At 64.2% G+C, this 56018-nt stretch carries 56 protein-coding genes (1 of these 56 running past the window's edge); 40 read left to right on the top strand and 16 right to left on the bottom strand.

The features are described 5' to 3' along the window. The 5 genes in view from AQ12_RS00945 to AQ12_RS00925 are tightly spaced (at most 23 nt apart) and all read left to right on the top strand, a layout consistent with a single transcriptional unit that may run on beyond the window. Positions 1-582: the 3' portion of a glycosyltransferase family 4 protein gene (locus AQ12_RS00945; RefSeq protein ID WP_048437968.1), read on the top strand. The gene continues 753 nt to the left of window position 1, outside the view; 582 of the gene's 1335 nt are visible here — the last part of the coding sequence; the start codon falls outside the window, past its left edge; it ends in the stop codon at positions 580-582. Further along, complete coding sequence (locus tag AQ12_RS21855; protein WP_053076491.1) at positions 575-1360, top strand: FkbM family methyltransferase; 786 nt, start codon at positions 575-577, stop codon at positions 1358-1360. The genes AQ12_RS00945 and AQ12_RS21855 overlap by 8 nt, the downstream gene beginning before the upstream one ends. Then, the gene (locus tag AQ12_RS00935) at positions 1357-2709 is read left to right on the top strand and encodes a glycosyltransferase family 4 protein (protein WP_048437967.1); all 1353 of its coding nucleotides are present in this window, start codon (positions 1357-1359) and stop codon (positions 2707-2709) included. Before AQ12_RS21855 ends, AQ12_RS00935 begins: the two co-directional genes overlap by 4 nt. Positions 2710-2732: 23 nt before the next feature. Continuing rightward, complete coding sequence (locus AQ12_RS00930; RefSeq protein WP_048437966.1) at positions 2733-3632, top strand: glycosyltransferase; 900 nt, start codon at positions 2733-2735, stop codon at positions 3630-3632. After that, a complete protein-coding gene (locus tag AQ12_RS00925) occupies positions 3629-4654 on the top strand; it encodes a glycosyltransferase family 2 protein (RefSeq protein ID WP_082151339.1) in 1026 nt (341 codons plus the stop codon). Before AQ12_RS00930 ends, AQ12_RS00925 begins: the two co-directional genes overlap by 4 nt. On the opposite strand, the gene AQ12_RS22905 is transcribed toward AQ12_RS00925, so the two are convergent. Beyond that, the gene (locus AQ12_RS22905) at positions 4593-5960 is read right to left on the bottom strand and encodes an acyltransferase (protein WP_048437964.1); all 1368 of its coding nucleotides are present in this window, start codon (positions 5958-5960) and stop codon (positions 4593-4595) included. The two genes, AQ12_RS00925 and AQ12_RS22905, sit on opposite strands and share 62 nt — an antisense overlap. Positions 5961-5969: 9 nt before the next feature. Here AQ12_RS22905 and AQ12_RS22900 point away from each other — a divergent pair, with 9 nt between their 5' ends. The 21 genes from AQ12_RS22900 (at position 5970) to AQ12_RS00815 (ending at position 29611) form a co-directional block, all read left to right on the top strand. Beyond that, complete coding sequence (locus AQ12_RS22900) at positions 5970-6956, top strand: hypothetical protein (RefSeq protein WP_161798964.1); 987 nt, start codon at positions 5970-5972, stop codon at positions 6954-6956. Beyond that, positions 6949-8142 (top strand): glycosyltransferase family 4 protein, encoded by a 1194-nt coding sequence (locus tag AQ12_RS21850; RefSeq protein ID WP_053076490.1) that lies wholly within the window; start codon positions 6949-6951, stop codon positions 8140-8142. Before AQ12_RS22900 ends, AQ12_RS21850 begins: the two co-directional genes overlap by 8 nt. Beyond that, entirely contained in the window at positions 8139-9104 is a 966-nt protein-coding gene (locus tag AQ12_RS00905; RefSeq protein ID WP_048437962.1) for a hypothetical protein, read from the top strand. The genes AQ12_RS21850 and AQ12_RS00905 overlap by 4 nt, the downstream gene beginning before the upstream one ends. Further along, positions 9101-10072 (top strand): glycosyltransferase family A protein, encoded by a 972-nt coding sequence (locus tag AQ12_RS21845; RefSeq protein ID WP_053076489.1) that lies wholly within the window; start codon positions 9101-9103, stop codon positions 10070-10072. The genes AQ12_RS00905 and AQ12_RS21845 overlap by 4 nt, the downstream gene beginning before the upstream one ends. A 43-nt stretch (positions 10073-10115) precedes the next feature. Further along, positions 10116-11060, top strand: coding sequence for a glycosyltransferase (locus AQ12_RS21840; protein ID WP_082151335.1), 945 nt, complete (start codon positions 10116-10118; stop codon positions 11058-11060). Continuing rightward, on the top strand, positions 11057-11953 hold the full coding sequence (locus tag AQ12_RS21835; protein ID WP_053076487.1) for a glycosyltransferase family 2 protein: 897 nt from the start codon (positions 11057-11059) through the stop codon (positions 11951-11953). The genes AQ12_RS21840 and AQ12_RS21835 overlap by 4 nt, the downstream gene beginning before the upstream one ends. Beyond that, on the top strand, positions 11950-13455 hold the full coding sequence (locus tag AQ12_RS00885) for a hypothetical protein (RefSeq protein ID WP_048437961.1): 1506 nt from the start codon (positions 11950-11952) through the stop codon (positions 13453-13455). Before AQ12_RS21835 ends, AQ12_RS00885 begins: the two co-directional genes overlap by 4 nt. Then, complete coding sequence (locus AQ12_RS00880) at positions 13452-14654, top strand: glycosyltransferase family 4 protein (RefSeq protein WP_048437960.1); 1203 nt, start codon at positions 13452-13454, stop codon at positions 14652-14654. Before AQ12_RS00885 ends, AQ12_RS00880 begins: the two co-directional genes overlap by 4 nt. Next, positions 14651-15817, top strand: a complete 1167-nt coding sequence (locus AQ12_RS00875) for a glycosyltransferase (RefSeq protein ID WP_048437959.1) — start codon at positions 14651-14653, stop codon at positions 15815-15817. The genes AQ12_RS00880 and AQ12_RS00875 overlap by 4 nt, the downstream gene beginning before the upstream one ends. Further along, entirely contained in the window at positions 15814-16785 is a 972-nt protein-coding gene (gene galE, locus AQ12_RS00870; RefSeq protein WP_048437958.1) for a UDP-glucose 4-epimerase GalE, read from the top strand. Before AQ12_RS00875 ends, galE begins: the two co-directional genes overlap by 4 nt. Next, positions 16782-17645, top strand: a complete 864-nt coding sequence (locus tag AQ12_RS00865) for a glycosyltransferase family 2 protein (protein ID WP_048438113.1) — start codon at positions 16782-16784, stop codon at positions 17643-17645. Before galE ends, AQ12_RS00865 begins: the two co-directional genes overlap by 4 nt. Then, positions 17642-19399 (top strand): carbamoyltransferase C-terminal domain-containing protein, encoded by a 1758-nt coding sequence (locus AQ12_RS00860; RefSeq protein ID WP_048437957.1) that lies wholly within the window; start codon positions 17642-17644, stop codon positions 19397-19399. The genes AQ12_RS00865 and AQ12_RS00860 overlap by 4 nt, the downstream gene beginning before the upstream one ends. A 12-nt stretch (positions 19400-19411) precedes the next feature. Then, complete coding sequence (locus AQ12_RS00855) at positions 19412-20188, top strand: YdcF family protein (protein WP_048437956.1); 777 nt, start codon at positions 19412-19414, stop codon at positions 20186-20188. A 26-nt stretch (positions 20189-20214) separates the two neighbouring features. Then, positions 20215-20982: a glycosyltransferase family 2 protein gene (locus AQ12_RS00850; protein ID WP_048437955.1), complete on the top strand. Its 768-nt coding sequence runs from the start codon at positions 20215-20217 to the stop codon at positions 20980-20982. Between the two features lie 73 nt (positions 20983-21055). Further along, positions 21056-21769 carry a polysaccharide biosynthesis/export family protein gene (locus AQ12_RS00845; protein WP_193387941.1) on the top strand — a complete coding sequence of 238 codons (714 nt, stop codon included), beginning with the start codon at positions 21056-21058 and terminating at the stop codon, positions 21767-21769. A gap of 90 nt (positions 21770-21859) precedes the next feature. Then, entirely contained in the window at positions 21860-24130 is a 2271-nt protein-coding gene (locus AQ12_RS00840) for a polysaccharide biosynthesis tyrosine autokinase (RefSeq protein WP_053076484.1), read from the top strand. Further along, positions 24127-25662 (top strand): J domain-containing protein, encoded by a 1536-nt coding sequence (locus tag AQ12_RS21830; RefSeq protein ID WP_053076483.1) that lies wholly within the window; start codon positions 24127-24129, stop codon positions 25660-25662. Before AQ12_RS00840 ends, AQ12_RS21830 begins: the two co-directional genes overlap by 4 nt. 1 nt (position 25663) lies before the next feature. Then, positions 25664-26848 carry a hypothetical protein gene (locus AQ12_RS00830; RefSeq protein ID WP_152682618.1) on the top strand — a complete coding sequence of 395 codons (1185 nt, stop codon included), beginning with the start codon at positions 25664-25666 and terminating at the stop codon, positions 26846-26848. Between the two features lie 62 nt (positions 26849-26910). Next, positions 26911-27414 (top strand): hypothetical protein, encoded by a 504-nt coding sequence (locus tag AQ12_RS00825; RefSeq protein ID WP_048437952.1) that lies wholly within the window; start codon positions 26911-26913, stop codon positions 27412-27414. Next, positions 27411-28823, top strand: a complete 1413-nt coding sequence (locus tag AQ12_RS00820; RefSeq protein WP_082151332.1) for an O-antigen ligase — start codon at positions 27411-27413, stop codon at positions 28821-28823. The genes AQ12_RS00825 and AQ12_RS00820 overlap by 4 nt, the downstream gene beginning before the upstream one ends. Beyond that, complete coding sequence (locus AQ12_RS00815) at positions 28820-29611, top strand: tyrosine-protein phosphatase (RefSeq protein ID WP_048437950.1); 792 nt, start codon at positions 28820-28822, stop codon at positions 29609-29611. Before AQ12_RS00820 ends, AQ12_RS00815 begins: the two co-directional genes overlap by 4 nt. Before the next feature lie 168 nt (positions 29612-29779). Here AQ12_RS00815 and AQ12_RS21825 read toward each other — a convergent pair whose 3' ends face one another. Then, positions 29780-30643 (bottom strand): FkbM family methyltransferase, encoded by an 864-nt coding sequence (locus AQ12_RS21825; protein ID WP_053076482.1) that lies wholly within the window; start codon positions 30641-30643, stop codon positions 29780-29782. Positions 30644-30659: 16 nt separating this feature from the next. Here AQ12_RS21825 and AQ12_RS22600 point away from each other — a divergent pair, with 16 nt between their 5' ends. The 3 genes from AQ12_RS22600 to AQ12_RS00800 all read left to right on the top strand — a co-directional run bounded on the left by AQ12_RS22600 (position 30660) and on the right by AQ12_RS00800 (position 32972). After that, complete coding sequence (locus AQ12_RS22600) at positions 30660-31556, top strand: hypothetical protein (protein ID WP_152682617.1); 897 nt, start codon at positions 30660-30662, stop codon at positions 31554-31556. Positions 31557-31629: 73 nt separating this feature from the next. Then, complete coding sequence (locus tag AQ12_RS00805; RefSeq protein ID WP_048437949.1) at positions 31630-32220, top strand: NADPH-dependent FMN reductase; 591 nt, start codon at positions 31630-31632, stop codon at positions 32218-32220. Continuing rightward, positions 32217-32972 carry a class II aldolase/adducin family protein gene (locus AQ12_RS00800; RefSeq protein ID WP_048437948.1) on the top strand — a complete coding sequence of 252 codons (756 nt, stop codon included), beginning with the start codon at positions 32217-32219 and terminating at the stop codon, positions 32970-32972. Before AQ12_RS00805 ends, AQ12_RS00800 begins: the two co-directional genes overlap by 4 nt. Before the next feature lie 6 nt (positions 32973-32978). Here AQ12_RS00800 and AQ12_RS00795 read toward each other — a convergent pair whose 3' ends face one another. The 4 genes from AQ12_RS00795 to AQ12_RS00780 form a co-directional block, all read right to left on the bottom strand. Next, positions 32979-33830: a transglutaminase family protein gene (locus AQ12_RS00795; RefSeq protein ID WP_048437947.1), complete on the bottom strand. Its 852-nt coding sequence runs from the start codon at positions 33828-33830 to the stop codon at positions 32979-32981. Positions 33831-33948: 118 nt separating this feature from the next. Beyond that, positions 33949-35220, bottom strand: coding sequence for an AsmA family protein (locus AQ12_RS00790; RefSeq protein WP_238587614.1), 1272 nt, complete (start codon positions 35218-35220; stop codon positions 33949-33951). Positions 35221-35253: 33 nt separating this feature from the next. Further along, positions 35254-36474, bottom strand: a complete 1221-nt coding sequence (locus AQ12_RS00785; RefSeq protein ID WP_048437945.1) for a YbfB/YjiJ family MFS transporter — start codon at positions 36472-36474, stop codon at positions 35254-35256. A gap of 96 nt (positions 36475-36570) precedes the next feature. After that, the gene (locus AQ12_RS00780; RefSeq protein WP_152682616.1) at positions 36571-36939 is read right to left on the bottom strand and encodes a hypothetical protein; all 369 of its coding nucleotides are present in this window, start codon (positions 36937-36939) and stop codon (positions 36571-36573) included. 241 nt (positions 36940-37180) lie between these two features. Here AQ12_RS00780 and AQ12_RS00770 point away from each other — a divergent pair, with 241 nt between their 5' ends. Both AQ12_RS00770 and AQ12_RS00765 read left to right on the top strand, forming a co-directional pair. Beyond that, positions 37181-37705 carry a Spy/CpxP family protein refolding chaperone gene (locus AQ12_RS00770; RefSeq protein ID WP_048437942.1) on the top strand — a complete coding sequence of 175 codons (525 nt, stop codon included), beginning with the start codon at positions 37181-37183 and terminating at the stop codon, positions 37703-37705. A gap of 138 nt (positions 37706-37843) precedes the next feature. Further along, positions 37844-38914, top strand: coding sequence for a flavodoxin family protein (locus AQ12_RS00765; RefSeq protein WP_048437941.1), 1071 nt, complete (start codon positions 37844-37846; stop codon positions 38912-38914). An 8-nt stretch (positions 38915-38922) separates the two neighbouring features. Here AQ12_RS00765 and AQ12_RS00760 read toward each other — a convergent pair whose 3' ends face one another. Beyond that, positions 38923-39477: an acyloxyacyl hydrolase gene (locus AQ12_RS00760; RefSeq protein ID WP_048437940.1), complete on the bottom strand. Its 555-nt coding sequence runs from the start codon at positions 39475-39477 to the stop codon at positions 38923-38925. Between the two features lie 186 nt (positions 39478-39663). On the opposite strand from AQ12_RS00760, the gene AQ12_RS00755 reads away from it, so the two are divergent. From AQ12_RS00755 to AQ12_RS00730, 6 genes are read left to right on the top strand one after another with little or no spacing between them, the layout of a single operon-like run. Next, positions 39664-40422 carry an endonuclease/exonuclease/phosphatase family protein gene (locus AQ12_RS00755; RefSeq protein WP_048437939.1) on the top strand — a complete coding sequence of 253 codons (759 nt, stop codon included), beginning with the start codon at positions 39664-39666 and terminating at the stop codon, positions 40420-40422. 10 nt (positions 40423-40432) lie between these two features. Continuing rightward, positions 40433-41698: a cardiolipin synthase ClsB gene (clsB, locus tag AQ12_RS00750; RefSeq protein ID WP_048437938.1), complete on the top strand. Its 1266-nt coding sequence runs from the start codon at positions 40433-40435 to the stop codon at positions 41696-41698. A gap of 6 nt (positions 41699-41704) precedes the next feature. Further along, on the top strand, positions 41705-42724 hold the full coding sequence (locus tag AQ12_RS00745; protein ID WP_082151331.1) for a lysylphosphatidylglycerol synthase domain-containing protein: 1020 nt from the start codon (positions 41705-41707) through the stop codon (positions 42722-42724). Beyond that, a complete protein-coding gene (locus AQ12_RS00740; RefSeq protein WP_053076479.1) occupies positions 42721-43092 on the top strand; it encodes a hypothetical protein in 372 nt (123 codons plus the stop codon). Before AQ12_RS00745 ends, AQ12_RS00740 begins: the two co-directional genes overlap by 4 nt. Next, positions 43092-43748: a TIGR03915 family putative DNA repair protein gene (locus tag AQ12_RS00735; protein ID WP_053076478.1), complete on the top strand. Its 657-nt coding sequence runs from the start codon at positions 43092-43094 to the stop codon at positions 43746-43748. Before AQ12_RS00740 ends, AQ12_RS00735 begins: the two co-directional genes overlap by 1 nt. A 36-nt stretch (positions 43749-43784) precedes the next feature. Continuing rightward, entirely contained in the window at positions 43785-44276 is a 492-nt protein-coding gene (locus tag AQ12_RS00730) for an SRPBCC domain-containing protein (protein WP_048438106.1), read from the top strand. 6 nt (positions 44277-44282) lie between these two features. On the opposite strand, the gene AQ12_RS00725 is transcribed toward AQ12_RS00730, so the two are convergent. The 5 genes from AQ12_RS00725 to AQ12_RS00705 all read right to left on the bottom strand — a co-directional run bounded on the left by AQ12_RS00725 (position 44283) and on the right by AQ12_RS00705 (position 47365). Continuing rightward, positions 44283-45455 (bottom strand): Fic family protein, encoded by a 1173-nt coding sequence (locus AQ12_RS00725; RefSeq protein ID WP_048438105.1) that lies wholly within the window; start codon positions 45453-45455, stop codon positions 44283-44285. A 127-nt stretch (positions 45456-45582) separates the two neighbouring features. Beyond that, positions 45583-45822 (bottom strand): hypothetical protein, encoded by a 240-nt coding sequence (locus AQ12_RS00720; RefSeq protein WP_048437937.1) that lies wholly within the window; start codon positions 45820-45822, stop codon positions 45583-45585. A 72-nt stretch (positions 45823-45894) separates the two neighbouring features. Continuing rightward, positions 45895-46299, bottom strand: coding sequence for a VOC family protein (locus AQ12_RS00715; RefSeq protein WP_048437936.1), 405 nt, complete (start codon positions 46297-46299; stop codon positions 45895-45897). A gap of 72 nt (positions 46300-46371) precedes the next feature. After that, entirely contained in the window at positions 46372-46779 is a 408-nt protein-coding gene (locus AQ12_RS00710) for a PPC domain-containing DNA-binding protein (protein WP_048437935.1), read from the bottom strand. A gap of 4 nt (positions 46780-46783) precedes the next feature. Then, positions 46784-47365 carry an NnrU family protein gene (locus tag AQ12_RS00705; RefSeq protein WP_048438104.1) on the bottom strand — a complete coding sequence of 194 codons (582 nt, stop codon included), beginning with the start codon at positions 47363-47365 and terminating at the stop codon, positions 46784-46786. Between the two features lie 149 nt (positions 47366-47514). Here AQ12_RS00705 and AQ12_RS00700 point away from each other — a divergent pair, with 149 nt between their 5' ends. Together AQ12_RS00700 and queC are read left to right on the top strand one after the other, a co-directional pair. Next, positions 47515-47775, top strand: a complete 261-nt coding sequence (locus tag AQ12_RS00700; RefSeq protein WP_048437934.1) for a hypothetical protein — start codon at positions 47515-47517, stop codon at positions 47773-47775. A 23-nt stretch (positions 47776-47798) separates the two neighbouring features. Next, on the top strand, positions 47799-48509 hold the full coding sequence (gene queC, locus AQ12_RS00695; RefSeq protein ID WP_048437933.1) for a 7-cyano-7-deazaguanine synthase QueC: 711 nt from the start codon (positions 47799-47801) through the stop codon (positions 48507-48509). A 7-nt stretch (positions 48510-48516) separates the two neighbouring features. On the opposite strand, the gene AQ12_RS00690 is transcribed toward queC, so the two are convergent. Both AQ12_RS00690 and AQ12_RS00685 read right to left on the bottom strand, forming a co-directional pair. Next, positions 48517-49668 carry an ATP-binding protein gene (locus AQ12_RS00690; protein ID WP_048437932.1) on the bottom strand — a complete coding sequence of 384 codons (1152 nt, stop codon included), beginning with the start codon at positions 49666-49668 and terminating at the stop codon, positions 48517-48519. Between the two features lie 76 nt (positions 49669-49744). Further along, on the bottom strand, positions 49745-50419 hold the full coding sequence (locus AQ12_RS00685) for a PolC-type DNA polymerase III (protein ID WP_048437931.1): 675 nt from the start codon (positions 50417-50419) through the stop codon (positions 49745-49747). Positions 50420-50713: 294 nt separating this feature from the next. Between AQ12_RS00685 and AQ12_RS00680 the strand changes: the two genes are divergently transcribed. Then, the gene (locus AQ12_RS00680; protein WP_048437930.1) at positions 50714-51691 is read left to right on the top strand and encodes a tripartite tricarboxylate transporter substrate binding protein; all 978 of its coding nucleotides are present in this window, start codon (positions 50714-50716) and stop codon (positions 51689-51691) included. Between the two features lie 13 nt (positions 51692-51704). Here AQ12_RS00680 and AQ12_RS00675 read toward each other — a convergent pair whose 3' ends face one another. Both AQ12_RS00675 and gyrB read right to left on the bottom strand, forming a co-directional pair. Further along, positions 51705-53297, bottom strand: coding sequence for a gamma-glutamyltransferase family protein (locus tag AQ12_RS00675; RefSeq protein ID WP_048437929.1), 1593 nt, complete (start codon positions 53295-53297; stop codon positions 51705-51707). A gap of 15 nt (positions 53298-53312) precedes the next feature. Next, positions 53313-55937 (bottom strand): DNA topoisomerase (ATP-hydrolyzing) subunit B, encoded by a 2625-nt coding sequence (gene gyrB, locus AQ12_RS00670; RefSeq protein WP_048437928.1) that lies wholly within the window; start codon positions 55935-55937, stop codon positions 53313-53315. Positions 55938-56018 lie beyond the last annotated feature (81 nt).

Raw genomic sequence — 56018 nt, 5'->3', positions numbered from 1 at the left:
ACGCTGGACCCGGCGCAGCTGCACAACGATTTCTATCCGTCGCTCGATGCGTTGCTCATCACATCGGACTGGGAGACCGGGCCGCTGGTCGCCTGGGAAGCCATGATGCACGGCGCCGCCGTTCTCACCACGGCTTACCGCGGACTGCGCAGCGAAGGCCTGCTGCGGCACGGCGACAACGCGCTGGTGTTTCCGATCGGCCAGCCCGAGACGGCAGCGACCTTGCTCGCCCACGCGCACGGCCAGGGCCTGCTCACAAACATCGGCCGGCAGGGCCGCATCACGGCTCATGCAGAACTCACGCTGGAGCTCATGACCACCCGATGGATCGCTGCGTTGCAGGCGATCCATTCCCAGCCCGCCAAGCCTGCGCCTGCCGGTTTCGAAAGCCACGACATCTCGATCGCGCAGTGGCTGCACGACCTGCTGCGCGGTGCGCTGAACCGGCCGCTGGCTGGCGCCGACGCTCACGAGGAGTGGCCGCGCTACAGCCCCGGCCGCACCGACCCCCACGACCGCGCCGCCTTCTCGGCGCGTCTCGACCTGCTTGAAGCTGATCCCGAAATGGCCCCCCATGCTTGACACCCTTCGCGCACTCGTTCCACCTGCCGCCAAAAAGCAGATCAAGCGTGTACTCGGGCGGCCCGAGACGCAGCTCCACGCCGACTGGGATGTGCTGTCCATGATCGGCCCGGTGACCACGCCGCATGTGGTGCTCGATGCGGGCGCGCACCACGGCTGGTTCTTTCACTGCTGGCTCGACTGGTGTCCGCAGGGCGTGGTGCATGCCTTCGAACCCACGAAGGAATCGTTCGATGCGGCCATGGCCTCGTATGGCAACGACCCCCGCGTGCACCTGGTGCCGCGCGGGCTGGGCGTGAGCGACACCGAACTCACATTCAATGTGCTGGAAGGTTCGACGATTTCCAATTCGTTCCTGCAGCCGCAGCAGTCCGCCTGGGATGCCATCCACTACGGCACGGGCGAAGTTTCGACGCGCCGCGTGCAGGTCACCTCCATCGACAACTACTGCGCCGCGCACAACATCGATCGCGTCCACCTGCTCAAGATAGACGTGCAGGGTTTCGAGCTCGAAGTGCTCAAGGGTGCGCGGTCCACGCTGGCCCGCATCGATCACGTGCTGGTGGAGGTGGGCATACAGCGCCTGTACATCGGCGCGCCATCGTTTGCCGAGGTCTGCGTCTTCATGGAAGAACAGGGCTTTCACCTGATGCACATGAGGGCCTGGCATCAGGGCAACCGGGTGCTGGTCGAAACCGACCTGCTGTTCAGGCGCAATGAGCTCGCACCGCCCACAGATCCGACGGGCGCGCGGCACTACGTCAGCCTGCAGGAATGAAGCCCGGCGGCGTGCTGTTCATCGCGCCGTCCGCCTATCCGCTGGGCGGCGTGGCCGTGTGGCTGGACTACCTCGTTCCCGGCCTGAAGTCGCTGGGCATCCCTGCGAAGCTGGCGTTGACCGCCGGCCCGAGGCACGACGCCGCTGCCTATCTCTCTGGCCATCCGGGTCTCAGCGCACGACAGATTTCAAACCCGACCGGAAGCGCGCAAGGTCGCGTGCGAGCCATCGCGAAGGTGCTGGCCGAACAGAAGCCAGAGATCGTCGTTGCCGTGAACATCGTCGACGTATACGCCGCCGTGCGCGAAGTGCGCGCCAAACGCCAGCAGATCAAGGCGGTGATGGCGCTGCATGCGATTGCCGCCGACCTGCTGGCTGACCTGGCGCGCGAAGCCGATGTGATCGATGCGGTGATCTCAACGAACATGCTCGCGACTCGCCTGTGCATTGAGGTCGCGCACATCCCTGCCGAACGCGCCTTCTACGCCCCCTGCGGCGTCGATACAAACACCCTCGCCTCGCTGAACCGCACACCACGCGAAGGCCCATTGCGCATCGCATGGATCGGCCGCCTGGAGAACACGCAAAAGCGCACCGCCGACCTGCCAGCGATTGCGGCGCGGCTCGATGCGCGGGGTGTCGACTGGCAGTTGACCCTGGCAGGCGACGGTCCTGATAGAGACGCGCTGCTTGCGCAACTCGCGCCGTGGATACAGTCGGGCCGCGTCCAGCACATCGGCGCCCTGCCCGCAGACCAGATCGCCCGCGTCTATGCGGCGAGCGACGTGTTGCTCGTCACCTCCGAATGGGAGACCGGCCCGCTGGTGGCATGGGAGGCGATGGCCGCGCGGGTTGCTCTTGTCACGAGCCGCTATGTGGGCTCTGGCCTCGAAGGCGCATTGCAAAACGGCATCAACTGCCTCCATTTCGAGACCGGTTCTGCAGATGATGCCGCCGCATGCCTCGCAACACTGGCTCGCGAGCCGCAAACTTTGGCGGCCATCGCACTTGCAGGCCAGCAACTCGTGCAGCACAGATACACCGTTGCAGCATCGATACGCAGCTGGGCCGAAGCTCTGCAACGGGCGCGCGATCTGCCGCCGCTTCCATCAGCTGCATCGCGCCCCCCATCGCAACCGCGCGCCGCGCCGCAAGGCCGACTGGACCGCCTGCTCGGTGCGCAAGCAGGCGAGACCCTGCGCGCCGCGATGGGCATCCGGTACGAACACGCCGATGCGGGCGATGAATGGCCGCACACCGGCAGCGCCATGCCCGAGGGCGACTTGATGCAGCGTGCGGCCCGCATCGACAGGCCCGAGCGCCATCCGCCCGAGAACGCCCGACAATGAAGCAGCACCCTGAACCTCGCCCCATGCGCTCCAAACCCGAACTCTTCATCGCCATTCCGACCTGGAACAGTGCCCTCTTTCTCGAACCCTGCCTGCGGCAGATCGAAGCGACCTGCGCCGGCATCGACTACCAGGTCGGCGTGCTTGACAACGCATCCACCGATGCCACGGCGGCCATTGCCAAAGCGCACGGCTGCCGCGTCGAGGTACGCGCCTACAGCCTGCCCGACGCACTGAACAAGATGCTGCACTGGTCGAATGCGCCGTACACCCTGTTCATCCACGCGGACACCTTGCTGCTGAACCCGAAGTGGTTTGAGCTGTGCAGGGCAAGGATGACGCCATCGACGGCGCTGGTGTCACCGCAAGACATCGGCTGCGGCCCCTACACGCGCCCCTGGGGCAAGGACAAGCCCGAAAGCTCGTTCATGCTCTTTCGCACCGAGGCGCTGCGCCGCATCCGCAAGGTGCGGTGGGTGCAGCGGTTCAAGATGAAGATGCCGCAGCGCATCGTCAACTTCTACTCGGCCAATGTGACGCACTACCTGCCCGAAGAACTGGCGCAGCATGGCTTTGGCTGGCAGCCGATGAAGGTGCACACCTCGCGCCACATCGAACAGGCGCTGTATGTGCCGCGACCCGATGTGCGCTGCTGGGACGACGAGCTGGCGCACCTCGAATACGGGCTGGGCAACTTCTACAGCATCGATGGCGAAGTGACGCACTATCACAACTGGTATGAGCGGCAACTGGACAACGAGCACTCCGCGCAGCAGCCGGACAAGTCGCTGATCCCGCTGGATTACATCGGCCAGCGTTCGCGCCAGTTCCTGGCGGACCTCAAGGCCGGCCAGGTCGGCCTGCCCGACACCGCGATCCCCGAGCGTGAACCGCGCGGCCTGCCGGTGCGCGAGATCGCATGACAGCCCTGCGGCGAGCACGGACGTTGATGGGCGTGCTGGTCAAGGACCTGCCTGTCTATCTTCCTGCGCTCGCAGGCGGCGCGGGTGCCTGGCTCACCGCACGCAACCGCGATGAGCGGCTGGACCCCGGCCCGGACGGAATCGGCTATCGCTGCGACTGGGAATGGACCCGCGAACTGCATGCACCGCAACACGTTCCCGCCCTCGGTCGTGCGCTGATGCGCCGGGCGCTCCACGCGCATCCGGTGCGCCGCGCGAAGACCTTCACGCCAGACACATCGCAACAGCCGCAGGTCTGCTTCGTCATCGGACATCGCGGGCAAGCGCGGCTGCCGCACCTGCTCGCAACGCTGGAGAGCATTGCCGCCCAGGACGGCGCGCGCATCGAATGTGTCGTGGTCGAACAGGACGTGCAGGCCACGCTCGCGCCGCACCTGCCCGACTGGGTGCGCCTGGTCCACACACCGCCGGCCGACGCCGGCGTGCCTTACTGCCGCTCGTGGTCGCTGAACGCGGGTACCGACGCAGCGCGGGCCCCCATCGTGATCCTGCACGACAACGACATGCTGGTGCCGGTGGACTATGCGGCGCAGGTCATAGCGCGCATGGCCCAGGGCTACCACGTGGTGAACCTGAAGCGCTTCGTGTTCTACCTCGATGCGGATCACACACGACGCATCTTTGAGGGCCAGGCCGCATTGCTGGATGCAGCGCCCGAAACCATCGTGCAAAACCTGGAAGCAGGCGGCAGCATCGCGATCACCCGCGACGCGTTCGAGCGCATCGGCGGCATGGACGAATCGTTCATCGGATGGGGCGGCGAAGACAACGAATTCTGGGAGCGCGCGCAGACGCTGCGGGTGTGGCCCTGGGCTTATCTACCCATCGTGCACCTGTGGCATGCGGCGCAACCAGGCAAGCGCGATGCGCAGTACCAGACGGCCCTGCACTACCAGAAACTCAGGGCAGTCGATCCTCGCGAGCGGATCGAGGCGCTGAGGAAACTGCGGCAGGCCGCCTGACCAACAAGAGCTGGCCGACGAGGAACACGCCGGCATAACCGACGAGCGCAACCAACATGGACAGCACGTCGCCCCGCAGCCGCCATCCCACCAACCCGACCAGCAGCGCCGCCAGCACGGCGTGCAAGACGCGCAACCAGGTCTGGGCCGGAAATTCCTTCACGCGCCGCAATTGACGGGTCAGCGGCTCGTCGACGAACCGCGTCATGAGCCACGCCACGCCAAATGCTGCAACGAGATAGACCGGCAGCGCGAACAGCCAGCGGGCGGAAGTTGCGGGCAACAGGAGATATACGCAGGTGACCAGCGTCGTCATCAACGGGATGTGAACCAGGTACAGCGCAAAGGAAATCCGCCCGAGGAACTGCGGAACGCGCCGCTCCAGGAACCGATGCGCGCCCGACGTGAGCAGCACACCCGCCAGCAGCAAAATGGCGCCGAGCGCGAGTGTGAATTCAAACGAGCTCGCAACCACCGACAGCGCCTGGTGCAAGACGTAGAAGTGTGTCTCTGCCGGATCGCGCGCCGCGCGGCCGCCGAGCAGCAAACCGGCAACGATCAGCAATGGCCCGAGAAGCCCCGCGCGCAACTTGTCCAGATGGCCGCTCGCGTGCGCTTCGAACAACAAGGCCCCACCTGCCATGCCCATGTAAGCGCCTAGCCCGAATCGCGCGGGAATCGTCAGCACAAGCAGGGCGAAGAGGCACGGCACCACCGCCTGCCGCGGCACCAACCTGTAAACAAGGTAGATCGCGATCGAACCGAACAGCTCGACCCGCATGGTCCAAAGGACGCGGTTGATGTTCGACTCCCCAAATCGGAACGGGTTGAACACGGCGTCCCACGCGGCCTGGAAAAAGGTAGGGGAAGGGTTGTGATACCACTGCAGCCACGGATTTCCAACCACCTGGGCCGCTGCACGCGACGAGTCACCGAACACCTTCAGGAGCACGAAGGCCAGGCATGCACTCACCAGCATCGGAACGGCGAGCCGCAAGTAGCGCCTGCCCACCAGCAGTGTCAACGGCACTGCGTTGGGCGACATCGACTGGGCGATGACAAAACCGGACAGCGCGAAAAATGCGTGGACAGCGAAAGAGCCGTTGTAGAAAACCACCAACGGAGAACCGGCCAGCCAGTCCTGGAATGCATTGGTGTTGACGCCCTTCGCACCGAAGTAGGCAGCCGGAAGAAAGCCCGCGATGAAGTGATGCACCATGACGCAAAGCGCGCCGACGCCGCGCAGACCGTCAAGGCTTCGATGGCGCGTTTGCCTCGGATCATCGGCGCTGTGCAACGTTGTCATCGCGGGGAATTGTCGTTCACAATCCGACACACCTATGGCAGTACCCCGTTCTCGCAGATCATGAGTGGATTCCAGGGTCTCACCCCACAAAGTTTGCGCGACGCGGTCACAGGCAAGGACCGCACGCTGGTGTACTCGTTCGGATGCGACCGGAGCGCGGGCTTCGGTGCCGATTACCTGGGCTTTGTGGGCAAGCTGATGTGGTGCCTGCAAAACGACGTTGGCTTCAGGTTTGGCGAAGTGCGCCGGCCTGTTGGCTTCATCACGGCGCGCGGCTGGACCGACTACTTCGAGCCGTTTTGCGAAGAGGCGCGCGGGCCGTTGCTGGACAAGCTCAATGTGCACGCGTTTCCCTACGCCCGCCGCCTGCCGTTTCTCAAGACGTTTGCCGGCGCGTGGCTGCGCGCAACCGTGCAGCCTGCGTCCGACTACTTTTCGTTCGACGCGCTGGACCAAGTCACCGGACAGGGTCAGCGCGGCATCGCCGCCAACGACTTCCTGAAGGACCGACAGGCCCTGATTGAAGTCCTGTGGCGCTACAACGCGCAGACCTTGCGCGAGGTCCGGCAGATCAAGGAGCAGGCGAACCTGCTGCCCGAGTCTTCGAGCTATTTCGCCATTTGCGTGCGTCGCGGAGACAAGCTCATGGAGCACGGTTATGTGGGCGTGCAACGCTACGTTCAGGCCATTGCGCAGCACGCCGGCTCGCTGCGCACCCTGTTCCTGGCAACCGACGACGCGAGCGTGGTGGACGAGGTGCGCAAGGCCTTGCCGGACTTCAATGTGCTGACGTTGACCGATCCCGCATCGAAGGGATACGTTCATCGCGACTTCAGCAGCCTGCCTGCCAGCGAGCGCCGACGGCAAACCCTGCGCTTCTTCGCGCAATTGGAGCTGATGCGCGACGCGCGCTTTTTCATCGGCTCGCGCACGACCAACGTTTCATGGATGGCCAATGCCTTGCGCGGCGGCGACGGAGTGCACTGGGTTGACTGAGCCGCTCCAATCGCGCAAGCGCATCGTCATCGTCGCGCCCGCCATTGGAGGCGGCGCAAGCGTTGCGGGCATAGCGCTGCGCCACGCGCACTTGCTGTCCAGCCAATTCCAGGTGCATGTGGTCACGCAATCTGTTCCCCATGACCTTCCTGCCCACATCGGAAGAACGATCGTGCGCCCTGTGCGCTGGGACTGGCTGCGACGCTTTTGCCACGTCCCCAACGAGCTGTCATTCGCATGGGCCGCCCGACAGGCCATCATCGAACTGCAAGCGCAAGGCCCGGTCGATGCGATCTGGTGCCACGGCCACACGATCGCCGCACTCGTGGCCGGTCCCTTGCGGTCCAGGCTGGGCGCCGCCGTGATCATCACCGTGCACGGCAATATCTTCGAGCGGCCGCCGGGCACCTACACATGGGATCTCACGGCCCTGTATCGATGGGCCACGCGCCGCACGCATGTTGTCGCCGATGCCATCCATGCCATCAGTCCGGCAATCGCGGAAGCCGCAATTGAGCACGGCGCGCCGCCCGCTCACGTGCACCTGATTGCGCATGGCATCGAGCCCGAGACCATCGGGCTGCGCGAGACGCATCCGCGCATCCCCGGGGAGTTTCTTGTCAACGACACACTGCAACTGCTCTATGTCGGCGGCCTCCTGCCCATCAAGGGCCTTGACGGCCTGCTGAAAGCGGCAGCCTCACACACATCGCATCGCATCGAGCTGGTCCTGGCAGGAGATGGCCCTGAACGAAGCCACCTCGAAATGCTGGCGCGGTCGCTAGGCGTCAACGCGAAGTTCCTGGGTGCTGTGCCTCGGCAAGAACTGGGCGCGCGCTACCGCCGCGCGGACATCGTGTGCCTTCCTTCGCTATCCGAAGCGTTGCCGCTTGTCATCCTGGAAGCGATGGTGTGTGGAACGCCTGTCGTCGCGAGCAACATCGGCGGCATTCCGTCCATGGTCGCGGACGGACAGAACGGTCACCTGGCGACGCCGGGGGATGCAGTCGCGCTGGAGCAAGCCCTGTCCCGTGCGGCCGCTTCGCGCGAACACCTCGCGTTGCTGGGAGCCACAGGATGGGCTCGTGCGCGCAAGGATTTCAGCTGGCCTGCGATTGGCAAGCAGCTGGAAGCATTGGCACTCACTGCGATTGACAACGCACCAAGGCGAAGGGGGCGTGGATGACGCTGCTCTCCCGCCTGGCCAGCTATGCCCGGCTCTTCAAGCCCGCCTCGCGAGCGCACTGGTCGATTGGCATCTACACCGGAGCGAGCCCGACCGAGCTGACCCCGCACCCTGACCTGCCGGGCGGGCTCGCGCTTTCGACAGCCTCCTTGCGCGGCATCCGGGCCAGCGGTGTGGCCGACCCGTTCATGGTGCAGCACGCAGGCCGCTGGTACATGTTCTTCGAGATCGAGAACCTGCAGTCCGGGCGCGGCGAGATCGGTCTTGCGCAAAGCGATGACTGCGTGTCATGGACCTTCGACCGGGTTGTGCTGGCTGAACCCTTTCACCTGTCGTATCCGCAGGTCTTCGAATGGGATGGCGCGTTCTACATGCTGCCGGAGTCCGCAGCGGCCAACAGCCTTCGTCTCTACAAGGCCACGTCGTTTCCGCACGAATGGAAGTTCGAGTGCGAACTGCTGCCCGGCAAATTCGCGGACGCCACGATGTTCCAGCATGCGGGCCGGTGGTGGATCTTTGCCAACGAAGGTTTCCGGCAACAGGACCTGATGACGATCTATCACGCTGACCGCCCCGAGGGACCGTGGCATCCGCACGGTGCCAATCCGGTGCTGCAAGGCAACCGGGCGCGATCTCGTCCGGGCGGCCGCGTGGTGATGCACGACGGACAGCTTGTGCGTTTCGCGCAGGACTATCAACACAGCTACGGACGCCTGGTGCGCGCATTTCGCATCGTCGAACTCGATGCGCACCGCTTCGCTGAAGAAGAACTGCAACGCCCGGACGGCGAGCCCATTCTCGGCGCCAGCGGATCAGGCTGGAACGCCGACGGCATGCATCACATCGATGCCCACCCGCTGGGCGACGGCAGCTGGATCGCCTGCGTGGACGGACGCATCACCGAGCGGTATCTGCCCGCGTGGGACGCGTTGCGACGTCGATTCGGAGCGCGAGACAAATGATGGCTGCGCTCGTCTCCACGATCATTCCGGTCTTCAACCGTTCGGCGCTGCTGGTCGAGGCGGTGCAAAGCGTCCTCGCGCAAACGTACCGGCCCATCGAAATCATCATCGTCGATGACGGATCGACCGACGACACGCCCGCCACGATTGAGGCGCTCATCGACCAGCACCCCGCGCTCGTCAGGTCGACTCGCATCAACAACGCGGGTCCAGGCGCCGCGCGCGAAGCGGGCCGGCTGCTGGCGCAAGGCGAGTTCATCCAGTACCTCGATAGCGACGACCTGCTGCTTCCAGAAAAATTCCAGGCGCAGGTCAACGCACTGGACCAGAACCCCGGCTGCGACATCGCCTACGGCAAGACGCAGTTCACCTGGATCGGCCAACCGCCCGAGCCTGGGGCCTATCGACGCACAGGAGAGAAACACGATTTGCTTTTTCCGGCGTTTTTGCTGGGACGCTGGTGGGTCACGCAAACGCCACTCTATCGACGATCATTGACCGATCGCCTGGGTCCGTGGACCACTCTCTGGAGCGAGGAAGACTGGGAGTACGACACACGCGCCGCATCATTGAAGGTTCGAGTGTGCTTTGCTGACACGTTTGTATCGATTACGCGCGCCCATGAGCCCGAAAGGCACCTGAGTTATGGGAGCACGACAAACCCTTCCAAGTTGCGCGACCGCGCACTCGCGCATGAATTGGTCCTGGGACATGCCCGCACGGCAGGCATCACGGCCGACCAGCCTGAGATGCAGCATTTCTCGCGTGCGCTATTTCTTCTGGCGCGCCAGTGCGGCGTAGCCGGCCTCGTCAACGAATCGCGCCGCCTGGTCGAGCTATCACGTGAAGCAGCCGGCCCGAGGCGGGCCTCCGCCCTCGACTACAAACTCTATCGCGCCGGTGCCCAACTCCTTGGCTGGAAGGCGATGGGGCGCCTGTCGCAATGGCTCGATGAGCGCCGCAGTTGACGATGTTGCTGCGGCATACTGACCCGATGAAGGCGCCCCTCCAATGACTACCCCGCTGGTATCGGTCGTCATGGGCGTCTACAACGGCGCAGCCCATCTGGAAGAGACCGTGCAGAGCATCCTTTCGCAAGTCGATTGCGAGCTGGAGCTGATCGCCATCGACGACGGATCGCAGGACGGATCTGCGCAAGTGCTGGCTCGGCTGGCCCATGCCGATGCAAGGCTGCGCGTGATAACCCAGCCCAATGCAGGCCTCACGCGCGCGCTGGTGCGCGGCTGCAACGAGGCGCGCGGCGAGTTCATCGCGCGTCAGGACGTGGGCGACATCTCGCTGCCGATCCGCCTGTCGCTTCAGGCGCGCGCCCTGGCCGGCTCGCCGCAGATCGCCTTCGTGAGTTGCGCGCATCGCCTGATGGGTCCGGCAGGCGAGCCGCTCGCCACGACCACCACGCCGCAAGACCGCCCTGCCGGTGGCGCAGTGCCCGACCCCCATCACGGAAGCGTGATGTTTCGCAGGTCCGCCTACCTGCAGGCCGGCGGTTACCGGCCCGCGTTCTACTTCGCGCAGGATGTGGACCTGTGGTCGCGCATGATCGAAATCGGCGGCTTTCACGCCTGCCCCGAGGTGCTGTATGAGGCGCGCTTCGACCTGGACAGCATCACCGCGCGCCATCGTCCCACGCAGCAGGCCCTGCGGGCGCTGATCGATCAGGCCGCGACGCTGCGACGCAGCGGCGCCAGCGATGCACCGGTGCTCGCGCAAGCGGCTGCCCTGCGCCCGGCACCGAAGGGCGATTCGACTTCCAGCAGCCGCCGCGGCGAGGCCGCGTATTTCGTCGGTAGCTGCCTCGCACAACAAAACGACCCGCGCGCGCGCGCCTACCTGCTCCAGTCGCTGCGCAGCAATCCCCTGCATATCAAGAGCTGGCTCAAGCTCGCGCGGCTCGCCCTGGGCACCCTGGGTTTCCTGGGTAGTGCCAGCCGATGAGCCGCCTTGCCCTCACGGTCGCCATTCCCACCTACCGGCGCGAGGCCGTGCTGGTTGATACCCTGCGCAGCCTGCTGGCGATGGAACCCCGCGCGGCAGAAATCCTGGTGCTCGACCAAACCGCAACCCATGAACCGGAGACGAGCCACGCATTGCAGGCCATGGCCGATGCGGGCGATATCGGATGGGTCCGGCTCACGCTGCCATCCATCCCTGCCGCCATGAACCAGGGGTTGCTGCGTGCGGCCTGCCCCCTCGTGCTGTTTCTGGACGACGACATCGCACCGGAGGCCGGACTGCTCGCCGCGCATGTGCAGGCTCACGCGGCGCATCCGCAAGGCATCATCGTCGCGGGCCGCGTGATCCAGCCCTGGGAAGAAGACGTTGCGGTTGCCAACGGCGATCCGTTTCGTTTCGCGTCCACCCAGCCCCGATGGATCCATGAGTTCATGGGCGGCAACTTCAGCGTGCCGCGCGCCATCGCGCTGGAGCTGGGCGGGTTCGATGAGAACTTCGTGAAGGTGGCCTATCGCTTCGAAGCCGAATTCGCGCACCGGTTCAAGGCCTGCGGCCGCCAGATCCGCTTCGAGCCCGCCGCCTGCCTGCATCACCTCAAGGTGACCGCTGGCGGCACGCGCACTTTCGGCGACCACCTGAGCACCTGGCGGCCCGATCACGCGGTGGGTGCGTATTACTTCGCGCTGCGCACCGGCACATGGCGTGACTTTGCAACACGCCCCTTGCGCTCTGTCACCACGCGCTACCATCTGCGCCACCCCTGGCGTATCGTGGGCACACTCTTTGCTGAACTGAGCGCAATGGCCTGGGCCGCTGCCCTGACGCTCAGGGGGCCCAAACGGCTTCCCGACGCCGCTACCAGAACCGGACCATGACACTGTTGACGATCGCACTGCTGGGATTTGCAGGCCTGCTCACGGTCCTCGATTGGCGCAAGGGCCTGCTCGTGTGCATCTTCATCGGTGTGGCGCAAGACCCCCTGCGCAAGCTCGCGCCCGGCCAGCCGACCTACTACGTCGTTCTGGTCGGACTGATGTTCGGGCTGACGTGGCTGCGAGCCGCCGGAGCGCGTGTACCCCTTGGGCTGCGATCCATCTACGGCTGGAAGCGCCACCTCAAGGTGCCGTTCACCGTGTTCATCCTGCTGGTGCTCGCGCAGGCGTTTCATTCGCTGGCCCGCTACGGCAGCTGGCTCATGCCGGCCATCGGCCTGCTGGTGTGGCTTGCGCCCATTCCCGCAGTCGTGCTGGCCTACCAGTTCGCCACGCGCCGGGGCCTGCGTGGGGTGAGAAAGATCATGCTCGCCTACGTGATCGTCGCACTCGTGGCCCTGTCGGGTGTTTACCTTGAATACATCGGCTTCACCTGGGCGATGCTGGGCGAGATCGGCGAAGGCCAGATCATCTATGACGTGGGCACCATCCTGAAGGCGTACTCCGGCTTCTTCAGGGCCTCGGAGATTGCCGCATGGCATACGGCGACGATCGCCTGTTTTGTTTTCATCCTGTCCATCGGCAAGCGGGCGACGCTGGTGCGCCTGCTGATGGCGGCCGCATTGATCGCCGTCCTCGTCTCGCTCGGGCTGTTGACCGGCCGGCGCAAGCTGCTGGTCGAGATCACGGTCTTCATCACCATCTATTTCTTCCTCGTGGCATGGCTGCAGCGAGGTGCAGCCCGGCTGGCCATGGTCGTGCTGGCGGCAGGGGCCATCGGTTACGTGGGCATCGTCGGCTTCATCGCGCCTGACCTGGTGAGCAGGTCGTACACCAACGACCTGCAGCTCAAGGACCCCACCGGCATGGAAGGCTATGCGGCACGCGGCAAGTCGGTGTTCAACGACCTGCCCAGCCGCATCGACGAACTGGGTGTCAGGCCGGTGAGCTGGTCCATCAACCGCTATGGCTGGATGGGCGCGGGCCTGGGCACCGGAAGCCAGGGCACCAGCGCCATCGCCGAGGCCAATGGCATCAGCCGGGGGCCCGCTGAAGGAGGCCTCGGCAAGGTCACGATGGAACTGGGCGTGCCCGGCCTCTTCGTCGTGCTGTGGCTGTTTGTCGCGCTGGGCAAACACCTCAGGGCGCAGGTGACGTTCCTCACGATCCAGTCGCCGCAGCACGCGCGGCTGTCGTACGGATTGATCGCATTCCTGGTGGCCAACGCCGCGACGTTCAGCGTGGCAACGCAGGCGTACAGCGACCTCTTCGTGCTGCTGATCCTGGGCTGGAGCCTGGGCTTCCTGCTCGCCATGCCGGTGCTGGCGGCCAGGGGTGACGGCCTGCGCCGCGCTCCCGCGCCTTACCAACCCGGCTACATGGGTGCGGGCATGGGCGTGACCGAACCGCAGGGCCTTTCGATGCCCTCTGCCGGACAGCAGTGAGCGACGCCCAGCCGACCGCAAAGGCACCGCCACGCGTCCTGGTGATCGCGTCGCATCCGATCCAGTACCAGGTGCCGTGGTTCCGGGCGCTCGCGCGTCGCAGCGATATCGACTTCTCGGTGCTGTTCGTGCAGATTCCCGATGCGAAGCAGCAGGGGCACGGTTTCGGCGTTGCCTTCGAATGGGACATTCCACTGCTGGACGGATATGCGTGGAAGCTCGCACCCGAGGTGCGCGGACCCGGCGGCTTTGACGGATTTTTTGCTGCCCGCATTCACAAGCCGCTGGCGTTGCTGCGAGAGTGCAACGCCGATGTCGTGGTGCTCACCGGCTGGCACATCTGGCCGCTGGTGCAAATGCTCGCGGCGGCCCGCTGGCTGCGCATTCCGGTCATCATGCGCGGCGAGTCCAATGCGCTGCGGCCACGCGGGGTGATGGCGCGCATCGCGCATCGCATCCTGTTGGCGCAGTGCGCGGCCATGCTGCCCATCGGGCGCTCCAGCCGGCAGTTCTACGAGGACTACGGTGTCGGCCCCGAGAAACTGTTTGACGCGCCCTACTTCATCGACAACGACCGCTTCGCCTCCAACGCACGCCTGCTCGCGCCCGAACGCGACGCATTGCGCAAGGCATGGGGCATTGCGCCCGGCGCCACATGCTTTGTGTACGTCGGCAAGCTTGAGAGCAAGAAGCGCATCTTCGACCTGCTGGCGGCAACGGCGATCCTTGCAAAAGAAGCCGCTTCGTTTCATGTGCTGGTGGTCGGGTCGGGCGAACTGATGGCGCAGGCGCAGGCGCAGGTTGGGCAGGCCCATCTGCCCGTGACCTTTGCAGGCTTCATGAACCAGTCGGAGATCACGCGGGCGTATGCCGCAGCGGACTGCCTGGTGCTGCCGTCTGACTTCGGCGAAACCTGGGGCCTGGTGGTCAACGAAGCGATGGCGTGCGGTTTGCCGGCCATCGTGAGCGACCGCGTGGGATGCGCGCAGGACCTGGTGACGCCCGGTGAGACGGGGCACATCTTTGCCTTTGGCGATATCACCGCGCTCGCGGCCTGCATGAAGCAATCGGTCGCTGATCCTGCGGCATTGGCAGCGATGGGCGCTCGTGCGCGCGAACGTGTCCACACGCGCTACGGCATAGACCAGGCAGTCAAGGGCACCGTGGACGCCATAGCCTTTGTGCGGGACGGCGCGTGAAGGTACTGCACGTGATCCCCTCGCTGGCCGAGGTTCACGGCGGCGCAACCGCTGCATTGCTGGCGATGGAGCGCGCGATTTCCGTGCAGGGCATCGCAGTGGAAACCGCCACGACCGACGACGACGGCCCCGGCCAACACAACGGCCGCCCCTGCGGCGTTGCCCTGGCAGAAGACGGCATCACGCGCTGGTACTTTCGCAAGGGCTTCGAGTTCTACAAGGTGTCGGGTCCGTTCGCAACATGGATCGCAAGCAACGCAAAGCGGTACGACCTGCTGCACATCCATGCGCTGTTCTCGTTCACATCGGTCGTTGCAGCGATGGCCGCGCATCGCGCCGGCGTGCCCTACATCATCGAGCCGATCGGAACGCTCAACCGCTACGGCATGACGCAGCGCAGGCCCGCGCTCAAGCGGCTGTCGATGCGGTTCATCGAAGGCCCTATCCTGGCTCGCGCCGCTGCCGTTCGGTTCACCAGCCAGCAGGAGGCAGCCGAGGCGGTGCAGCAGGGATTGACCCTGAAACCGGTCGTGATCCCGCTGGGCGTCCAGATGCCCGACGACGCCAACCTGTGCGAGCGACCGGCAGGTGGTGACGCACGCGGGTTCACGCTGCTGTTCCTGTCACGGCTGGACCCGAAGAAAAATCTGGAAGGCTTGCTCGATGCTTTCGCGCTGCTTGCGAAAGAGCGCCCCAACACGCACTCCGATGTGCGCCTGACGATCGCAGGCGACGGCCCTGCGCCCTATGTTGCATCGCTCAAGGCCCGCGCAAGTGCGCTGGCGATGGCGGACCGCATTCACTGGGCAGGGCATGTCGAAGGCGACGACAAGCGGCGTGCATTCGAAGCTGCCGACATCTTCGTGTTGCCTTCGCACTCCGAGAACTTCGGCATGGCCGCCGCAGAGGCACTGGCCTGCGGCGTGCCCTGCCTGCTGGGCCGGGGCGTTGCCGTCAGCGACGACGTGGTGCAAGCCGCTGCCGGTATCGCCGTCACCACCGACGCCGCCGACATTGCGCGCGGCCTGCACTTTATGATGGCCGACAGGTCCGCTCTTCGCACCATGTCAATCAACGCCAGGCAACTCGCGTTGACGCGTTTTTCAATGCAGGCCATGGGCGAGCGCCTGAGCCATCTCTACACGGAAATCCTCGCGCGATGAAAACGATTCTGGTGACCGGCGCAGCAGGCTACATCGCAAGCCACACCTGCAAGGCGCTCGCCGCAGCGGGCTACCTGCCGGTCGCGTACGACAGCATGGTCAACGGACACCGGTCGGCGGTGCAATGGGGGCCGCTGGTCGAAGCCGACATCCGGGACAGGGGCGCACTCGACCAGGCCTTGCGCACCTACCAGCCGATGGCAGTGATGCATTTCGCGGCCTTTGCCTATGTGGGCGAATCGGTGACGAACCCGGGCAAGTACTACCGCAACAACGTGGACGGATCGCTCACGCTGCTTGAAGCCGCGCGCGACGCCGGCATCGGGCAGTTCGTCTTTTCAAGCACCTGCGCCACCTACGGCGTGCCCCAGGTCAGCCCGATTCCCGAAGACCATGCGCAGTCGCCGGTCAATCCGTATGGCGCCTCCAAGCTGATGGTCGAACGCATGCTGCGCGACTTCGACGCAGCGCACGGCCTGCGCTCGATCTCGCTGCGTTATTTCAACGCGGCGGGCGCCGACGTCGACGGCCTCATTGGCGAATGCCACGAGCCCGAGACGCATCTCATTCCGCTGGCGCTCGATGCGGCGGCAGGCACTGGAAGCCTGACCGTGTTCGGCGACGACTACCCCACGCCCGACGGCACTTGCGTGCGCGACTACATCCACGTCGATGACCTGGCCCGGGCGCATGTGCTCGCGCTTGGTGCACTCGAGTCGGGCCGGCCGACCACGGCATACAACCTGGGCAACGGCATGGGGTTTTCTGTGCGCGAAGTGATAGAGACAGTCGAGCGTGTCACGGGCCGCAAGGTGCCGCACACCATCGGGCCTGCGCGGGCCGGTGACCCGCCCGCGCTGGTGGGCGACGCCAGCCGCGTGCGACGCGAACTCGGCTGGAACCCGCAGCACACCACGCTTGAAGCCATCGTCGAGACCGCGTGGCGATGGCACCAGAGGGCGCGATGAGCAACACACCGCCGCCGCGCGCCACTTCGCCAGTCAGCGTGATGATCTTCACGCTCAACGAAGAGATCCACCTGCCCCATTGCCTGGCATCGCTTGGCTGGTGCGATGACGTGATCGTGATCGATTCGTTCAGCACGGACGCGACGGCGCAGATCTGCCAGAGCTCGGGTGTGCGCTTCTTCCAGAATCGATTTGAAGGTTTCGGCACCCAGCGCAACTGGGCCCTGGACCACACCGCGCCACGGCACCCGTGGGTTCTCGTGCTCGATGCAGATGAACGCGTGCCGCCGGACCTTGCCCATGAGCTCACGACGCTGGCGCAGGCCGATGCGCCTGGCGTGGGCGCTTACCGTGTTCGCCGGCGCTTTCACATGTGGGGCAAATGGCTGCGCCACAGCAGCCTGTACCCCACCTGGGTGGTGCGCTTCATCCGGCTCGGTCGCGTGCGTTACGAAAATCGCGGACACGCAGAGACGCAGCAGGTCGAAGGCGAAGTTCGCGATCTGCGCTGCGACCTGGTCGATGAGAACCTCAAGGGCATCGACGAGTGGTTCGATCGGCAAAACCGCTATTCCACCAAGGACGCGCAGTTCGAACACGCGTCACGGGGCGGCTTCGATGGCAGTGGCGTCGGCTGGGCATCGCTGCTGTCGGGCGACGCGCTCGAGCGACGCGCCGCGCTCAAGCGCGTGGCGGCGCGCCTTCCTGCACGCGGCATCGCTTACTTTCTCTACAGCTACATCTGGCGGCGCGGCTTTCTCGACGGGCGGGAAGGCTTCATGTTCTGCCGCATGCGGGCGATGTACCAGACGCAGGTGGCACTCAAGGTCTTCGATCTCGAACAGCGGAGCACCCATTGAGCCTGATCCTCGGACTGAACGCGTTCCACGGCGATGCGTCGGCATGCATCTTTCGTGACGGCGTGATGGTGGCCGCCGCCGAAGAAGAGCGCTTTTTGCGCATCAAGCACTGGGCGGGCTTTCCTGCGGAGGCGATTCGCTATTGCCTGCAGGAAGCCGGAGCCACGCTTGCCGATGTGGACCACATCGCGCTGAACCAGGACGGCCGCGCCAATCTGGCGCGCAAGGTCGCCTACACACTGCGCCAACGGCCCGACATCTCGATGGTGCTGGACCGGCTTCGCAACAAGCGCAAGCGCACGGGCGCGGCGCAGCAGCTGGCCAAGGCATTTCCGGGCACGCAGTTTCGCGGGCAGATCCACGGCATCGAACACCATGTGGCGCATCTGTCATCCGCATTTCATGTATCGCCATTCGAGGACGCAGTGGTGGTGTCGGTCGATGGCTTCGGAGACTTCGCCAGCGCGGCGTGGGGCGTGGGGCACGGCACGAAGATCGATGTAGCGGGCCGCGTGCTGTTTCCGCATTCGCTGGGCATCTTCTACCAGGCCATCACGCAGTTCATCGGGTTTGCGCACTACGGCGACGAGTACAAGATGATGGGCCTGGCTCCCTACGGCAAGCCGACCTTCATGGGCGCCATGCGCCAGATCGTGGCGCTTGAGGACGACGGCAGCTTTCGCCTCAACCTCGATCTGTTTCGCCATCACCGCGAGAAGGTGGCGATGGAGTGGGAAGGCGGCAGCCCGGAGTTTGGCGACCTGTTCAGCGATGGCCTCATCGCACTGCTGGGCCCGCGCAGAAAGCCCGACGAACCCCTCACCCAACGGCACATGGACCTCGCGCACTCTGCGCAGGCGATGTACGAAGAAGCCTTCTTCCACCTGCTGGGCAAGCTGCATTCGCGGTATGCGATGGATGCCATCGCCCTGTCGGGTGGATGCGCGATGAACTCCGTGGCCAACGGCAAGGTAACGATGCGCTCGCCGTTTCGCCAGGTCTATGTGCAGTCGGCGGCCGGGGATGCGGGCGGCGCGATAGGCGCAGCGCTTTCGGTCTGGCACAAGCTGGGCGGCAAGCGCGGCCCGGTCCATGACCATGCTTATTGGGGACCGTCGTTCAGTGATGGCGCGGTGAAGGCGTTGCTTGAATCGCGCGCCGTCGAGATCGCAGACGCGGGTTGCCAGGTGCGCCACGCCGACGAGGACGCATTGACGCAGGAGACCGCAGCCGCGATCGCCCGGGGCGAGGTGGTCGGCTGGTTCCAGGGCCGGATGGAGTGGGGACCGCGAGCCTTGGGCAACCGCTCGATCCTGGGCGACCCGAGACGCGCCGACATGAAGGAGCGGCTCAACCTCAAGATCAAGCGACGCGAATCGTTTCGCCCGTTCGCGCCGTCGGTGCTCAAGGAAGCGGTGCCGCAGTGGTTCGAACTGGACGGCGATGTGCCGTTCATGATGCAGGTCTATCCGATTCGAAGCGACAAGCGCGCGTTGATCCCGGCAGTGACCCATGTCGACGGATCAGGACGGCTGCAGACCGTGACTGCCCACGCGAATCCGCGCTATCACCGCCTGATATCCGCGTTTCGTGACCTGACCGATGTGCCGATGGTGCTCAACACCTCGTTCAACGAAAACGAACCCGTCGTGTGCACGCCCGCCCAGGCGCTCGATTGCTTCCTGCGCACGCGGATGGATTTGCTGGTGCTGGGCAGCTTCATGGTCACCCGCACACCAGACGGACCAGCCTGAACGGCAGCGGCCATGCTTGAACTCTCCAGCTTCGCCACATGGTTGCTGTCGCCGCTGTCGATGGCGTGGCTCCTGGGAATGGGCGCATGGATGAGCTGGCGAAGACGTCAGCGCCTGGCCAGGGGGCTTGCGATCGTCGCGATCTCGGTTCTGTGGATCGGCTCCACGCCGGTTGCGGGCAGGCTGCTGGGAGCGCCGCTGGAGAACCGCTACGAATCGCTCGCAGTGGTGAATGCGCCACACGGTGACGTGATCGTCTTGCTGGGTGGGTCGGTGATTGGGGCCCGCCCGCCGCGACGACCCAACCTGACGCTGGGCGGCTCGGCCGACCGGATCTGGCAGGCGGCCGCACTGTATCGGGCAGGAAAGGCACCCTGGCTGGTCGTGGCGGCGGGAGAGCGCACACCGGCCCAGGGCCGCGAACCAGAGGCGTACGCCATCGTCAGGATGCTCAGTGTTCTGGGCGTGCCGCCAGAGCGCATCCTCATTGATGACCAGAGCCGCAACACCCGCGAAAACGCCATGCAAGCCTTGCCGCTGGTTGAACGGTTACACGCTCGTCGCGTCCTGCTGGTGACTTCGGCGCTGCACATGCCGCGCGCCGTTCAGACCCTTGAAAGTGTCTGGGCTGGCAAGGGTCTTGCAATCACCCCGATTCCATCTGACCTGTCGGGAGACGCCGCAGACAATTTCACGATGTCGTCGTTCGTGCCGTCGGTCGACGCACTCAGGTTTGTAACGCAGGCCCTAAAAGAGTATGCAGGGCTGGTAGCGCTCGCTATCATGTAATCGACACATTGCGATGTCACTGTCACATGGCCTTACAAATTTCCGTCATTACCGCTGTCCTCAATCGATCCGAAACGCTGGCAGAGGCGCTGAGGTCGGTGCGCGACCAATCCTGGGAGAACATCGAACACATCGTGGTCGATGGCGGCTCCACCGACGGCACGCTGGCGGTAGTCGAGCAGTACAAGTGCGGCATTGCCCAATTCATTTCGTCGCCAGACAACGGTCCTTACGACGCCCTGAACAAGGGCATCGCGCTGGCAACAGGCGACATCGTGGGATTCATGCACGCGGATGACGCGTATGGCTCCACGAATTCGCTGCAGCAGGTGGCGCGTGCATTCGAGGACCCTTCGGTTGGCGCGGTGTACGGAGACCTGGTTTACGTGGGCAAGAAAGATCCTTCCAGGATCGTGCGGTACTGGCAGGGCGGCGCCTACCAGCGCGAACGGCTCACCCAGGGCTGGATGCCGCCGCATCCCACGCTGTACGTGCGCCGTGAGTTGTACACGCGTTATGGCGCCTTCGACACCCGATACAAGATAGCAGCCGACTACGACCACATGCTTCGCCTGCTCTGGCGCGGCCGCGTCAACGCTGCCTACATTCCCGAGGTGCTCGTGCGGATGCGCATGGGCGGCCTGAGCAACGGATCGCTGCGAAACATGTTCCGTAAGAGCCGGGAGGACTACACCGCCATGCGTGAAAACGGCATCGGCGGCCTGCAAACCCTCCTGATGAAAAATGTGACAAAACTGCCTCAATTCATGGTCCGCCCTGCAGCCGCGCGCTGAAGGGGGTTTTTGATTGCAGCATCCGCTGTTTCGCATCAGCATGGGCCCCAAGATGTACGCCAGATTTTTCGCATTGACTGCAGTTGTTCTCGTTTCGGGGGCGTGCCTTGCCCAGGGCAGCGCCGGCAGCGGCTCGACCCGCGACACCGGCGTCTTTCGCCCGGCGCCGTCGGAGGCCAACACACCCAGCCTCACGGTCGCACCGGGTGGAACCATCGGCCGCGACTACCGTTTCAGGCCCAACGACCTGATCGAGGTCGAGGTGTTCGAGATGGAGAACCTCAAGCGAACCGTGCGCATCAATGCGCTGGGCATGGTTTCTCTTCCCCTGATCGGCGGCGTGCAGGTTGGAGGTCTCACCTCCACCCAGGCCGAGGCGCTCATCGCTTCGCGCTACAGCGAAAAGTACCTGCAAAACCCCAATGTCTCCATCTTCGTGAAAGAGCTCAACGTCGATCGCATCACGGTCGAGGGGGCGGTAGTCAGGCCTGGGGTCATTCCACTGACTGAGAGGATGACGTTGCTGCGCGTGCTGGCGCAGGCCGGCGGATTCGGGCCCATCGCCAACACGTCGGAAGTCATGATCTTTCGGGTCAACGACAAGAACGTGCGCCAGTTCGCAGTCTTCGATGTCGAGGACATCCGGGCCGGCAAGACAGACGACCCGGTCATCATGGGCGACGACCTGATCGTGGTCCAGCGCGATCGAACCCGCGCCCTGCTCAAGGACTCGATCTTTCGCGACATCGTCGACTCGGTCAATCCGTTTTCATTCTTTGCGCGCTAGCGTTTTCACATCCGACGCCCGCGCATCGATCACCAGCCATCCAACATTTTCGAATCCATGGGCCGCCAAGAACCAATTCCACCTCCGCTGATGCCCAGGCAGACCAGTGAACTGGCGCTGCGCCAGCCCTACATGCTTCAGACCGCGCTCGCGCGCCAGTCAGAAGACGACGACGACGCCAGCGCGCTGACCCTGTCCGACCTGTTCGGCATGATCCTCAAGCACAAGTGGACCTTGTTGCTGGTGGTGCTGATCTCCACCACGATCGCCGGGATCAATACCTTCCTGCTTCGCCCCACCTACCGGGCGACCACGGTGCTGCAAATCGAAAAGGCGCCGGCCCGCATCGTCGAATTCAACGGCGCCGATGTCGAGGGTCAGTCTGCCGATGAATACCTGGGCCTGAAGACCCAGTACGAACTGCTTCGCAGCCGCTCGCTCGCCGAGCGCGTGATCGACGACATGCAACTGGACCGCTCCAAGACCACCGTGGTGGTGCCCGGAGCCAGCGCCGCAGCGCCTCCTGCTGCCCCTACACCCGATGGCTACCTGGGGCGCATCGTGTCGGGCTATCGCAAGCTCTCCACGCCTTACACCAACGACACGCAGTTTCTTGGGCGCGAAGCAGTCGTCGGCGCGTTCCTGGGCGCACTGTCTGTCGAGCCGATTCCCAACTCGCGCCTGGTGCGCGTGTCGGTGGACAACTCCGACCCGCAACTGGCGGCCCGGATCGCGAACGCCACCGCCCAGACCTTTGTTTCGATCGGCCAGGAAAGGCGGATCGAATCGTCGTCGTACGCCAAGATATTCCTGGAAGACCAGCTCAAGCAGGTCAAGGCCAAGCTGGAAGAATCCGAGCGCAAACTCAACCAGTACTCGCAGCAAAAGCAGATCCTCACGCTCGACGACAAGACCAATGTCGTCAACCAGATCTACCAGGACTTTGCCGGCGCGCTGTCCAAGGCGGAACAGGAGCGCATCCGCGCAGAGACGCTCTACAACGAAGCCAAGGTCAACCCCGAACGCGCGCTGCAGAGCCAGGAGAGCAAGACCGTCCAGACCTACAAGGAAACCAAGGCCAAGCTGGAAGTCGAGTACCAGCAGAACCTGCGCATCTACAAGCCCGACTATCCGCGGATGGTGCAACTGCGCTCGCAGATCACCGAGATCGATACGCAGATCAAGACCGAGCTGGGCAATGTCGCGGGCCTGCTCAAGGCGCAATACGATGCAGCGTCCGCGCAGGAGCGACAGCTCAAGGCCCGGCTCGAAGAAACCCGCAAGCAGGTGCTCTCGACGCAGGACAACAGCATCGACCTGAATCTGCTGCGCCGTGAGGTGGACACCAACCGCCAGCTCTACGACGGACTGCTGCAACGGCTCAAGCAGGTGGGCATCTCCAGCAACCTCACCACCAACAATGTCTCGGTGGTTGATGCGGCCAACCCGCCCCTGTTTCCGTACAAGCCGAACCTGAACTCGAACCTGATGGCGGGCCTGGGCATCGGCCTGTTCCTGGGGCTTTGCCTGGTGTTCCTGCTGGAGTACCTGGATGACTCCATCAAGGCACCCGACGAGGTCGAGCGGGTGCTGGGCGTCGCGCTGATGGGCGTGGTGCCGGTGGGCGACAAGAAGCGCAGCAGCGCCAACACGATCGCCATCGACGTGCACGCAGACCCGAGATCGTCGATGGCCGAGGCATACCGATCGGTGCGCACGGCCCTGCAGTTTTCCACCTCGCATGGCGCGCCGACCCGGCTGCTCATCACGAGCACCACACGTGACGAAGGCAAGAGCACCACAGCGCTGGCGCTGGCCATCAACTTCGCGCAGATCGGCCACAGCGTGCTGCTGGTGGACGCCGACATGCGCAATCCGTCGGTGCACAAGATGCTGGGCATCCCCAACGACAAGGGGCTGTCGAACCTGCTGTCGGCCGATACCGGCGGGGAGCAGCTCATCCAGGCCACCAGCGTGCCCAAACTGTCGGTGCTGACAGCCGGCCCGCCGCCACCAAACCCGGTGGACCTGCTCATGGGCCCCAAGCTGCTGCAGCTGCTCGACCGGGCCAGCTCGGTGGGCATCACCCACGTCATCGTCGACGGCCCGCCCGTGCTCGGGATTGCGGACTCCATCGTGCTGGGCAACCAGATCCAGGACACGCTGTTTGTCGTGCGCGCTTCTGCGACACGCAAGTCGAGCATCCGCGACGCGCTGCGCCGCATGAGGCTGTCGGGCCTGTCGCCACGAGGCGCTGTACTGACCTTTGCGCCGGCCCGTGCAATCCATGGCTATGGCGCCTACTACGGATACGGCGCCGATCCGCAAGGCGCCGGCACGCTGCCGCGGCAAGCATCTTGAGTGGGAAGAAGACGGCATCTGCTGGCTCGGGGGCCGAACGCGCCGCCGAGGGCGCCGTCGAGCGCGCCTTGCTGGAATACCAGCAGTCGCCCGGCCGCTTCGCGCTGACGCGGCGCGAGCCCGCCGCGCTGTTTGGCGCTATCCGGGAGGTGCTGCAGATCGCAGCGGGCAAAGCGCCCGGCGGCCAGGGCGGCACACCACGGCCAGCCGTGCAGCAGGCCGCCTGCTTTTTCATCCGGGCTGCCATGCTTCACCCCGGCGCGGACCACTACGCCCTGCTGGGCGTCGAAGCCAAGTCGGACGCCGACGTCATTCGCGACAGATACCGGGCCATGATGCGCCTCATGCATCCGGACTTCTCGATAGCCGGTGCAGCCCAGGCCTGGCCTGCCGATACGGCAGCACGGGTCAACCGTGCCTACGAAGTGCTGTCGTCCGAGCAGGCCCGCAGGGACTATGACGCCGGGCTGGAAGCAGCAACGTTCGTCGCTTCGCGCCCCGTGCCCCGGCCGGTAGCGACGGCCTCCACCATCGTGCGCGCGCAGGGGCGAGACTCGGTCATGAGCTCCAGGACGCGGCTGAAACTTTTGGCAGTGGCATTTGGCGGCATAGGGGTCCTTTTGCTGTTCGCGATCCTGTCGGGCGGCCGCGATAACGAAAACCTGGTGCAGCGCCCGCCGAAACTCGTCCAGACCCTGACCATCGCCGCGGAGCCGCGCAAAGCCCAGGCGCCTGCGCCGCAAGCGCCCCCCCAGGTTGTGCAAATCACGCCCGCACTTCCTGCGCTTGCTGCGGCTCCCGTGGTTGTGGCGGCCGCACCTCCACAAGCGCCCCCGGCCGCTGCGCCGCCTGCGGTGTTACCACCCCCTCCTGCGCCCCCACCGCCACCGCCACCGCCACCCCCACCGATCGTCGCGGTCGCACGCGTTGCGCCGGAGCCGCTGAACCTGCGCATGAGCAATTCCGTCGCCAGCTCGCCGCCGGCGCGTCCTGCCGTGACGGCGATCGTGGTCCCCGCTCCTGCCATGCCTGCCGCCCTCCCTCGGGTCGAAGCCACCCGACCCGCCAGCGCGACCCCGCCGTCAACCGCCGTGGCCGTCCCCGCCACTATCGAGGCCCCGGCGCAGGCCGTGCAACCGCCAAGAGCCAACCCCGGCGTCACCCTCGCCGAAGTGCATCCGCTGCTTGACCGGCTGATCCAGCAACTGGAGAGTGGCTCGGGTGAGCGAATCCTCGGCCTGCTCGACCGCGATGCGCGAGGTGCTCCTGGCGCCCAGGCGTTGGTGCGCCAATACAACAGCCTGGTCGACGGCTCACGCTCCGTGAAAGTCTCGCAAGTGCAGTTCCGCAGCGAGCCGATGGACGGCCGCCTGGTCGTCACCGGCTACCTCGTCATGGACGTGGCGGCGGCCCCGGCTTACGAACCCGGCCGTGAGTTCTCCCTGCAGGCCGACTTCGTCTCCCGCGACGGCGCGATCTACATGACTCGCCTGGCGCGTCCCCAGGGCGCTGCTGCGCAAAGGTCCAGGTAAGTTGCCGATTTCCCACAACCCACTGCTGGGCCGGCCCACACTGATGGCACTGGGTGCAGCAGCAGCCTTCTTTGCTGCCTGGCTGGCAGTCAAGGTGAACCTCGACCGGGCGTGTGTCATCGGCGACACGCCCTACCTGGATCTTTGCACCCCCGCGCCCGATCGCACCGCCCAGCTGCGCACGCGCATCGCGGCAAACCCCGGCGACACGGCAGCCTACGTCGAACTGGCCCTGTCTCCCAGGTCAGCCCAGCAGGCCAGGGCATTGAGCGCGGCCGTACTGCTGGCCCCGTCCGATCCTCGCCTGCAAAAACTCGAAGCAGCACGTGCGCTCGAACGAAACGACGTCAACGCCGCCGTCGCCATGCTGGTGAAGATCGTTGAAAACCATGTGCAGGAAGAGCCAGCCACCCTGGCGCTGGCCAAGCTGCTCCTGTCCGGCCAGTCGCCCGCCCTTGAAGCGCACCTGCAGGCGGGCGCGCAGTGGCCGCAACGTGTGCTCGGCCGGCTGTCCCAGGCCGGGGGCTCCATCTCGAGCGCGCTGCCCTTGGTGTCGCGAGCGCTTGCTGCCGGGGCGCTCGATCCTGCCGCGGTGACGGCCTATATCGCCCGGATGAAGGACGAGGGCGCGCTGACCGACGCACACACCCTCTGGGTGACGCTGCATGGCAGGACACTGCCGCTGCTCTACAACGGCGGCTTCGACCAGCCCTTCGTGATGGGGGGCTTCGACTGGGAGCCTCACGCGCAGGCACAGCGTGGCCGCGCCGGCGCGGTGGTCGACCGCTCGGGAGCCGAAGGACGCGGCGGAGTACTGGACATCCGGCTGACGGGCCGCCCGATAGCACTTCCCATGATCAGCCAATTGATCATGGCAGGCGACGGTCCGCTGCGACTGCAGGGTGAGTACCGGGCCATGCAGATGCGCATGGACCCGGGGATCGCCTGGGTTGTCAGGTGCACCACCGGCCCCGGCCAGGTGATCTTCCGATCGACCGGATTCACCGACACCGGCAATGCATGGAAAACTTTCGAGCACGATTTCGAGGTTCCGCCCGAATGCGGGAACATTGTTCGGCTCGAACTGGGCACAATTGCAACAGCGAGCCCGGCCGCTGCAGAACTTGCCAGCGGTAGAGGCCGCATCTGGTTCGACAATCTAGCGCTGCTGCGCCGTCCGCGTTGACCAATGCAAGCTGCTTCCGTATAGTGTTACAAAGCCTGACACAGGCAATTGGAGTTTCCACCATGACCCAGAAAATTCTTTGCGCTATCGCGCTCGCCGCCTTCGCTGGCGCGGCGGCTTCCCAGGGCGTGGTCGGTCGAGTCACCAATGTGCAGGGCCTGGTCACCGTGAGCGACTCGACAACCGTGACTTCTGTCATCGCAGGCGCGCCGGTTAATACCGGCACCCGCTATGTCACCAGCAGCACGGGAACGGCGACCATCGTCGTCAACGCCGGCGGCAGGGAGTGCACCGTCACCCTGCAGCCCAACCAGTCGTTCACGCTCGAACCTAACCGGACCTGTGCGCAGCTCGTGGCACTGGTCCAGACGTTGCCTGCCGCACCCGGCACTGCAGTGGCTGCCGTAGCCGTCCCGCCAGCAGCTCCCGCTGCGGCCGCAGGCGGTGCCGGTTTCCTGCCGGTTCTCGCGCTTCTGGGCGCTGGCGCCGTGCTGGCCAACAGCAGCGGCAGTTCCGGCCCCGCCGGCGGCGGTGGCGGCCAACTGCCCAATATCAGCGGCCAATGACGGCGGAGACGCCGGATTCGCATTCAGCGGGGCTTTTAGGCCCCGTTGCTCTTTCTGGGGCCATCGCCCTGCTTCTCGTCTCGCCCGTCATGCGCGGGGGCAACCGGCATGTGGCGCTGATCGTCATCGAACTGCTCGCGCTGGCGACCGCACTGGCGATCTGGGTGAGAGCGCTTCGCGTGCGCGAGACACGTGACACCCTCAAGGCCAACCCCCTGGTGCTGGTGCTGGCCCTCAGTCCCATCTGGCTGGCGATCGTTTACCTGACGCCGTTGCCAGCGTTCATCTGGTCATCCCTGTCCGGACGTGAATTGCTGGATGAGGCGCTCAAGCGCGCCGACATCGTCTCGAAGTCATGGCGTGCGTTATCAGTCAGTCCCGACGCCACCGCCGCCTCGCTGCTGGCCGGCGTACCCATCGCGGTGACCTTTGTTGCGGGCTACCTCGCATCGCTTTCGCAGGTGCGGCTGTTGACGGGCTTCGTCCTGGCGATGGCCTTCAGCCAGGTGCTGCTCGGCCTGCTCCAGCTGGCGGGAGGTGAGACATCGCCCCTGTTTTTTGGCATCCTCACCTTCGGCCCGCCCGTGGGCACCTTTGCCAATCGCAACCACTTCGCCAACTACCTTGCCATGGCCCTGGTCATCCTCGTCTGGCATGCCTATGAAAGCCACCGCGAGCCCTTCCCCAAGATCGGCGTGGGCAAGTTCGGCACCCGGCATCGCACGGCGCTGTGGTCGGCCGGTGCCTTGCTGCTGGTCGCCGGCATCCTGATGACGCGCTCGCGCGGCGGTGTCATGTTCGGAATTCCTTTTGCGGTTGCCGCGCTCATCGTGGCAGCGCTGCGCATCCAGGGCTGGTCCCGCGGCTGGAAGTTCGCGCTGCCCATCGCATTTTTGCTGCTCGTGGGCGCCACCGCGCTGGTCGGCTTCGACGAGGTCACGGCACGCATCTCTTTCGAGCAGCTTTCCGGGTCCGCAGGATTTCGCGGCGTGCTCACGCGCACCAGCTTCGACGCTGCCCTGGCGTTCTTCCCCTGGGGCTCGGGATGGGGCACCTACGATCTGGCCTATCCGCGTTTCCAGCCGGCCGAGCTGCCCGGACGCGCCAACCAGGCGCACATGGACTATGTGCAGATCCTGATGGAGGGCGGCGCATTCGCCCTCGTGCTGGCGGGCGCGCTGGGCTGGCTCGTCATCGCGCGGGTTCGCAAGCTGATACGCCGGGTGCGCCACGACGGGGTGCTGGATCGCGAGGCGATGGCCGCAGCCATCTGCGGCCTGGGGTTTGCAGCCCTGCTGATGCACTCGCTGGTCGAGTTCAACATGCGCATTCCGGCCAATGCCATGCTGGGCGCCTTGCTCGCGGGCATTTTCCTGCGCCCCCTGCGCACAGCAGCCGAGTCGCCATGATCGACCTGCACAGCCACATCCTGCCCGCCATCGACGACGGCTCCAAAAACCTGGAGATGTCGCTGGAGATGGCCCGCATCGCCGTGGCCGATGGCATCACGGTCATGGCTTGCACGCCGCACATCTACCCGGGCGTGTACCTCAATGACACGCAGGGCATACAGTCGGCGCGCGACGCGTTGCAGCAGTCGCTCGATGCACACGGCATACCGCTCAAGCTCGTGATCGGTGCCGACGTGCACCTGGTGCCCGAACTGATCCCCGCCCTGAAAAAAGGCGTGGTGCCCCCGCTCAACGGAACCCGCTACCTGTTGCTGGAGCCGTCCCACCACATCGTGCCGCCGCACTTTTCGGACATGGTGTTCAACCTGGTCGCGTCCGGCTACGTGCCGGTGATCACCCACCCCGAGCGGCTCACCTGGATCGAAGACCACTACCCGCTCTTTGCGCAGCTGGTGCAGCAAGGCGCATGGATGCAGGTCACCGCATCCGCACTGACCGGCATGTTCGGCCCGCGCGCCAAGTACTGGGGCGAGCGCTTCATTGGCGACGGTCTCACGCACATCCTGGCCACCGATGCGCACTCCAGCGGCAGGCGGGTGCCGGTGCTGTCGGCGGGCCTGGCGGTCGCCGAGCGACTGGTGGGTCGCGACGAGGCGCAACAGCTCGTGGTGGGTCGCCCCGATGCCATCCTGCGCAACGTCGCGCCGGCCGATACTGCGCCGTTGCGCCGGCCACGGGCAGGGTTGGGCAGCAAGCTCGCCGGCATCTTTCGACGCAGCCCCTGAGCGACGTCTGTGTTGCAGCCGCTCGCCCACAGACTGGAAGGGGCGAAGAATCAATCTTCAATCCTCTACGAAGACCGGTTCACAAGCAGTGCAGCTCAAGCTGTGCAACCGAACACAGCAATTCAGACGGGCCCTTTGATCTCGTCGGAACATGGCTTAGTGAGGAACTCAACTCGTCGCGAGAAAGTCATAAAACGGAGCAAACTTTGTCTCGGCAATTGCCACCTGCCGTATCACCGGCTTTGCAGTGGGTGTTCTTTCGATGACAGAGAACCGGTAACCGGCTTTGGTCAGAATCCTGACTTCTTCTCGATCCCAGAAATCCCCACGGTTGTCGTGGGACTCGAACAAGACGAACTCTGGACGATATCTTTCCAGGAATCCTCGGCCACCTGATAGCACGCTGGCCTCATGCCCTTCGACATCGATCTTTATAAGCCGGGGGCGGCTAAACGCAGGACCAAAGTCGACTTCGTCGAGCATTTCGACTTTGCACGTCTCGCCCTCGACGCCGCGGGTCAAACTCGAACAACCAAGTGCAGCCGCAGCAACCGCCATAGTTCCCTCACCCCTGAAATCAGACAGGGCGACATTCATGACCCGGATGTTCTTGAATTCATTGGCTGCTACGGACCTTTGCAACAGCGAGCAAAGTCTGGTGACCGGTTCGAATGCATAAACAGAACCTGCCTGCCCAACTATCGTTGCGGCCGGTAGCGAGAACGCGCCAACATTGGCACCGATGTCGAGCACAGTATCACCAGTGCGCACTAACCTTCTCATCGTCGAAGTCACTGCCGGGTCCAGGTCGCCAAAAAAACGCAGCATGCGACCAATGTAATCATCGTCCACCACAAAGATCGCTTCGCCAGTAAGGAGTCTCACACTGCTCTCTGATCGCCCGAACGGCGACCTACCCCTGAACAAGGAAGAAAGCGCGAGCCGTCCCCTGCCCTTGTAGAAGGGATACAACTTGAAGAGCCAGTCCAGGCCTGTAAAGCCATGCGGCTCTATCTTTTCCAAAGCGTCCACTTTTGTCCTCCGTGCAATGAAGCAGAATCATCAAGGCTCTTCATCGCATTCCCTGATCCACAGAACTCATCAGATGCCACAGTCCAATCCACCGGCGCGCTCGCTGCTATCGACATGCAGACACGTCATCATCGTCGCCCACACAGAAGATACGTCCAATCTCCGCAGAACCCTTACGGCAGAAGGCTTTGAAGTAGCAGAAGTTCGCGGCCCCTACACACATGCCCAGCGTCAATACTCCGCGAGTTTCAGATGCTTTGTGAATCACGCGAATGCCTGGCGCATAGCTGCGAACCGGTCATTGCCGACGATCATCGTCGAAGCGGACTTTGTGCCAGTTAAAAAATTCGGCAGCTTGCGAGTGCCCGCGCCAGCGGAAAAATTCAACAACTGCCTCCCCTATCTGTACGCGTGCGCACCATCGATTTGGGACTTGGATGGACCGGTCGCGAGAGGGCACGCGGGCGGACTTGTTGCAACAGTCGTATGGCCACGGGTCGCGGCGATGCTGCTTGAATTCTTTGATCAGGAGATCGCAGCCAATCCGCTTGGAGCCTACTCACCCTTTGATTCCCGCCTAGGATACTGGTTGAAGGACAGGGGTGTTGAGACTTACCTTCCTTACCGGCAATACGGGGAACACGGTGGGTTAAGCAACCCGGAACACGCAATTGCCGGGCTCGGCCGGCCACATCAAGCCGACGTCTTGCACGACTCCGTGGCATTCATGCCGGCCTACGCACAAGGAAGCAAATGGAAACTTTGGCGCACCCGCCTTCTTGCCAAACTTTGGGGTTTCGGGAGACTTGGAGCAGGCAGGTTCCTGTCAGCTCGCAATTTTGCAAGGGGCGATCGCTGGAAACTCATCCGGTTCGCAGCTGGACGTTTGATATTCGCCCGGGAACCGGAATAGGCAGCGCGACTTCTTCTCCTGCAAGAACGCGTCAGTCGCGTCAAGTCAAACGGCCTGTGGTGCAATCGGGCCCATGAAAATACTCGTCTTCGCGGGCAGCACCCGCCAGAACTCCTGGAACCGCAAGCTCGCACACGCCGCGGCAGCGCTGGCAACGCAAGCAGGCGCTGAGGTCACCCACATCGAACTGGCCGACTTCGACGTGCCCATGTACAACGCCGACCTCGAATCGCGCGGCACGCCAGCCGACGTCATCAAGCTCAAGCAACTGGGCTACGAGCACGCGGCATGGATCATCAGCACGCCCGAGTACAACCAGAGCTACCCGGCGCTGCTGAAAAACACGCTCGACTGGATCTCCAGCCCGGTCAAGGGCGATCCCGTGTGGAGCGACGGCATGCGATCGACGACCGGCAAGGTGGTCGGCGTGCTCAGCGCATCACCGGGCAGCTTCGGTGGCATCCGCTCGCAAAGCCACCTGGTGCCGCTGCTGATGAACCTGCAGATGTGGGTTGCGCCTAAAAGCTACGCCCTCGGCCGCGCGCACGAGGCCTTCAACGAACAGGGCGAGCTGGCCAGCGACGCGGCAAGGCAGCGGGTGCAGGAAGTGATCGACCAGGTGTTGTGGGCATCGAAACAACTGCACCAACCGGAGAAGCCATGAACATCCCTTCCCTCCAGGACACCGTCAGCGCCGACGAATGGCAGCTGCGGGTGGACCTCGCCGCCTGCTACCGGCTCATCGCGATGTACGGCATGAGCGACCTGGTGTTCACGCACATCACCGCGCGCGTGCCCGGTCCCGAGCATCACTTCCTCATCAATCCCTACGGCCTGATGTTCGACGAGATCACGGCGTCATCGCTGGTCAAGGTCGATGGGCAGTGCAACAAGGTGATCCCTTCGCAGTTTCCGGTGAACCCCGCAGGTTTCGTGATCCACAGCGCGATTCATGAGGCCCGTCACGACGTGATGTGCGTGCTGCACACCCACAGCCGCGCAGGCATCGCCGTGAGCGCGCAAAAGGGCGGCATCCTGCCGATCTCGCAGCAATCAACCTTCGTGCTGGCGTCGCTCGCGTATCACGACTACGAAGGCGTGGCGCTGCGCGATGACGAGAAGGCGCGGCTGCAGGCCGACCTGGGCAGCGCGAACAACCTGGTGCTGCGCAACCACGGCCTGCTCGTGTGCGGCAAGACCATCGCCGAAGCCTTCCTGTCGATGTACATCCTGGAGAACACCTGCCGCATACAGATCGATGCGCAGGCCGGCGGCGAACTGATCACCGTCGATCCACGCATCATCGAAGGCGCGACTGCTGCAGCCAAAGCCGTGACGGTCGGCGGACCCGGCGCACTGGTCTGGCCCGCACTGATACGCCGCCTGGATCGCCTCGATCCCGGCTACCGGACCTGAGCGAACTCAGACGGCGGAGCCGACCGCGGCCAGCTCCAGCACAGCCTTGCCACTGTTCGCAGTGAGCCGGGGCTCGTGCTCGTACACGCTGATCTCCTTGCGGATCATCTGCACCGAACCGAAGAACGTGGCGAACGCAACGTCCTTTGCATCGCGGCCGGTGCCGATGCGCACGAGCCGGTCGACCGGCGCCATGCCGGACGGGTCGAACAGCACCCACCGTCCGCCCAGCCACGCCTCGAACGTCGCATGGAAATCCTGCGGCGGCTCATCGAACCACACATAGCCCACCACCAGCCGCGCCGGAATGTTCAGGGCGCGGCACAGCGTGATGCCCAGGTGCGCAAAGTCGCGGCACACACCGGCGCGCTGCACAAAGACTTCCTGCGCGGTGGTGGTCGATGTGGAACTGCCGGGTCGATAGACGATGTGATCGTGAATCCACTGCACAACCTTGCGCACGCGGCTGATGCCGGGCGGCTCCTGGCCGAACATCTGCTGCGCGGCAGCGGACAGCACGTCCGACTCGCAGTAGCGCGTGGGCATGAGGTAGTGAAAGATGTTGTCGGGGACCTGGCTCACCGAATCTTCGGGCAGGTGCTCGTCGACATGCTCGCTGTACACCTCGACGTCGGCCTTGTAGTTGACCAGCAGGTGACCGGGCTGGGCATCGAAGCGAAAGAAGCGGTTGCCGCTGCCGTGGTCGGTGAAATTGTGGACAGAGACGCCGGACGACACGGCCAGCTTCTCGCTGCGGATGGACTGGGTGGCCCAGTGCGCGGCCTCCAGGTTGAAGCAAAAGTGCGTAGGCGCCAGCACCTGGTATTCGAGAACCGTTTCTACGGTGGAAACATGCATGATGGGTAACTTGCAAGCAGGCGACAGTGCCGTGCAACCATCGTACGGATGACTCGCGCGCATGCGATCAGCAACCATCGCGCCGCCGTGTAGGACACAGGCGACCGGCGGTGGCTGGCTACTTGCCGAACAGCCCCTTCAAGCCCTCGCCCAGCTTGTCCCCGATCTTCGCGCCGCCACCGGTCCCAAGGCCCGGCGCAATCGCTGTGCCGATGGCCGCGCCGATCAAGGCGCCACGGCTCAAGGTCACCGATGGCGAATCGAGCGTGCCGCCAACTGCCAGCGGTATGCCCACCGCGCCGCCGATCGCGCCCGACGCGAGATCGACCGTGATGCGGCCGTTGAGCGACTTGCTGGCCGCCATCGCGATGTTTCCAGTCGCCGAAAGCACACCCGATGTGGCCACCAGGTTCGTCAGGTTCACCGCCTTGCCCTGGGTTGCGACATTGCCTGCCAGTGTGTCGAGCGAGGTCTGCCCGCCCCGGCTCATGCCGACCGACTTCACCGCCTGCGCAAGGTCCAGGCCCTGCACGACCGCGCCGCGCACATTGAACTTCGTCTGGGTCGAGATGGCGTCGGCGATGGAATCCGCGCCGCGCAGATCGGCCCGCAGATTGGTTGTGGCGTCGATCTTGCCGGTGAGCGTGCGGCTGGGCGCGGTGAGCGCGGCCAGTTCGACATTCGATGTCGCCAGGTCGCCCTGCAACTTCGAGCCATCGAACCTGAACGTCCCCTTCACCGTGCCGCCGCCGATGTCTGCGCGCACCGCCCAGTGATCCACCTGCCGCTCGAGCATGAGTTTGGCGCCGGCATAGGTGCCGGCTCGCACGCGCACATCCACCTTGCCGGGGAGATCGTCCGCATCGAGTGTCGCGGTCGCATCGATGGTGTTGGTCTTGCCCCTGGCCCCGACCCAGGTCAGGCCGTCAAGCACGGTGCGCCTGGGAAGGGCGACGCGCATGTGGGGCCCGCCTTTGGCTGGCACGGCCTCCTTCACCTTGCCGGACGATTTGTCTGTCCTTTGCAGGGCCGCAGCAATCGCCATGACGGCCTGCTCAGGCACCACTGCATTGCGCACGATCAGCGTTGCCACCTCCAGCCGTCCTGCCAGCAGCGGCGCGTATGACGGCCGCGCCTCGATCCGCTCCAGCGTGAGCGGCGGCTTGCTTGTGATGCGCACCTGTTCCAAAGCGATGGCAGGCAGCGGCCACACGTCCACATGCACGCGCCCCACATCAACCGGCACGCCGATCGCCTGCGTGATCTGGTCACCCACGAAGCCGCGAAAGTCCTCGCTTGCGACCCATCGCTGCAGGACCAGGGCCACCAGAACCAGCAGCAACACCGGCAACACGACCAGCGCCGTAAAAATCCACATCCATCGTTTCATGGCCCGCATTGTGTCTGTTCAATCCGACACAAACTAGCCAGACGATGGCAGCGGGCGTTGACGCCACGCCAGCGCCGCGCCCACCCAGAGCGCGCAGGCCGAGAACACCAGTCCGCGCGCCAGGCCGCCGGGGCCGTCGGCAATCCATCCCACGATGGTGGGGCCGACGATCTGGCCGGCTGCGAACACGATGGTGAAGGCACTGATCCCTGCAGCCCATTGCGAAGGCGCCAGGTTGTGCCGCACCAGCGCGGTGGTCGACGCCACAACCGACAGGAAGACGCCGCCGAACACGAGCCCCGATACGAGCACGAGCGGCCACGACGATGTGATGGCAGGCAGGATCGTCGCCACCCCGAGCAGTGCATTGAGAACGGCCAGCGGCTGCCCGCCCTTGTAGCGGTCAAGCAGGCCCGCCCAGATGCGCGACGAAGCCATCACAGCCACGCCCAGCAGTGCGTAGAACAAGGTGATCTTCGAAGCGGCCACGCCCTGCTCACGCAGCAGCGCGATCACGAACGTCATGTAGCCGATGTAGCCGACGCCGAACATCGTGTAGCCGACCAGCGACGGCGCAAATGCGCGCCAGCTGAATGGCGCGTGCGATGGCGGGGTGTGTGCAGCGCCGTCTCGCGCGTGGCTCTCCATGCGTGCCAGCGCGCGTGCCGGCCAGACCAGCAGCGCCGAGCCGATGAAACACGCCAGCGAAAGCAGCCACCACGCCCACGCCCAGCCGTGCGCGCGCCCTTGTGCGGCATCGAGCACCACGGGCACCAGCACTGCCGACAACACAATGCCCACGCCGGTCCCACCGTAGTAGATGCCCAGCAGAAAGCCGCTGCGCGATGGCTGCATGGCACCCATGCGGGCAGCAAGCAAACCACCGGCGATGAAGAGAAACGCGCTCGCCACCCCGGCCAGCACGCGCTGCAAAAGCAGCGGCGCCGCGTCGGTGAAAAATCCGCTCAGGCCCATGAATGCACTGGCGAGCACCGCACCTGCGATCAACAACCTCGATGGTCCGAGCCGCCGCATCAGGGCCGGTGTGATGAGCGCCCCCAGCAGGTAGCCCGCCGCGTTGGCCGTGTTCATCGCGCCTGCCAGCGTGTACGACCAGTTCAGGTCGGCGCGCATCGGCGGCAGCAGCAGGCCGTACGCGAAACGTGTGATTCCGAGCGAGACCGCGGCGCCGAGGGAAAGCGCCACGGCCAGCGCGATCAGGGGCGGCGATGAATTCGTTGGGGCGCGGGGCATCCCGCATTGTCACCACACCTTCGAACGACCCAGCGCCGATGCCGCTTCGCGGTGGATTGCGGGTCAAGCCCGCAATGACAGCCAAAGACGGCAGCGTCACTCCAGGACGCTGGCAGCACCCTTGCGCTTCAGGTCGGCTTCTTCCTGTCGTATCCGCGCGGCCTCAGCCTCATACCTCGCGCGCTCACTGGACATCTTCGACGTCGCAGGGCCGGAGCCCATGCGCCGGGTGTCGGGCGCTGCGCCCATCTGGTTGGTCGCGCGCGCAGCCTGGGCGTCTCGCAGCGCCTGGACTTTCGAGCCCTCCATCACGATCGCCCCGGCGCTGTCGCGCTCTTCGGCCGGCGCAGGGCCGACGTCGGTCATGACAGCCGGTGAGGTCTGGGCGAGCGCGGAACCCGCCCCCATAGCCGCGAACAGCGCGAAGGCGCAGGCGGATACACGGATTGAACAGGGGTACTTCATGGGTTGCTCCTTGGAGGCTCTTGACTTGAACCTATGGTGGGCCCGGGCCGCCAGGTGCGGTGTGGTGAAACTGGCGAACATTCAGTAGGAACCCACCCACACCGTTGGCGCTCCAGTGCAAATCCGCGAACCTTTACACATCAGCTACGTGATGCGCACGGCCGCGTTACAACCCGATTGCACACTTGCCTTCAACCTGTTCCCCATTGCGGCCAGGCTTTCCATACCGAAAGGGAATTTCATGAAGTTCGCTACCAGACATCTCATCGCCGCCGGACTCCTGGCCACACTCGGCCTGGCCGTCACCGCCCAAACGCCACCCCCCGCCACCACGCAGGGGCCCGCTGCCCAAGGCATGCAAGCCCACGAAGGCCGCGGCCGCATGATGGACCCCGCCAAGCGGGAGCAGTTCATGCAGGAACGCATGGCCAAGCGCATGGGCATGCTCAAGCAGAAGTTGCAGATCACGCCCGCACAGGAAGGTGCCTGGAACAACTATGTCGCGGCGCTCAAGCCCACGATGATGCAGCGCCCCGGCCGCGCCGAATTCGAGAAGATGAGCACGCCGGAACGCATCGACCGCATGCGCGCCATGCGCACGGCCCGCCAGGCCGAAGCAGACAAGCGTGGTGATGCGACCAAGACGTTCTACACGGCACTGACAGCCGAGCAGAAGAAGACCTTCGACGAGATCGGCTCGCGCATGATGCAAGGCAAGGGCGGCCGCCACGGTGGTCACCACTTTGGCGGGCACAACCGGACCTGAGCGCCAACTGGCGCAGCACTGGCTGCGCCCACTGAACCAAAAAGGCCTGCCCCGCTACCGGCGCAGGCCTTTTTTTGCGAGCGCGATATTCAGCATGGATGAGCCCCAGATCGCTGCGCCCTTACCTACACTGGCCGCATGTCCACCGTTCGCAAGGGTCAGGCGCCCGCCCCCATTGGCCGCACCGAGTTTCATCTGCGATTCATGGGGTCGTATCAGGACCCCGCCTATCGCGCAGAAGATGCGTCCATCGCGCGGCTTGAGGCGATCGCGTGGAAAGCCTACATCGATGGAAACAAGGCACCCCTCACACAACCGGCGGGACCGGGCTACGCGGACCCGGCCTACAAGCTGTCTGCAGAGTGGGTTGCCACGCACGACAAGCTCGTCGCTGCGCAGGCCCAGTGGAGCAAGGCCGAGACGCCCTCGCGTGTGCTGCTGGTGTGCGGCTCGTCCCGCAACGACGGCACCTGCCCCGGCGAAATCTCCAAGACATTCCGGCTGACGCAGATCGCCCGGCAGGTCCTCGAATCGCAGGGCCTGGAGGTCGAGCTGCTGGACCTGAGCCGCATCACATCCGACTACGACCTCCACATCCATCCGTGCAAGGGCTGCGTGTCCACCGCGATGCCGCTGTGCCACTGGCCTTGCAGCTGCTATCCCAACCATGCAACGCGCCAGACCGGCGACTGGATGAGCGACATCTACGAAATGTGGGTGCGTGCCCATGGCGTCATCCTGCTGACGCCGGTTTACTGGTACCAGGTCGCCAGTCCGCTCAAGCTGATGATCGACCGGCTGGTCTGCGCAGATGGCGGCAACCCCGATCCCACGAGCACACACGGCAAGAAAGCCGAAGAAGCCAAGGCACTGGAACTGAAGGGCTGGGACTATCCGAAGCACCTGGACAGCCGCGCTTACGGCGTGGTGGTGCATGGCGACGTGGCCGGCATCGAAGGCTCGCGGCGCGCCTTGTGCGACTGGCTCGACTGGATGGGACTCATACAGGCGGGCGAGAAGTCGCGGCTCGATCGCTTCATCGGGTATTACGAGCCTTATGCCACCAGCCACGACACGCTGGACAAGGACGAGGCCGTGCAGGAAGAAGTGCGCAACGTGGCGCGCGCCGTGGCCCATGCCGTGGGCGAATTGCGCTCAGGCAGGCTCAGCGAGCCGGGCCGCGCGTTGAAGCCGCCCCGGCCCAAGTAACCGGGCCTTCAGAACGTCTTGGCGTAGCGCAGCTGCAGGAAGTTCTCGCCCGGGTTCGGGCGCTTGATGCTGGCGTTGGAGTAGTGCGTCAGGCGCAGGCCCAGTTCGCTGTCGCGCCGCGGTCCCATGCTCACGCCAAAACCCAGCGTGTCGGCGAAATTGAACCGGGTGCTGAATGTCTTGGTGCTGGTCACGTAGAGCTTGTCGGTCACGGTCAGGCCGATACCGCCTTCCAGGAACCACGGCGAGGCACCCTGGTTGAACCGGTAGCGAAAGATCGGCTGCAGGCCCAGCTGTATGAACGAATCGCGCCCGCCGCCGATGGCGCGGCCGCTCCAGTGGCTGATCGACGCTTCGGTGATCGCGGTGATCTCTCCGCCGGCCAACTGCGTGCGCCAGTCCCAGTTCCACACGAGGCCGCCGGTCACGCTGTAGGCGCTGCGCTCAGCGAATCCGCCCTGGAGAAAGTAGCCCGAAGGACTGAGCTCTGCGGCGTGCACGGACGCAGACAGGAGGACCGCGCAGGCTGCACTGATGGGCAACAAGGATCTGGACAAAGGCATGGAGGTCCCCGTGGATGTCGAAGATGAACGGATCTCGCGCCAAACAGCGCGCTCGCGTTAGTGTGCCATCTGTCGCGACCGGCCGCGCCGAATACGGCTGAGTACAAGGGAACTGCCGCCCGTCCTACACCCAGGCAAGGTGAGCGGCGCTACAACTCCCTTTCGCCTCCAGTGAGACTTATTCCCATGACTGACACCGTGGCAGCCGCCCCGCAGTTGACCGTGATGACGGTCAACATCCACAAGGGCTTCACCAGCTTCAACCGCAAGTTCATCCTGCCCGAGCTGCGCGACGCCGTGCGTGCCGTCGGCGCCGACGTGGTGTTTTTGCAGGAAGTGATGGGAACGAACGGCCATCACTCCAAGGAAAGCCTGGCCGAGCCTCATTACGAATTCCTGGCCGACGAGATCTGGCCGCAGTTCGCATACGGCCGCAACATGGTCTATCCGAAGGGCCATCACGGCAACGCGGTGATGTCCAAGTTTCCGATCATCCACTTCCAGAACCACGACGTCTCGGTGGCGGGTCCCGAAAAGCGCGGCCTCCTGCACTGCGTGCTGGACATGCCGGGGCGCGAGCAGAAGATCCACGCGATCTGTGTCCACCTGGGCCTGGCCGAATCGCATCGCGCGCAGCAGCTGGACCTCCTGTGCCAGATGGTTCGCGGCGAAGTGCCTGATGACGCGCCGCTCATCGTGGCCGGTGACTTCAACGACTGGCGCCGCCGCGCACATGCGGTGCTCGAGCGCGAAGTGGGTTTGAAGGAAGTGTTTGTGACTGCGTATGGCGAGTCGGCCAAGACCTTCCCGTCGCGCTTTCCCATCCTGTCGCTGGATCGCATCTATGTTCGCAACGCCTCGGTGCACCTGCCCGTCGTGTTGCCCCGCAAGCCGTGGTCGCACCTGTCGGACCACGCGCCGCTCGCAGCTGAAATTCATCTGTAGGACCTGGGTCATGAACAGCAAGTGGATCGAAGGCAACGACATTCGTCTTCTGGAAAACGGCGAGGAATTCTTCCCGCGCGTTTTCGAGTGCATCGCCAACGCCAAACAGGAAGTCGTGCTGGAGACCTTCATCCTTTTCGAGGACAAGGTCGGCAAGCAACTGCACGAAGCACTGGTGGTTGCCGCCCGGCGCGGCGTGCAGTGTGACGTCACCATCGACGGCTTCGGATCGCCGGACCTGTCCGATATGTTCCTGGGCACCCTGCGTGAAGCGGGCGTGCGCGTGCATGTGTTCGATCCGGGCAAGCCCTTCATGGGCCACCGGCTGAACCTGCTGCGCCGCATGCACCGCAAGATCGTGGTGGTGGACGGCACGATTGCATTCATCGGCGGCATCAACTACTCGGCCGATCACCTGGGCGACTTCGGTCCCGAAGCCAAGCAGGACTACTCGGTCGAGATTCACGGCCCGCTGGTGTCCGAGATGCACCGGTTCACCCATGGCGCGCTGATCCAGGGCCAGCGCTACCAGCGCGTGCGCGACTGGTGGAGGCAACGGCGCAATGCGCGCACGCCGATGGCCGATCAGCCTCGCGCGGGCACTGCTGCGGCCATGCTGGTCGTGCGCGACAACGGCGACCACTGGAACGACATCGAACGCCACTACCGCATCGCGCTGCGTGCAGCACGCGACCGCGTCGTGATTGCCAATGCGTACTTCTTTCCCGGCTATCGCTTCATGAAGGAAATGAAGCGCGCTGCGCGCCGCGGTGTCGATGTGCGCCTGATCCTGCAAGGCATGCCTGACATGCCGATCGTGAAGACCGCGGCGATGATGCTGTATCACCAGCTCCTGCGTGCGGGTGTTCGCATCTACGAATACCGCGACCGGCCGCTGCATGGCAAGGTGGCCCTGATGGATGACGAGTGGGCGACCGTGGGATCGAGCAACCTCGACCCGCTCAGCCTGGCGCTCAACCTGGAAGCCAACGTGATCATTCGAGATCGCGCGTTCAACCAGGACCTGTACGGTCGCCTGGAAAAACTCATGTGCGCGAGCTGCAACGAGATCAAGCGCGAAGAACTCGGTGAGCTGCGCGGCGTGGCACTGGTGCGCAGCTGGGTCGCCTACCACTTCACGCGCCTGTATCCGGGCTGGGCTTCGTGGCTGCCGCGCCATGTGCCGCGCCTGCTGCCGGCACTGGCAGGACGCATACAGGCGGCCTACGCGAACGCGGGCTCAGGCAAGCACGCCGCCGCATCCGCCAAAGACTGAGCGGTCATGGGCACTCGCACCCTGACTGCGGCCGCGATGCCCACGCTGGAAGCCGAAACCGGGCGCAAGCGATGGCGTGACCAGCCCTGGTTTACCTGGGCCAGACGCATTGTGTCGGTTGTCTTTTTTGCGGCAGTCATCGCGCTGCTGGTGCGATACGGGCGCAATGTCGACTGGGACGACGTGCTCGCATCGCTTCGAAGCACCCCTGCGCCAGTGCTGCTGCTGGCCGTGGCCCTTGCCGCATGCAGCCACCTGCTCTACAGCTGCTTCGACCTGCTAGGCAGGCGCTACACCCGGCATTCGCTACCCACGCTCACTGTCATGGGCGTGAACTTCGTGAGCTATGCATTCAACCTCTCACTGGGCTCGCTGGTGGGCGGTGTCGCGTTCCGGTACCGCCTCTACTCGCGCCTGGGCCTGTCCAATGGCGAGATCACGCGCATTCTGTCGATGAGCATGCTGACCAACTGGCTGGGCTACATGCTGCTCGCGGGCACTGTCTTCCTGATGCAGCCGCTGCAGCTGCCCCCCAGCTGGAAGATGGGCAACCACGGCCTGCAATGGCTGGGCGGTGCGCTGGTGATGATTGCCATCGGCTACCTGATCGCCTGCTGGCGCAAGGGAGGACAGACCTTCACCATTCGCGGGCACGAGCTGCATCTGCCCGAAGTGCGCATGGCGCTGCTGCAACTGGTCATGGCCACGGCCAACTGGAGCCTGATCGCAGGCGTGGTCTACGTCTTGCTTGGACAGAGCGTGCCTTACAGCGATGTGCTCACCGTGCTCCTCATCGGTGCCATTGCCGGCGTCATCACCCATGTCCCCGCAGGCCTTGGCGTGCTCGAATTCATCTTCGTGACACTGCTGTCACACCAGGTGCCCGAGAGCCGCCTCATCGCGGCGCTGCTGGCCTATCGGGCCATCTATTACATCGGCCCGCTGATGCTGGCTTCGGTGCTGTACCTGGTGATGGAAGCGCACGCAAGACAGAGAAACAAAACCACCCAGGGAGTATCCGCATGAAAAAACAACCGCTGGCAGTCCATGCAATCGCGCCGATGTTCCTGTGGATGGACATCGCCGCCAAGACCACGCAGATGCTGGTCTCATCGGGCGTGGTCATCAACAACCGCGTCGGGCGAATGGTGGCGGCCGGACCCAACCCGAGCGCTCGCGACCGCAAGGAATTCCAGCGCATGGGCTCCGAAAAAGTAACCGCGTTCAACCAGTCGGCGCTGGCTGCATGGCAGCAATTGATGCTCGGCTCGCTGGCCGGATCAGCCCAGATGACGAGCGCTGCGCTGGCGCCGATCCATCGAACCGCCACTGCCAATGCGCGGCGCCTCTCGGGGGCCTCGGGCGTCTCCAGGCGCTCATCGAAAGCACGGTGATGCAAGCGCGGCTGGCCAGCGAAACCGACATCGAGGGCTTCCGCGAAGAGACACGTCTGTTGCTGGCCCAGCAGGTTCCCCCCGACGAGGTTCACTGGACGGCGCACGCGCAAAACAGCGAACAGTTCGCCGATGTCGCCACGGGTCCCAAGCGGCCCGAGGCCCCCAGGCCAGCATCGTCCATCGTCCCTGCTTCGTTCCAGCGCCTGTGCGATGTTGTCGTGTTGCATCACGACCCTGAACGATTTGCGCTGTTGTACCGGTTGATCTGGCGGCTGGTGTACGAGCCCGACCTGCGCAACAACTCCATCGATACCGACATGCAGCATGCGCAGCAGATGGGGCAATCGGTACGCCGTGACCTGCACAAGATGAAGTCGTCGCTGCGCTTCAGGCCCGTCACGGACGAGCTGGGGTGCCTGCGGCAGATGGCCTGGTTCGAGCCCGCCCATCGCATCGTGGAGACCGTCGCGCCGTGGTTCGCGCAGCGCTGGCCCGATCAAGCTTGGGTGATCTTCACGCCTGAGCGTTCAGTCGAATGCGATGGCAAGCTGCTGCATTTCGGCCAGGGCGTGGCGCGCGATGCCATGCCTTCGGGCGATGCCGACGATGCAGCGTGGCACGCGTGCTATCTGGGATGGTCTGCGAATCGATGAGGCAATGGCCGATGCGCGAGCGCCATAATGCCCGGCATGGCTGAACCCACCATCGTGCGTGTGACGCACCGTTACAACCTTCCCGCGGAACGCGTGTTCGACGCCTGGATCACGCCGGCAACCGCAGCGCGATTTTTGTTTGCAACGCGCACCGGCAATGTGTTGCATTGCGAGATCGACGCGCAAGCCGGCGGTGAATTCCTGGTGACTGACCGCAGGCCCACCGCTGACGGCGACGAGAGCTTTCTCGACGCGCAGCATCGCGGCACCTACATCGAGATCGACAGGCCGTCGCGCCTGGTGTTCGACTTCAGCGTCGAGCCCTACGCGGGCAACCCGACGCGCGTGGCGCTCGACTTCGTGACCCTGGGTCCGACCATCTGCGACATCGTGCTCACACACCACCTGGGCGACGATGAAACCGCGCAAGTCATGCGCGACCGCACGCGCCTGGGTTGGGAGAAGATGCTGGAGCAACTGGACAAGGTGCTCAACGCGCGCACCTGGGGATTTCGGCCGATCGGCTGAGGCGCCTCAAGAAGCGCCCGCCTCCGCCTCCGGCCACAGATTCGGAAAGTAAAACCGCAAGGCGCGTTGCGGCACACCAAATCGCACCTTGCCGTGGGGTGAATCGGTGGCCAGCAGCCCGCGTTTGAGCAGGGCCGACACCTGCGACGTGGCAAGCCGATCCCCCAGTCCCAGCATCGCCTTGAAATCGCTTCGCTCCAGGTCGCCCTGCGTTGCGAAGAGGTAATGAAGCGCACGCAGTGAGTCGCTGCGGACACCCTCTTTCACCACGTTCTCCTCAAAGGCAAGGCACGCTGCGATACGGCCCTTCATGCCTTCGAGGTCCAGCAAGCCTGCCATGAAATGCACCTGGTCCTGGCACAGCTGAATCACATAGGCGATCCACTCCACCAGCGCACGCTCTGAAAGGTTGCCACGACCATCCAGATCACCCGCCCGATGCTGATCGGCGGCGGCGAGCCGTGCGTAATAAGCGTCCTGGGTCCGCGCGAAACCGCGTAGCGGAGACCAGAGTCCGTTGGTCAAACCCAGCTTGCAAAAGACCAGGTGCGTGTGAAGACGCGCCACCCGACCATTCCCATCGCGAAACGGATGTATCCAGGCGAGCCGCTGATGGGCCGCAGCCGCAGCCACGACCTGCAGCTCTCCGCGACGAACGTCGCCATAGAAGCGCCCCCATCGATCAAGCATCGGGGTAATGGCCTGGTGCGAAGGCGCTGCGTGAATTCCTACCGATACATTTCTATCGCGCAATGCACCGGGCGCAAGAACAGGCCCGTCTTCCATCACACGATCCGCAGCAGGAAGGCGCGCAAACAGGTCCTGGTGGATGTCGCAGACCATCTGCGGCGACCAGACCTGCTCCCACGTCCACGTGAGGCATTTGTCTTCGATCTGGTGCTCGGTGGCCATGTGCGCGACCGCAAGACGCTGTCTGCGGGCCTTGTCTGCGTCGGCCGAATAGTCATGCCGCAGCGCCTGCTCGATCTCGATTGGCAAGGTCTGCTGACCTTCGATCTTGTTGCTGTAGTACGAGTTCATCGCACGCAACAGCAGCCGCAGATCCCTGAGGGCCCCAGGCTGGCAAAGCGCGCCCAGACGGTCTGCGCTGCGCTGCAGGTCGTGAGCCGATTCCAGCAGGGAACGAAGACGACCCTCCCCCGGCAACAGCGGCTCCATCTGCGCGGGGTGATCGTACAGTTCAAATTTTCGCGACTTGGAAACCACGCCTAACTATATGTCAGCAAATGGTTTTTTCCAAATTATGCAAACTATTTTGCGCCTTTGAATGCGACTTCAAACCGGTTCAGCCAGCACCGCCCCCGCCACCCTTGCCTCCACCGCCACGCCTGGATTGACTCTGGTTGTTTCCGCCGATGTGCGACTCGCGGTCGCTTCGGCTTTCGGGGGTGCGCTTGGCTTCGTGCTTCTGCGTGGGCTCCTGGTTGCCCTGCTTGTTCTTGTCGTTGTCGACCTTGCCGGCCTGCGGCTCCTGCTTGTCGATCTCGGGGGTTGCGCTAGCCGTGGGACTGGAACGATGGGCCATGTGATGCTCCTGTAGAAGAATGATCATTCTTGGGTGCCCGTCCCGGGGCGGATGTCGGACACCACCGCCAATTTACACCTCGACCATCAGCATCGCCTCTATCTTGTTGCCATCGAGGTCGCGCACGAAAGCGGCGTAGTAGTTGTCGGTGTACTCCTTGCGGTAGCCGGGGGCGCCGTCGTCCTTGCCGCCGTGCTCCAGCGCCTTCGCATGGAACGCCTTCACCTCATCAATGGAATTGGCCAGAAAGCAGATGTGCACACCGTTGCCCACGGTCGCCGTGGCGCCATCGTGCGGCGACTGAACCCAGAACTCGGGGAACTTGCGGCCGTAACCCGCGCCGCCATCGAAGCTCATCACGCAGCTGATCTGCAAGGTGGCGAGCACTGCGTCGTAGAACGCCTTGGCCCTGGGATAGTCGTTGGTGCCCAAAGACACATGCGAGATGACGCTGTCGGACAGGTTGGAACTGGACATGGGAGCCTCGTTGAGTTGTCAGGGCCGTGACGATAGACCCGCAGGCCTGCGCTCACAACTGACATTTTCGGCTCAACGCCGACTCACCACCAGTTCATTGAACCCGGTCGCCGCATCGAGCTCGCGCCGGAATTCCCAGCCCGGCAACAGGCCAATCACCACCTCTGCCGTGGTCCGCACGACGCATCCCGGCAGCACATGGCCGCCCTTGACCACGCCGTTGTCATCGGCAACGCTGCCGTGCAGATGCCCGCCATTGGCGCTCAGCGTGCCCGAAAGCATCAGCAGCTCGAGCGGGCCGTGAATATCGGTAGCACCCGGCTTGTCGGCGAAGCGAAGCATCGCTTGCGACAGGCTGCCTACCGCCGACACGATGCACGCAGCCGCAATGCCATGTTCTGCGGACAGCGACGCAAATGCGGCTTCGAGCCCGCCGCGCAAGTCCTGGCCCGGACCCAGGCGCAGCACGTGGATTTTCATGGGGTCAGTAACCCAGCGGCCGCACGCCGATCAGCGGCCCGTGAAGCAACAACGCAAAGATCGACCAGCCCACCAGCCCCACGGCAATGGTGACAACCGTGCCAATTGCGCTGTACGGGGCATACACGGTGTTGTTCGCTCGATCGCGCCTGCGCGAGGCGCTGAAGCTGAGCACCGCCCACAGCAGGAATGAGCCGAACAGGACCACATCGGCCAACACCCCCACCGACAATAGGTGAGCAATCGACCAGACCTTCACGCTCAAGGCCTGCGGATGGTGGAACTTCGACTTGAACCAGTTGCGCGGAACGTAGGCTGCAAAAAACAGCATGAAGGCCACCATCATCAGCACGGCGGTCAGGTGCTTCATCCACGCGGGCGTGACGTAGAGCACCAGCGACTCCTGGCGCGCCATCCTGAAGCCGATCACCAGGATCACGAACCCGATGATCGACACCAGCGCGTACAGACCCTTCCACGGCAGCGCGCCCATCCGGGCAATGGTCGCAGTGCGCCAGCCGTCCGCAAAAATCCGCGTCGAATGCACGCCCAGGAACACCACGAGGCCCAGCACCAAAATCAGCATCGCCATCCCTTTCGCTTGGAAACCGTTCGGGCGATTATGCGGCTCGCACGTTCGCAAAGTACGACTGCGCCAACACCCACGAAGCACATTCACCTACGGCTGACCGTGCGGCATCGGCGCAGACTTTGCAACATCGAGGAACACGAGACATGCCTACCACCACCAACCTGGCTGCAGCCGCCTGGAAGTACTTCCGCACGACCCGCAGTGCGACGGCCGGCACGCCGCCGCACGACAACAAACATGCGGAAGAGCCCAACATTGACCTGCGCACCGCCACGCAGCGTCCCACCACCGGCCGCACCTCAGCCGCAGGCCGCAAGGTAGAAAAACCCGGCACCGGCAAATCATCCGGCCCCAGCGGACAGCCCGACGAGTTCAAGCACGGGCTGGTCCACACGAACAAGTAGTTCGTCTCGCCTACCATGCGCGTATGCACACCCGCGCACTCGTCCTCTTCTCCGGCGGCCAGGACTCCGCCACCTGCCTGGCCTGGGCGCTTGCCCGTTTCGATCAGGTTGAAACCATCGGCTTCGACTACGGCCAGCGGCACCGCGTTGAACTCGAATGCCGCACCGTGCTGCTGGCGCGCCTGCGCGAGCAGTTCCCCTACTGGTCCACCAAGCTCGGTGAGGACCGTGTGCTGCATCTGCCGGTGCTCGCCGAAATCAGCGACACCTCTCTCACGCAGGCCAGCGAGATCACCTACAAGAGCAACGGCCTGCCCAGCACATTCGTGCCAGGCCGCAACATCCTGTTCTTCACGCTGGCGGCGGCAGTGGCCTATAGACGCAACCTCACGGTGCTGGTGGGCGGCATGTGCGAGACCGATTACTCCGGCTACCCCGACTGCCGCGACGACACGCTCAAGTCACTGCAAGTGACACTCGGCCTGGGCATGGGAGCGCGCGTGGTCATCGAGACGCCGTTGATGTGGATCGACAAGGCCCGCACCTGGCGCATGGCCGAACGCCTGGGCGGCGCTCCTTTGGTAGAGCTGATCCGCACCGAATCGCACAGCTGCTACATGGGTGACCACACGACCATGCATGAATGGGGCTACGGCTGCGGCGCGTGCCCCGCGTGCGAACTGCGCGCGATGGGCTGGAGAAACTATGTGGACCGGCAGGGGGTGGATCGGTGATGACCTGCTATGCAGGCAACAAGCCCCACAACGGAACAGCTTCGATTCCATCTGCCATGGCAAAACGATGCTGACCGGGGTACACAACGTACAGCGCGTCTAGTTTGAGGTCCTCGGCTGCAATCCGCATTGACGGCGTTATCTTGGGAGCGGACGAAAGCTTGAACTCGACTCCCACGCGCCGTGTGCCATGGAACATGAGCAAATCCAGCTCCGCTCCTTGATGCGTCGCCCAAAACCAGGCCTGATCGGGCTTGGAAATACGCAAGACCTGCTCCAGCGCAAAGCCCTCCCAACTAGCGCCTGCGCGCGGATGACCGACAAGCTCTTGCCATGTTCGCACTCCCATCAACGCGTGAAGTAGGCCGGTATCGCGGAAGTACACCTTGGGTGACTTGACCTGACGCTTGCCCAGGTTCTCATGCCACGGCTGCAGTTGCCGCACCATCATCGTCTGGGTCAGGATGTCGAGGTAGCGCCGAACCGTCGGCTCTGACACACCAAGGCTGCGTGCAGGATCGGAGGCGGACCATGTCTGTCCGTGATAGTGCGCGAGCATCGTCCAAAACCGCAGCATCGCAGGCGCCTCCACTCCCAGCCCAAACTGAGGCAAGTCGGACTGGACATGCTGCACGATAGCTCCGTGCCGCCACGCAAAACTGTCTTCGTCGTTCGCTGCCAACCACGATCGGGGAAAGCCACCACGAAGGCAAAGCTTGTCTGCGGCGGCCTGGTCCCACGCCTCAGGCCCCATCACCTCTGCCAAGTCGAAACCCCCGACTTCGACGATCTCGACACGTCCTAGCAGTGACTCGCCCGCCTGACGCGAGAGGCTAGGCGAAGCGCTCCCCAGCAACAGGAACTGACCCGGCGCATCGCTCCTGTCCATCAGCGAACGCAAAAGAGGAAACAGCGCAGGATCGCGTTGCACCTCATCAATGACAATCAGTCCGTCAAGACTGTCCAGCACTGGAATCGGATTCGCCAGTCGCTGCGCGTCGGGCGGGTATTCCAGATCAAAGTAATTTGCATGCCCCCTGGGCACAAAGCGTTGCGCCAGAGTGCTCTTGCCGGCTTGGCGAGGCCCTACCAACACCACGCCCCGAGAGCGATTCAAGGCGCGGCGTATAGCCGATTCGAGTTGCAGACGTGGAAGCATGACGCAAAGTGTAACGTCATACCATGAAATTCCAAAATCACAAGTTGGAATTTCATGGTGGCGAACCCAGTTTCAGCTACGTGATGGCAGCGGCCCAACCAATCGGCCTTTCCGCCTTCTCAACTCCCTCAAAGTGCCGCCTGATCGCTTCCGACACCTTCGCCTTCGGCGCCTTCTGCACCTTCACCAGCAACTCATGACACGGGTCGAACACGTCATACCGACGTTCAAGATCGCGCTGGATCCGCGCAAGCAGCGCAGCAGTCACCTGCGCATCCGCCATCGCCCTGTGCGCGCGCCCTGAGAACGACAAGTCATGAAACGCCGCCAGCGACGCCAGCCGGAAACTCAGCGCTTGCGGATAGAGCCGGCGTGACAGCAGCATGGTGCAGGCAAACGGTGCGTGCTGATTGGCAGGCACAGCGCCCGAGTGCCATCCCACGCGCGTCATCTCGGCAGCCCAGAAGCGGCTGTCGAACGATGCGTTGTGCGCCACCAGCGGCGCATCGCCCACGAACCGGCTCGCAGCCGCCATGACTTCTTCAGCCGGCGGTGCGGCGGCAATCATGTCGTTGGAAATGCCGGTGAACTGCTCGACGAATGCGTTGATGCGAACACCCGCATTCATCAGCGACTGAAAGCGATCGACCACCTGGCCGTTGTCCATGAGCACGATGGCAACCTCTGTCACCCGGTCACCCATGTTGGGGGACAGGCCGGTGGTTTCGAAGTCGAGGACGGCGATGGGCATGGGGGGAGTTTAGGCGGGGAGCAATTAATGGCGGCTTTAATCGGGGCCGCTGCCATTAAAGCCGGCTTCGCGCTGAGTGCCTGGAGAGCATGGTTGGGGAAGTGTTGAGGGATGCACTTGCCGGGACTGGAGCTAATGCAGCTTCGGTTCTCATGGCAAACCCCATGTCGACCGGTGGCGCGACGCTCGGCCGCGCAGACGCTGAACAACCGGCCCCTCTTTTGAATCAATTCATCTGAATTGAATTAGGCCGGAGCCCGTGTTAGAACCGCTGAACCATTCCCAGGAGACAGCATGTATCAGCCGCTTGTGGTCCGAGTTTCCCGCGCACTCTTGCTCGCGGTCGCCCTTGCAGCGCCGGCGGTACAGGCGCAGGACTATCCCAAGGGGCCGGTGCGCATGGTCGTTCCGTTCGCCCCGGGGGGTTCTTCGGACACGGTTGCGCGGCTGGTCGCGCAGAAGCTCACGGCTGCGATGGGCCAGACCTTCGTGGTGGACAACCGCGCCGGCGCCGGCGGCAACCTCGGCGCGGAAATCGTCGCGAAATCGAAAGCGGATGGCTACACGCTGCTGTTCGCGGCAGGCTCGTTCGCCGTCAACGTGTCGCTCTTCGAAAAACTGCCTTACGACCCACTGAAGGACTTCGATCCGGTCATTCACGTCTGCACCGTCAACGGCATTCTCGTCGTGCACCCTTCGGTGAAGGCAACCACGGTTCAAGAGCTGATCACGCTGGCGCGGACCCAGCCGGGCACCCTCAACTACGGCTCGGCCGGCAACGGCACGATTCTTCACCTGGCCGGTGAGCTGTTCAAGGCGGGCGCGAAAGTCGATATCACCCATGTGCCCTACAAGGGCAGCGGCCCGGCACTGGCGGACCTGATGGGTGGGCAGACTCAACTTATGTTCGCCAACATCCCCGGCACCTTGCAGCAGGTGAAGGCCGGCAAGCTTCGCGTGCTGGCCGTCACCAACGACAAGCGGTCCAGTGCACTTCCCGACGTGCCGACGATCGCCGAAGCAGGATTGCCCGGTTACCGCGCGACGACATGGTTCGGCGTGCTGGCACCGGCCGGCACCCCTCGGGACATCGTCGCGAAACTCAATTCGGAGTTCGCGAAGGCCCTGGCCGCGCCGGAACTGGTCGAGCACCTGCGCTCTGAAGGCGCCGACGTCGTCGCTGGCAGCCCGGAGCAGTTCCGCACGTTCCTCAAGTCTGAAGTGGAGCGCTGGGGTCCGGTCGTTCGCGCTGCGGGCATCAAGGCGAACTGATCGACCCGATTGCTCAACAGCCGACGGCTTGTCCGTCGCGCCGGTGGTCTGAGCCGGCGGCGTAGACGATGTCGCCTGCATCCGATGCAAGACGCTGCACCAGCTGCGCAGAGCCGAAAAGCAAATTGCCCGGAGCCTGTCGCTCGGGCCGATGCCCCATCGCTTGAAGGCCCTGGACAACCTCTTGTGGCACGCCGGGTTCCAGGGTCAATGTTCCGGCATCGTTGATACGCCATCGGGGCGCATCGGAACAGGCCTGCGGATTCAATCCTTCCACGACGTGACGCAGCACCATTTGTACATGGCCCTGCGCCTGCATGTTTCCGCCCATCACGCCAAACGCCATCACCGGATCAGCACCCTGGGTGAGGAACGCGGGGATGATGCTGTGAAGCGGCCGCTTGCCGCCAGCAACCTGATTCACGTGTCCGGGCGTCGTGACGAAGCCCGAACCGCGGTTGTGCAAGGAGATGCCCGTGCCCGGCACCACCACTCCCGAACCGAAGCCGCGATAGTTCGACTGGATGTAGGAAACCATCCGACCTTGCTTATCCGCAGTGCAGATGTAGACGGTGCCGCCGCCTGGCAATTTGCTGGGCGCATGAGCCAAAGCACGATGGAGGTCGATCGCGCGGGCGCGCTCCCTCAGATGCGCAGGTTCCAGCAGTTGCTCTGCCGTCCACTTCATGTGCAACGGGTCCGCCACATGCGCGTGCAAGTCGGCGAAGGCAAGCTGCATCGCCTCGATCTCCAGGTGCATGCGCTCGGCCGAGCCCACCGCCGTCTCTGCGTAGGGAAGATGCTCGAGCAGTCCCAGCGCGATGAGCGCAGCGATTCCCTGGCCGTTCGGTGGAATCTCCCACACCCGATGGCCCTGAAACTCGACGTTGATCGGCTCGACCCACTCCGAACGATGCTGCTCAAGGTCCGCGCGGCTCAACACGCCGCCATGTTTCCCGGCGTGGCGGCACATCGCGTCGGCAAGCGCACCTCGATAGAACGATTCGCCTCGCGTGCGCGCGATTTCTTCCAGCGTGTTGCCCTGGTCGGCAAAGCGCCAGACCTCGCCCGCTGCCGGCGCACGACCTCGGGGCATGAAGGCATCGAAGCCCGGACATGCATGCAACAGCGCCGCCTGTTCGCCCCACTGCCTGCTGATGACGGGACTGACGGGAAAGCCGTCGCGCGCATGCCGGATTGCATCGGTAAACAGATCCTCGAACGGCAGCTGGCCGTAGCGCTCGGACAGCGACACCCAACCTGCAACCTGGCCAGGCACGGTGACGCTGTCCCAGCCACGAAGTGGCATGTCCTTCATCTGCTCGAACCGCTTCGCGTCCCACCGCATGGGCGAGCGCCCAGAGCCGTTGAGTCCGCTCAGCTTTCCGCCTTCCCACACGAGTGCAAACAAGTCCCCGCCAATGCCGTTCATCACGGGCTCAACCACCGTCAGCGTGATCGCCGCGGCCAGGGCCGCATCAATGGCATTGCCGCCGCGCGCAAAAGCTGCAGCGCCGGCCTGCGCCGCCAGCGGCTGCGAGGTAGCGACGATGTTGCGAGCGAGGACGGGCTGTCGCCCGGATGGAAAAGGAAGGCTGGTGTCCATGGTCAATCGCAACGACTAGACATCAATATTCGCCGCCCTCAGCGCATTCGTCTCAATAAACTCCCTGCGCGGCTCGACCTCATCGCCCATCAGCATCGTGAACACGCGATCGGCTTCGATCGCATCGTCGATCTGCACGCGTAGCAGTCGGCGCACGGTCGGGTCCATCGTCGTTTCCCACAGCTGCTGCGGGTTCATCTCGCCCAGGCCCTTGTAGCGCTGTCTTGCGGTGGCGCGCTCGGCTTCGCCGATCAGCCAGCGCATCGCCTGGCGGAAATCGCCTACGCGTTCTTCCTTTTGCTTTTCGCCTTCGCCGCGCATCACCTTCGCACCGTCGCGCAGCAAGCCGCGGAAGGTGTTGGCTGCTTCGGCCAGCGCTGCGTAGTCGGCGCCGTGCACGAAGTCCTGCGTGATCACGCTGCTCTTGATGTTGCCGTGGTGCCGGCGGCTGATGCGCAGGATCGGCTTGTCGGTGCGGGTGTCGAACTCGCCAGCGACTTCGGCAGGCGCAGCGTTGCTGGCCTTGTCGAGTTCCTGCAGCTTGGTCTGCAACGCGACGGCTGATGCTTCCGCGTCGAGCACCGTGTCCAGGTTCAGGCTCACGCCGTCGGCAATCGCGCGCAGTGCTTCCGCGTCCATGTAACCGGTCAGGCGCTTGATCACGGCTTCTGCAATCTGGTGCTTGCGCGCGAGTTCCTGCAGCGTCTCCCCGTTGATGATGGAGCTGCCTTCAGGCCCGGTCTGCACGCTCGCGTTGTTCAGCGCGATGCGCAGCAGGAAGGTGTCGAGGTCACTCTGGCCTTGCAGGTAGAGCTCTTCCTTGCCGGCCTTGACCTTGTACAGCGGGGGCTGCGCGATGTAGATGTGGCCGCGCTCGACCAGCTCGGGCATCTGGCGATAGAAGAACGTCAGCAGCAGCGTGCGGATGTGCGCGCCGTCGACGTCAGCGTCGGTCATGATGATGATGCGGTGGTAACGCAGCTTCGCCACGTTGAAATCGTCAGCGCCCGTCGTGGTGCGACCCGACTCATCCGGGTTGGCCGTGGCCTTGCCGATGCCGGTGCCCAGCGCCGTGATGAGCGTCAGGATTTCATTGCTGGTGAGCAGCTTTTCGTAGCGCGCTTTTTCCACGTTCAGGATCTTGCCGCGCAGGGGCAGGATCGCCTGGAACTTGCGGTCACGGCCTTGCTTGGCTGAGCCGCCGGCGGAGTCACCCTCGACGATGTAGATCTCGCACATCGCCGGGTCTTTCTCCTGGCAGTCGGCCAATTTGCCCGGCAGGCCCATGCCGTCGAGCACGCCTTTGCGCCGCGTCATCTCGCGGGCCTTGCGCGCAGCTTCGCGTGCTCGTGCGGCTTCGATGATCTTGCCGACGATGATCTTGGCGTCGGCGGGGCGCTCCTGCAGGTAGTCGCCCAGCATGCGCGCGATCACGTCTTCGACCGGGCCGCGCACTTCGCTGGAGACCAGCTTGTCCTTGGTCTGGCTGGAGAACTTGGGCTCGGGCACTTTCACGCTCAGCACGCAGGTCAGGCCTTCGCGCATGTCATCGCCGGTGACTTCGACTTTCGCTTTCTTGGCCAGTTCGGTGTCGTCGATGTACTTGTTGATGACCCGCGTCATCGCGGCGCGTAGGCCCGTGAGGTGGGTGCCGCCATCGCGCTGCGGAATGTTGTTGGTGAAGCAGAGCACCTGCTCGTTGTAGCCGCTGTTCCACTGCATCGCGACTTCAACGCCGATGTTGGTGTTCTGGTCGCTCTGCCTGTCGCCCATGGCGTGGAACACGTTGGGGTGCAGCACCTGCTTGCCCTTGTTGATGAAGGCGACGAAGCCCTTGACGCCACCGGCGCCCGAGAAGTCGTCTTCCTTGCCGCTGCGCTCATCGATGAGGCGGATGCGCACGCCGTTGTTCAGGAACGAGAGTTCGCGCAGACGCTTGGAGAGGATTTCGTAATGGAAATCGTTGTTCTCCTTGAAGATCTCGGTGTTGTCCGGCAAGAAGTGCACTTCGGTGCCGCGCTTGTCGGTTTCGCCCAGGACCTGCATTGGCGACACTTGCACACCGTCGATTTCTTCAACGATGCGGTTCTGCACGAAGCCGCGGCTGAACTCGAGCACATGCACCTTGCCATCGCGGCGCACCGTCAGGCGCAGCATCTTCGACAGCGCGTTCACGCAGCTCACGCCCACGCCGTGAAGGCCGCCCGAGACCTTGTAGCTGTTCTGGTTGAACTTGCCGCCTGCATGCAGTTCGGTCAACGCGATTTCAGCAGCAGAGCGCTTGGGCTCGTGCTTGTCGTCCATCTTGATGCCGGTCGGGATGCCGCGGCCGTTGTCCACGACGCTGATCGAGTTGTCGGTGTGGATGGTGACCACGATGTCGTCGCAATGGCCGGCCAGTGCTTCGTCGATGGAGTTGTCCACCACTTCGAACACCAGGTGATGCAAGCCCGTGCCGTCGGACGTATCGCCGATGTACATGCCGGGGCGCTTGCGCACGGCTTCCAGGCCTTCCAGGATCTGGATCGAGCCTTCACCGTAGGCCGCGCTCGCGCCGGCCTGGTTGGTGTCGATCTTGGGCTGGAAATTGGAGCTTTCCTCGCCCGCCGGGCCGGTGTTCACATTGTTTTCTTCGGACATCAACTAACTTTCAGCAATCTCTTGAAGTGCCAAACCCGCCTCGATGGCGGGTTTCATCTATTCCCGCCTGTATCGGCGGGG

Origin of the sequence: Caenimonas sp. SL110, assembly GCF_001044395.1 — a bacterium.
Classification (GTDB): Bacteria; Pseudomonadota; Gammaproteobacteria; order Burkholderiales; family Burkholderiaceae_C; genus Ramlibacter.
This window is presented reverse-complemented; position numbering and strand designations above follow the sequence as displayed.

What these genes read in the sequence shown, in the direction of transcription:
- AQ12_RS21855 (WP_053076491.1), top strand. Translation starts at nt 575, where the DNA reads ATGCTTGACACCCTTCGCGCACTCGTTCCACCTGCCGCCAAAAAGCAG.
- AQ12_RS00935 (WP_048437967.1), top strand. Translation starts at nt 1,357, where the DNA reads ATGAAGCCCGGCGGCGTGCTGTTCATCGCGCCGTCCGCCTATCCGCTG.
- AQ12_RS00930 (WP_048437966.1), top strand. Translation starts at nt 2,733, where the DNA reads ATGCGCTCCAAACCCGAACTCTTCATCGCCATTCCGACCTGGAACAGT.
- AQ12_RS00925 (WP_082151339.1), top strand. Translation starts at nt 3,629, where the DNA reads ATGACAGCCCTGCGGCGAGCACGGACGTTGATGGGCGTGCTGGTCAAG.
- AQ12_RS22905 (WP_048437964.1), bottom strand. Translation starts at nt 5,960, where the DNA reads ATGACAACGTTGCACAGCGCCGATGATCCGAGGCAAACGCGCCATCGA.
- AQ12_RS00905 (WP_048437962.1), top strand. Translation starts at nt 8,139, where the DNA reads ATGACGCTGCTCTCCCGCCTGGCCAGCTATGCCCGGCTCTTCAAGCCC.
- AQ12_RS21845 (WP_053076489.1), top strand. Translation starts at nt 9,101, where the DNA reads ATGATGGCTGCGCTCGTCTCCACGATCATTCCGGTCTTCAACCGTTCG.
- AQ12_RS21840 (WP_082151335.1), top strand. Translation starts at nt 10,116, where the DNA reads ATGACTACCCCGCTGGTATCGGTCGTCATGGGCGTCTACAACGGCGCA.
- AQ12_RS21835 (WP_053076487.1), top strand. Translation starts at nt 11,057, where the DNA reads ATGAGCCGCCTTGCCCTCACGGTCGCCATTCCCACCTACCGGCGCGAG.
- AQ12_RS00885 (WP_048437961.1), top strand. Translation starts at nt 11,950, where the DNA reads ATGACACTGTTGACGATCGCACTGCTGGGATTTGCAGGCCTGCTCACG.
- galE (WP_048437958.1), top strand. Translation starts at nt 15,814, where the DNA reads ATGAAAACGATTCTGGTGACCGGCGCAGCAGGCTACATCGCAAGCCAC.
- AQ12_RS00865 (WP_048438113.1), top strand. Translation starts at nt 16,782, where the DNA reads ATGAGCAACACACCGCCGCCGCGCGCCACTTCGCCAGTCAGCGTGATG.
- AQ12_RS00855 (WP_048437956.1), top strand. Translation starts at nt 19,412, where the DNA reads ATGCTTGAACTCTCCAGCTTCGCCACATGGTTGCTGTCGCCGCTGTCG.
- AQ12_RS00850 (WP_048437955.1), top strand. Translation starts at nt 20,215, where the DNA reads ATGGCCTTACAAATTTCCGTCATTACCGCTGTCCTCAATCGATCCGAA.
- AQ12_RS00840 (WP_053076484.1), top strand. Translation starts at nt 21,860, where the DNA reads ATGCCCAGGCAGACCAGTGAACTGGCGCTGCGCCAGCCCTACATGCTT.
- AQ12_RS00825 (WP_048437952.1), top strand. Translation starts at nt 26,911, where the DNA reads ATGACCCAGAAAATTCTTTGCGCTATCGCGCTCGCCGCCTTCGCTGGC.
- AQ12_RS00820 (WP_082151332.1), top strand. Translation starts at nt 27,411, where the DNA reads ATGACGGCGGAGACGCCGGATTCGCATTCAGCGGGGCTTTTAGGCCCC.
- AQ12_RS00815 (WP_048437950.1), top strand. Translation starts at nt 28,820, where the DNA reads ATGATCGACCTGCACAGCCACATCCTGCCCGCCATCGACGACGGCTCC.
- AQ12_RS22600 (WP_152682617.1), top strand. Translation starts at nt 30,660, where the DNA reads ATGAAGCAGAATCATCAAGGCTCTTCATCGCATTCCCTGATCCACAGA.
- AQ12_RS00805 (WP_048437949.1), top strand. Translation starts at nt 31,630, where the DNA reads ATGAAAATACTCGTCTTCGCGGGCAGCACCCGCCAGAACTCCTGGAAC.
- AQ12_RS00800 (WP_048437948.1), top strand. Translation starts at nt 32,217, where the DNA reads ATGAACATCCCTTCCCTCCAGGACACCGTCAGCGCCGACGAATGGCAG.
- AQ12_RS00795 (WP_048437947.1), bottom strand. Translation starts at nt 33,830, where the DNA reads ATGCATGTTTCCACCGTAGAAACGGTTCTCGAATACCAGGTGCTGGCG.
- AQ12_RS00790 (WP_238587614.1), bottom strand. Translation starts at nt 35,220, where the DNA reads ATGAAACGATGGATGTGGATTTTTACGGCGCTGGTCGTGTTGCCGGTG.
- AQ12_RS00785 (WP_048437945.1), bottom strand. Translation starts at nt 36,474, where the DNA reads ATGCCCCGCGCCCCAACGAATTCATCGCCGCCCCTGATCGCGCTGGCC.
- AQ12_RS00780 (WP_152682616.1), bottom strand. Translation starts at nt 36,939, where the DNA reads ATGAAGTACCCCTGTTCAATCCGTGTATCCGCCTGCGCCTTCGCGCTG.
- AQ12_RS00770 (WP_048437942.1), top strand. Translation starts at nt 37,181, where the DNA reads ATGAAGTTCGCTACCAGACATCTCATCGCCGCCGGACTCCTGGCCACA.
- AQ12_RS00765 (WP_048437941.1), top strand. Translation starts at nt 37,844, where the DNA reads ATGTCCACCGTTCGCAAGGGTCAGGCGCCCGCCCCCATTGGCCGCACC.
- AQ12_RS00760 (WP_048437940.1), bottom strand. Translation starts at nt 39,477, where the DNA reads ATGCCTTTGTCCAGATCCTTGTTGCCCATCAGTGCAGCCTGCGCGGTC.
- AQ12_RS00755 (WP_048437939.1), top strand. Translation starts at nt 39,664, where the DNA reads ATGACTGACACCGTGGCAGCCGCCCCGCAGTTGACCGTGATGACGGTC.
- clsB (WP_048437938.1), top strand. Translation starts at nt 40,433, where the DNA reads ATGAACAGCAAGTGGATCGAAGGCAACGACATTCGTCTTCTGGAAAAC.
- AQ12_RS00745 (WP_082151331.1), top strand. Translation starts at nt 41,705, where the DNA reads ATGGGCACTCGCACCCTGACTGCGGCCGCGATGCCCACGCTGGAAGCC.
- AQ12_RS00740 (WP_053076479.1), top strand. Translation starts at nt 42,721, where the DNA reads ATGAAAAAACAACCGCTGGCAGTCCATGCAATCGCGCCGATGTTCCTG.
- AQ12_RS00735 (WP_053076478.1), top strand. Translation starts at nt 43,092, where the DNA reads ATGCAAGCGCGGCTGGCCAGCGAAACCGACATCGAGGGCTTCCGCGAA.
- AQ12_RS00730 (WP_048438106.1), top strand. Translation starts at nt 43,785, where the DNA reads ATGGCTGAACCCACCATCGTGCGTGTGACGCACCGTTACAACCTTCCC.
- AQ12_RS00725 (WP_048438105.1), bottom strand. Translation starts at nt 45,455, where the DNA reads ATGGAGCCGCTGTTGCCGGGGGAGGGTCGTCTTCGTTCCCTGCTGGAA.
- AQ12_RS00720 (WP_048437937.1), bottom strand. Translation starts at nt 45,822, where the DNA reads ATGGCCCATCGTTCCAGTCCCACGGCTAGCGCAACCCCCGAGATCGAC.
- AQ12_RS00715 (WP_048437936.1), bottom strand. Translation starts at nt 46,299, where the DNA reads ATGTCCAGTTCCAACCTGTCCGACAGCGTCATCTCGCATGTGTCTTTG.
- AQ12_RS00710 (WP_048437935.1), bottom strand. Translation starts at nt 46,779, where the DNA reads ATGAAAATCCACGTGCTGCGCCTGGGTCCGGGCCAGGACTTGCGCGGC.
- AQ12_RS00705 (WP_048438104.1), bottom strand. Translation starts at nt 47,365, where the DNA reads ATGCTGATTTTGGTGCTGGGCCTCGTGGTGTTCCTGGGCGTGCATTCG.
- AQ12_RS00700 (WP_048437934.1), top strand. Translation starts at nt 47,515, where the DNA reads ATGCCTACCACCACCAACCTGGCTGCAGCCGCCTGGAAGTACTTCCGC.
- queC (WP_048437933.1), top strand. Translation starts at nt 47,799, where the DNA reads ATGCACACCCGCGCACTCGTCCTCTTCTCCGGCGGCCAGGACTCCGCC.
- AQ12_RS00690 (WP_048437932.1), bottom strand. Translation starts at nt 49,668, where the DNA reads ATGCTTCCACGTCTGCAACTCGAATCGGCTATACGCCGCGCCTTGAAT.
- AQ12_RS00685 (WP_048437931.1), bottom strand. Translation starts at nt 50,419, where the DNA reads ATGCCCATCGCCGTCCTCGACTTCGAAACCACCGGCCTGTCCCCCAAC.
- AQ12_RS00680 (WP_048437930.1), top strand. Translation starts at nt 50,714, where the DNA reads ATGTATCAGCCGCTTGTGGTCCGAGTTTCCCGCGCACTCTTGCTCGCG.
- AQ12_RS00675 (WP_048437929.1), bottom strand. Translation starts at nt 53,297, where the DNA reads ATGGACACCAGCCTTCCTTTTCCATCCGGGCGACAGCCCGTCCTCGCT.
- gyrB (WP_048437928.1), bottom strand. Translation starts at nt 55,937, where the DNA reads ATGTCCGAAGAAAACAATGTGAACACCGGCCCGGCGGGCGAGGAAAGC.